At 70.2% G+C, this 51,492-nt stretch carries 50 protein-coding genes and 1 pseudogene; 30 read left to right on the forward strand and 21 right to left on the reverse strand.

Annotated elements, in window-relative coordinates; translation table 11 throughout:
• Positions 1 to 131: 131 nt before the first annotated feature.
• Both TN53_RS08110 and TN53_RS08115 read right to left on the reverse strand, forming a co-directional pair.
• Positions 132 to 2,726, reverse strand: a complete 2,595-nt coding sequence (locus TN53_RS08110) for an MXAN_6230/SCO0854 family RING domain-containing protein (protein WP_046257725.1) — start codon at positions 2,724 to 2,726, stop codon at positions 132 to 134.
• A gap of 151 nt (positions 2,727 to 2,877) precedes the next feature.
• Complete coding sequence (locus tag TN53_RS08115) at positions 2,878 to 3,483, reverse strand: TetR/AcrR family transcriptional regulator (RefSeq protein WP_046257726.1); 606 nt, start codon at positions 3,481 to 3,483, stop codon at positions 2,878 to 2,880.
• 100 nt (positions 3,484 to 3,583) lie between these two features.
• Between TN53_RS08115 and TN53_RS08120 the strand changes: the two genes are divergently transcribed.
• The 8 genes from TN53_RS08120 to TN53_RS08155 all read left to right on the forward strand — a co-directional run bounded on the left by TN53_RS08120 (position 3,584) and on the right by TN53_RS08155 (position 11,352).
• On the forward strand, positions 3,584 to 4,381 hold the full coding sequence (locus TN53_RS08120) for an acetoacetate decarboxylase family protein (protein ID WP_046257727.1): 798 nt from the start codon (positions 3,584 to 3,586) through the stop codon (positions 4,379 to 4,381).
• Positions 4,382 to 4,463: 82 nt separating this feature from the next.
• A complete protein-coding gene (locus tag TN53_RS08125) occupies positions 4,464 to 5,348 on the forward strand; it encodes an SDR family NAD(P)-dependent oxidoreductase (RefSeq protein ID WP_046257728.1) in 885 nt (294 codons plus the stop codon).
• Between the two features lie 9 nt (positions 5,349 to 5,357).
• Positions 5,358 to 6,644: an amidohydrolase family protein gene (locus TN53_RS08130; protein WP_046257729.1), complete on the forward strand. Its 1,287-nt coding sequence runs from the start codon at positions 5,358 to 5,360 to the stop codon at positions 6,642 to 6,644.
• On the forward strand, positions 6,641 to 7,879 hold the full coding sequence (locus tag TN53_RS08135) for an amidohydrolase family protein (RefSeq protein ID WP_046257730.1): 1,239 nt from the start codon (positions 6,641 to 6,643) through the stop codon (positions 7,877 to 7,879). The genes TN53_RS08130 and TN53_RS08135 overlap by 4 nt, the downstream gene beginning before the upstream one ends.
• A gap of 46 nt (positions 7,880 to 7,925) precedes the next feature.
• Positions 7,926 to 8,636 (forward strand): VIT1/CCC1 transporter family protein, encoded by a 711-nt coding sequence (locus tag TN53_RS08140; RefSeq protein ID WP_046257731.1) that lies wholly within the window; start codon positions 7,926 to 7,928, stop codon positions 8,634 to 8,636.
• Between the two features lie 113 nt (positions 8,637 to 8,749).
• Positions 8,750 to 9,616: a sterol desaturase family protein gene (locus TN53_RS08145; RefSeq protein WP_046257732.1), complete on the forward strand. Its 867-nt coding sequence runs from the start codon at positions 8,750 to 8,752 to the stop codon at positions 9,614 to 9,616.
• A complete protein-coding gene (locus tag TN53_RS08150) occupies positions 9,613 to 10,272 on the forward strand; it encodes a lysoplasmalogenase (protein ID WP_046257733.1) in 660 nt (219 codons plus the stop codon). The genes TN53_RS08145 and TN53_RS08150 overlap by 4 nt, the downstream gene beginning before the upstream one ends.
• A 36-nt stretch (positions 10,273 to 10,308) precedes the next feature.
• Positions 10,309 to 11,352 carry a zinc-dependent alcohol dehydrogenase family protein gene (locus TN53_RS08155; protein WP_046257734.1) on the forward strand — a complete coding sequence of 348 codons (1,044 nt, stop codon included), beginning with the start codon at positions 10,309 to 10,311 and terminating at the stop codon, positions 11,350 to 11,352.
• Between the two features lie 16 nt (positions 11,353 to 11,368).
• On the opposite strand, the gene TN53_RS08160 is transcribed toward TN53_RS08155, so the two are convergent.
• The 3 genes from TN53_RS08160 to TN53_RS08170 all read right to left on the reverse strand — a co-directional run bounded on the left by TN53_RS08160 (position 11,369) and on the right by TN53_RS08170 (position 14,340).
• Entirely contained in the window at positions 11,369 to 12,376 is a 1,008-nt protein-coding gene (locus tag TN53_RS08160; protein ID WP_046257735.1) for a CopD family protein, read from the reverse strand.
• A gap of 100 nt (positions 12,377 to 12,476) precedes the next feature.
• Complete coding sequence (locus TN53_RS08165) at positions 12,477 to 13,772, reverse strand: CoA transferase (RefSeq protein WP_095046367.1); 1,296 nt, start codon at positions 13,770 to 13,772, stop codon at positions 12,477 to 12,479.
• A gap of 37 nt (positions 13,773 to 13,809) precedes the next feature.
• Complete coding sequence (locus TN53_RS08170) at positions 13,810 to 14,340, reverse strand: membrane protein (protein ID WP_046257737.1); 531 nt, start codon at positions 14,338 to 14,340, stop codon at positions 13,810 to 13,812.
• 368 nt (positions 14,341 to 14,708) lie between these two features.
• On the opposite strand from TN53_RS08170, the gene TN53_RS48190 reads away from it, so the two are divergent.
• Positions 14,709 to 15,218: a matrixin family metalloprotease gene (locus tag TN53_RS48190; protein WP_234441527.1), complete on the forward strand. Its 510-nt coding sequence runs from the start codon at positions 14,709 to 14,711 to the stop codon at positions 15,216 to 15,218.
• Between the two features lie 21 nt (positions 15,219 to 15,239).
• Positions 15,240 to 15,635 (forward strand): DUF6281 family protein, encoded by a 396-nt coding sequence (locus tag TN53_RS08180; protein ID WP_046257738.1) that lies wholly within the window; start codon positions 15,240 to 15,242, stop codon positions 15,633 to 15,635.
• A gap of 101 nt (positions 15,636 to 15,736) precedes the next feature.
• Here TN53_RS08180 and TN53_RS08185 read toward each other — a convergent pair whose 3' ends face one another.
• Positions 15,737 to 17,266, reverse strand: coding sequence for a S8 family peptidase (locus tag TN53_RS08185; RefSeq protein WP_046257739.1), 1,530 nt, complete (start codon positions 17,264 to 17,266; stop codon positions 15,737 to 15,739).
• 327 nt (positions 17,267 to 17,593) lie between these two features.
• On the opposite strand from TN53_RS08185, the gene TN53_RS08190 reads away from it, so the two are divergent.
• The 3 genes from TN53_RS08190 to moaA all read left to right on the forward strand — a co-directional run bounded on the left by TN53_RS08190 (position 17,594) and on the right by moaA (position 20,741).
• Positions 17,594 to 17,950 (forward strand): DUF485 domain-containing protein, encoded by a 357-nt coding sequence (locus TN53_RS08190; protein ID WP_046257740.1) that lies wholly within the window; start codon positions 17,594 to 17,596, stop codon positions 17,948 to 17,950.
• Entirely contained in the window at positions 17,947 to 19,572 is a 1,626-nt protein-coding gene (locus tag TN53_RS08195; protein ID WP_046257741.1) for a cation acetate symporter, read from the forward strand. The genes TN53_RS08190 and TN53_RS08195 overlap by 4 nt, the downstream gene beginning before the upstream one ends.
• 179 nt (positions 19,573 to 19,751) lie before the next feature.
• Complete coding sequence (gene moaA / locus TN53_RS08200) at positions 19,752 to 20,741, forward strand: GTP 3',8-cyclase MoaA (protein ID WP_046257742.1); 990 nt, start codon at positions 19,752 to 19,754, stop codon at positions 20,739 to 20,741.
• Here the strand turns inward: moaA and TN53_RS08205 are convergent.
• The gene (locus TN53_RS08205) at positions 20,738 to 20,962 is read right to left on the reverse strand and encodes a hypothetical protein (RefSeq protein WP_046257743.1); all 225 of its coding nucleotides are present in this window, start codon (positions 20,960 to 20,962) and stop codon (positions 20,738 to 20,740) included. The two genes, moaA and TN53_RS08205, sit on opposite strands and share 4 nt — an antisense overlap.
• Positions 20,963 to 21,176: 214 nt before the next feature.
• On the reverse strand, positions 21,177 to 21,575 hold the full coding sequence (locus TN53_RS08210; protein WP_095046369.1) for a DUF3099 domain-containing protein: 399 nt from the start codon (positions 21,573 to 21,575) through the stop codon (positions 21,177 to 21,179).
• 244 nt (positions 21,576 to 21,819) lie between these two features.
• On the opposite strand from TN53_RS08210, the gene TN53_RS08215 reads away from it, so the two are divergent.
• Positions 21,820 to 22,098, forward strand: a complete 279-nt coding sequence (locus TN53_RS08215) for a GlsB/YeaQ/YmgE family stress response membrane protein (RefSeq protein ID WP_046257745.1) — start codon at positions 21,820 to 21,822, stop codon at positions 22,096 to 22,098.
• An 87-nt stretch (positions 22,099 to 22,185) separates the two neighbouring features.
• On the opposite strand, the gene tyrS is transcribed toward TN53_RS08215, so the two are convergent.
• From tyrS to TN53_RS08230, 3 genes are read right to left on the reverse strand one after another with little or no spacing between them, the layout of a single operon-like run.
• Positions 22,186 to 23,454, reverse strand: coding sequence for a tyrosine--tRNA ligase (gene tyrS, locus TN53_RS08220; RefSeq protein WP_046257746.1), 1,269 nt, complete (start codon positions 23,452 to 23,454; stop codon positions 22,186 to 22,188).
• Between the two features lie 56 nt (positions 23,455 to 23,510).
• A complete protein-coding gene (locus TN53_RS08225) occupies positions 23,511 to 24,905 on the reverse strand; it encodes a metallopeptidase TldD-related protein (RefSeq protein WP_046257747.1) in 1,395 nt (464 codons plus the stop codon).
• Entirely contained in the window at positions 24,902 to 26,425 is a 1,524-nt protein-coding gene (locus TN53_RS08230) for a TldD/PmbA family protein (RefSeq protein WP_046257748.1), read from the reverse strand. The genes TN53_RS08225 and TN53_RS08230 overlap by 4 nt, the downstream gene beginning before the upstream one ends.
• A gap of 241 nt (positions 26,426 to 26,666) precedes the next feature.
• Here TN53_RS08230 and fabG point away from each other — a divergent pair, with 241 nt between their 5' ends.
• The 3 genes from fabG (at position 26,667) to TN53_RS08245 (ending at position 28,703) form a co-directional block, all read left to right on the forward strand.
• On the forward strand, positions 26,667 to 27,386 hold the full coding sequence (gene fabG, locus TN53_RS08235; RefSeq protein ID WP_046257749.1) for a 3-oxoacyl-[acyl-carrier-protein] reductase: 720 nt from the start codon (positions 26,667 to 26,669) through the stop codon (positions 27,384 to 27,386).
• Between the two features lie 5 nt (positions 27,387 to 27,391).
• Positions 27,392 to 28,168: an enoyl-ACP reductase FabI gene (gene fabI / locus TN53_RS08240; protein ID WP_046257750.1), complete on the forward strand. Its 777-nt coding sequence runs from the start codon at positions 27,392 to 27,394 to the stop codon at positions 28,166 to 28,168.
• A gap of 187 nt (positions 28,169 to 28,355) precedes the next feature.
• A complete protein-coding gene (locus tag TN53_RS08245) occupies positions 28,356 to 28,703 on the forward strand; it encodes a hypothetical protein (RefSeq protein ID WP_046257751.1) in 348 nt (115 codons plus the stop codon).
• On the opposite strand, the gene TN53_RS08250 is transcribed toward TN53_RS08245, so the two are convergent.
• The gene (locus tag TN53_RS08250) at positions 28,684 to 29,373 is read right to left on the reverse strand and encodes a FadR/GntR family transcriptional regulator (protein ID WP_046257752.1); all 690 of its coding nucleotides are present in this window, start codon (positions 29,371 to 29,373) and stop codon (positions 28,684 to 28,686) included. The genes TN53_RS08245 and TN53_RS08250 overlap by 20 nt on opposite strands.
• Before the next feature lie 70 nt (positions 29,374 to 29,443).
• On the opposite strand from TN53_RS08250, the gene TN53_RS08255 reads away from it, so the two are divergent.
• The 4 genes from TN53_RS08255 to TN53_RS08265 all read left to right on the forward strand — a co-directional run bounded on the left by TN53_RS08255 (position 29,444) and on the right by TN53_RS08265 (position 31,877).
• Complete coding sequence (locus TN53_RS08255) at positions 29,444 to 30,727, forward strand: CynX/NimT family MFS transporter (RefSeq protein WP_046257753.1); 1,284 nt, start codon at positions 29,444 to 29,446, stop codon at positions 30,725 to 30,727.
• Between the two features lie 48 nt (positions 30,728 to 30,775).
• A complete protein-coding gene (locus TN53_RS49095) occupies positions 30,776 to 30,892 on the forward strand; it encodes an SGM_5486 family transporter-associated protein (protein ID WP_095046370.1) in 117 nt (38 codons plus the stop codon).
• 159 nt (positions 30,893 to 31,051) lie between these two features.
• A complete protein-coding gene (locus TN53_RS08260; protein WP_046257754.1) occupies positions 31,052 to 31,258 on the forward strand; it encodes a hypothetical protein in 207 nt (68 codons plus the stop codon).
• 100 nt (positions 31,259 to 31,358) lie between these two features.
• Positions 31,359 to 31,877: a SixA phosphatase family protein gene (locus tag TN53_RS08265; RefSeq protein ID WP_046257755.1), complete on the forward strand. Its 519-nt coding sequence runs from the start codon at positions 31,359 to 31,361 to the stop codon at positions 31,875 to 31,877.
• Between the two features lie 108 nt (positions 31,878 to 31,985).
• On the opposite strand, the gene serB is transcribed toward TN53_RS08265, so the two are convergent.
• Together serB and TN53_RS44765 are read right to left on the reverse strand one after the other, a co-directional pair.
• On the reverse strand, positions 31,986 to 33,197 hold the full coding sequence (gene serB, locus TN53_RS08270) for a phosphoserine phosphatase SerB (protein WP_046257756.1): 1,212 nt from the start codon (positions 33,195 to 33,197) through the stop codon (positions 31,986 to 31,988).
• A gap of 1,004 nt (positions 33,198 to 34,201) precedes the next feature.
• Positions 34,202 to 36,139: pseudogene (locus tag TN53_RS44765) on the reverse strand (streptophobe family protein); the annotation flags it as partial.
• A gap of 237 nt (positions 36,140 to 36,376) precedes the next feature.
• Here TN53_RS44765 and TN53_RS08285 point away from each other — a divergent pair.
• On the forward strand, positions 36,377 to 38,941 hold the full coding sequence (locus TN53_RS08285; protein WP_046257759.1) for an FHA domain-containing protein: 2,565 nt from the start codon (positions 36,377 to 36,379) through the stop codon (positions 38,939 to 38,941).
• Between the two features lie 96 nt (positions 38,942 to 39,037).
• Here TN53_RS08285 and TN53_RS08290 read toward each other — a convergent pair whose 3' ends face one another.
• From TN53_RS08290 to TN53_RS08300, 3 genes are all read right to left on the reverse strand, one after another.
• A complete protein-coding gene (locus tag TN53_RS08290; protein WP_046257760.1) occupies positions 39,038 to 39,799 on the reverse strand; it encodes a transglycosylase SLT domain-containing protein in 762 nt (253 codons plus the stop codon).
• Positions 39,800 to 40,068: 269 nt separating this feature from the next.
• Positions 40,069 to 41,166, reverse strand: coding sequence for an S-adenosylmethionine:tRNA ribosyltransferase-isomerase (locus TN53_RS08295; RefSeq protein WP_046257761.1), 1,098 nt, complete (start codon positions 41,164 to 41,166; stop codon positions 40,069 to 40,071).
• On the reverse strand, positions 41,163 to 41,858 hold the full coding sequence (locus TN53_RS08300) for an SDR family NAD(P)-dependent oxidoreductase (RefSeq protein ID WP_046257762.1): 696 nt from the start codon (positions 41,856 to 41,858) through the stop codon (positions 41,163 to 41,165). The genes TN53_RS08295 and TN53_RS08300 overlap by 4 nt, the downstream gene beginning before the upstream one ends.
• Before the next feature lie 188 nt (positions 41,859 to 42,046).
• Between TN53_RS08300 and TN53_RS08305 the strand changes: the two genes are divergently transcribed.
• The 4 genes from TN53_RS08305 (at position 42,047) to TN53_RS08320 (ending at position 44,694) form a co-directional block, all read left to right on the forward strand.
• Positions 42,047 to 43,225: a GAF domain-containing sensor histidine kinase gene (locus TN53_RS08305; protein ID WP_046257763.1), complete on the forward strand. Its 1,179-nt coding sequence runs from the start codon at positions 42,047 to 42,049 to the stop codon at positions 43,223 to 43,225.
• A complete protein-coding gene (locus tag TN53_RS08310; protein ID WP_046257764.1) occupies positions 43,218 to 43,859 on the forward strand; it encodes a response regulator in 642 nt (213 codons plus the stop codon). Before TN53_RS08305 ends, TN53_RS08310 begins: the two co-directional genes overlap by 8 nt.
• Positions 43,860 to 44,016: 157 nt before the next feature.
• Positions 44,017 to 44,262: a chaplin ChpE gene (gene chpE / locus TN53_RS08315; RefSeq protein ID WP_046257765.1), complete on the forward strand. Its 246-nt coding sequence runs from the start codon at positions 44,017 to 44,019 to the stop codon at positions 44,260 to 44,262.
• A 192-nt stretch (positions 44,263 to 44,454) separates the two neighbouring features.
• Entirely contained in the window at positions 44,455 to 44,694 is a 240-nt protein-coding gene (locus TN53_RS08320) for a chaplin (protein WP_046257766.1), read from the forward strand.
• A 125-nt stretch (positions 44,695 to 44,819) separates the two neighbouring features.
• Here the strand turns inward: TN53_RS08320 and TN53_RS08325 are convergent, their stop codons facing one another.
• Positions 44,820 to 45,608 carry a hypothetical protein gene (locus TN53_RS08325; RefSeq protein WP_046257767.1) on the reverse strand — a complete coding sequence of 263 codons (789 nt, stop codon included), beginning with the start codon at positions 45,606 to 45,608 and terminating at the stop codon, positions 44,820 to 44,822.
• A gap of 138 nt (positions 45,609 to 45,746) precedes the next feature.
• Here TN53_RS08325 and TN53_RS08330 point away from each other — a divergent pair, with 138 nt between their 5' ends.
• The 3 genes from TN53_RS08330 to TN53_RS08340 all read left to right on the forward strand — a co-directional run bounded on the left by TN53_RS08330 (position 45,747) and on the right by TN53_RS08340 (position 48,160).
• A complete protein-coding gene (locus TN53_RS08330; protein WP_046257768.1) occupies positions 45,747 to 46,544 on the forward strand; it encodes an ABC transporter ATP-binding protein in 798 nt (265 codons plus the stop codon).
• A gap of 102 nt (positions 46,545 to 46,646) precedes the next feature.
• Complete coding sequence (locus TN53_RS08335; RefSeq protein WP_046257769.1) at positions 46,647 to 47,081, forward strand: NfeD family protein; 435 nt, start codon at positions 46,647 to 46,649, stop codon at positions 47,079 to 47,081.
• 131 nt (positions 47,082 to 47,212) lie between these two features.
• Positions 47,213 to 48,160 carry an SPFH domain-containing protein gene (locus TN53_RS08340; protein WP_046257770.1) on the forward strand — a complete coding sequence of 316 codons (948 nt, stop codon included), beginning with the start codon at positions 47,213 to 47,215 and terminating at the stop codon, positions 48,158 to 48,160.
• 141 nt (positions 48,161 to 48,301) lie between these two features.
• Here the strand turns inward: TN53_RS08340 and TN53_RS08345 are convergent, their stop codons facing one another.
• From TN53_RS08345 to TN53_RS08355, 3 genes are all read right to left on the reverse strand, one after another.
• Positions 48,302 to 48,808 carry an HNH endonuclease gene (locus tag TN53_RS08345; protein WP_046257771.1) on the reverse strand — a complete coding sequence of 169 codons (507 nt, stop codon included), beginning with the start codon at positions 48,806 to 48,808 and terminating at the stop codon, positions 48,302 to 48,304.
• Between the two features lie 156 nt (positions 48,809 to 48,964).
• The gene (locus TN53_RS08350) at positions 48,965 to 49,504 is read right to left on the reverse strand and encodes a YbhB/YbcL family Raf kinase inhibitor-like protein (RefSeq protein ID WP_046257772.1); all 540 of its coding nucleotides are present in this window, start codon (positions 49,502 to 49,504) and stop codon (positions 48,965 to 48,967) included.
• A 43-nt stretch (positions 49,505 to 49,547) separates the two neighbouring features.
• Entirely contained in the window at positions 49,548 to 50,330 is a 783-nt protein-coding gene (locus tag TN53_RS08355; protein WP_046257773.1) for a sporulation protein, read from the reverse strand.
• Positions 50,331 to 50,486: 156 nt separating this feature from the next.
• On the opposite strand from TN53_RS08355, the gene TN53_RS08360 reads away from it, so the two are divergent.
• Positions 50,487 to 51,128, forward strand: a complete 642-nt coding sequence (locus TN53_RS08360) for a DNA-3-methyladenine glycosylase (protein ID WP_046257774.1) — start codon at positions 50,487 to 50,489, stop codon at positions 51,126 to 51,128.
• The last annotated feature ends 364 nt before the right edge of the window (positions 51,129 to 51,492 follow it).

The raw sequence follows: 51,492 nt of genomic DNA on the forward strand, positions 1-51,492 counted from the left end.
GAGAGGCGCCCGTGTACGGCGGCGGGCGGTGCCGGGAGTTCGTACAAAGGCGTGAGGAACCGTACGCACGCGCGCGTAGAGGCAACCAACCTCGCGCTGAAGACCGGCAGTTGTTCACCGGGCCCGCCCCCTCATCCCAGCGCCGCCACCAGGTCCCCCGCCGTCAGCGCCGCCAGACCGCAGCCGTCGACGGGCCCCGGCAGCAGCCGGTACACCGATCCGGCCGCGCCCTCGGGGGCCACTGCGCCGTGGACCAGTGCGAGGAACACATGCTTCTTCGCGGCCGCTTCACCCGCGAGGGCGTCGGCGTCCTCGGACGGCTGCCGTCTCTCCGGCGGCTCCAGGGCACGCACGCGTGCCGCGAACTCCGTGTCCGGTTCCCCGATGTGCCGCCGGTAGTGCCAGAGCTCGTCCACCGCGCGCGGATGCGGCGTGCGCCGTACCACCGCGACCTCGTCGCCCCGCGCGGTCGCCCGCCACACGGCCAGGTCCCACAGGGTCGTACGGCCGCAGGAGAAGTACTGATGCAGGTCCTCGGCGACCCGCCCCAGGTCGGCCCCGTGCACATACAGGCTGTGAAAGCCCTCGGCGGCCGGCAGATGCAGGTCGGTCCACAGGAACGTGCGGCGGTCCAGGTCGACCAGCATCGGAACGTGGATGCGCGAGTCGCCCACCAGGTCGTACCGCTGACGGACCGTGCGCGGGTCGTAGGACGCGTCACGGTCCTCCAGGGCGGCGGACGGCAGCGCCATGAAGCCGGCGAAGGCGTCCAGGAGCGCCTCGAACGGGACGTCGTTGAAGCTGAAGACGACGGGCAGCGCGAACCGCACCCCACGGTCGGCGAGCGCGCCGAGGTCCAGGTCGACGTACTCGGTCGCCCCGTCCGGCGCGGGCCCCGAGACCAGATCACCGGAGTGGACCGCCGCACGGCCCTCGTACACGAGGTTGGTGTAGTCGCACAGACCCGCGAACTTCCAGTCCTCGTCGTACAGCGCCACCGACAGGTCCAGGTCCACCCGGGTGCCGGCGGGCTCCATCCAGTGCAGGAAGAGCCGCAGGACCTCGCCCTCGGGCAGCGGCTGGGTGCTGCCGCGCGGCACCGTCACGAGCGCCTTCGCGGCGGCGCTCTCGGCGGCCGGCACCGCGAGACCGGTGAGCGCCGAGTCCAGCACGGCCAGGTCGAGCCGAGGCCCGTCGGCCAGGCGGCGCAGTGCCTCGGCCTCCAGCAGCGCGCACACCTCGTCCGTCACCTCCGACGACAGCGGCACGCGCGTGTCGTCGATCGTGAAGGAGTGGGTGACCTGCCCGCGCGGGAAGAACACCCGCCGCCCGCCCGGCAGATGACGGATCCGCATCCGGCCGAGCGCGGCCAGCAGCGGACCCGGCCCCGCCTTGGGCAGCACGCGGCGCAGGACGTCCCCGAACCCCTCCGGCAGTACGTCGAGTTCGCGCAGCCGCAGCAGATGGTCGAGCCTGCGCAGCAGTTCGCCCGGCCGCTGGGCGAGCAGCTCCAGGGCGGCCGTCATGTCCTTCTCGTGCAGCGCCTGTTCGACGCGTGCCGCCCAGGTGGCCGGCTTGACGCGGACGCCGTCGACCCGGACCGCGTCGGGGTGTGCGGCGGCGGTCCGCAGCAGCGCCTCGCCGAGCGCGCCCTCGGAGGTGTCCGTGGCACGCAGGACGGCGAACGCGAGAGCGGCCTTGGGATGACGGGAGTGCTGCTCGTAGGGGTGCAGGATCTCGGCGGCGCGCTTCCAGGCGCCCGGGTGCCGCAGCACGTCCTCGACCAGCGACGGCATCGCCAGACCGTCGAGTATGCCCAGCAGTTGCCGGCGCAGGGCGCGCGGCAGGGAGCGCATACGGGGCGGGTCGAGCAGGTCGGCCTCGCCGCCCGACCACATGCACAGCAGCCGCAGCACGTCCGTCGCGGTCGTCAGATGTGTGGCCAGGAGCTCGGTCGCCCTCACGCGCGTGTGCCGGTCGAGCAGCAGCATGCCGAGGGCCAGCGCCTTGGTCTGGCGCACCGGGATGTCCGCAGGGAACCAGCCGAGGTCGGCCGGCGCGTGCGACAGCAGGATCTTCACGTCGTCCCGGTCCTGCGGCGGCAGCGGGGTACGACGGGCCAGCAGTGTCAGCAGGGCCCGGACCGCGTCCGCCTTCGCGTCCACGCCGAGGGCGAGCAATTTCAGTGGGCCGACGGCTAGTTCGCGCTCGTGGCGCGGGTGCTCCGGCTTCAGGAAGGGGTCGGTCCGGTCGATACGGCGATGACAGATCGGGCAGCCCGCGTAGTCCGCGCCGTCCCAGCACTGCCGGCACACCAGATGCGCGCACGGCGACACCGCGTGCACGCTGCCGACCGTGCCGCACAGCACACACGGCTGGGCGGGCCACTGCAGCAGCAGGGTGAAGATCCGGTCGACGTAGAGCTGGAACGTGTCGTCCGGCACCGAGGCCGGGAAGCTGCGGAACATCGGCATATGGGTGCGGTCCGCGCCCAGTTCGGCGTCGATGTGCCGGATCAGCTGCCTGCCCGCGTCCCCGAGCCCGGCGGGCCCCAGCCAGGCGAGCGCCGCGTGCAGTTCCGCCGTCGGTGCGAATCCCCGGTCCAGCAGCTCGGCTTCGAGTGCGACGAGCCCTGGCGTCGTCGACGGGTCGCCCGGGCGTGGCCCGGCCTGGTCGACGTAGACGGTACGAAGGCGGCGGAGCAGCACGGACGACAGTACGGACAAGCGGAGGCCCCCGGCGGGAAGGAAGAGAAGAAGAGTGAGGCGGGAGGCGGAGAGTGAGCGCGCTGTCAGCGTCAGAAAGGGAGAAGGAAGCACGCTTGCGGAGCCGCCCCCGCGATCACGAATGTAGGAGAGCACGTCTGTGCGGCGCCACCTATTTGTTTTCGAGCAGTGATCGCGTCAACGCCCGCACGGACGTGACGAACAGCCGCTCCTCGTTCACCGGCCGCGCGAAGGCACGGGCGAGCGCCGGGTCGTCGTACGCGGTCGTCTCCTGCGCGGGCTGCTGCACGGGCGCGCGCTCCCGGTTGCGTTCCACGAGGACGAAGCCCACGACCTGGAACTGCACCGCCCGCACCGCCTCCGCCGCCCGGGCGCCGCGCAGTCCGGCCGCGTGCACCTCGTGCACCAGCGCCCGGCGCGCGGGCAGGAACATCCGCTCGGTCAGGCCGCGTTCGTGGACCATCGCGATCAGATGCGGATGGGCGCGCAGCCGTCGGCGCAGGATGCGGGCCACCGAGACGATCCGCTCGGCCGGGGTGCGGCCGACCGGCCGGAACTCGCCCAGGTCGGTCACGGTCCGCTGGACGAGCGCGTCCAGCAAGGACTCCCGGTTGCCGACATGCCAGTAGATCGAGGTCACGGCGGTGCCCAGTTCGGCGGCGAGCTTGCGCATCGTCAGCGCCTCGGGGCCGTGCTGCTTCACCAGGTTCGCGGCGGTGTCCAGGACTTCGTCCCGGGTGAGCGACGCTCTCGCCATGCTGCCCCCAAGTCCGGCTCGTGCACGCGTATTTACCCCGCGGGGCAGGTGCTGTAACTGTGTTACAGGTGACGGCCCATCAGAAGAAGGGCGGTACGACATGGCACGCGTACGGTACGGCGCACGGACCGAGGCGGAGATCGCCGCCGCGCGCACCGCGAGCTCCAGGCTCCCGGACATCTGGTCCACGGGTGTGGTGGCGATCTGGGAGACCGACCCGGACGCGGTCGCGGCGGTCCTGCCACCACCCCTGAAACCCACGGGCCGGCCACTGGCCCGGGTCAACATCAGCAAGGTCGACCTGCCCGGATATCCGCTCGGCGCGGGCTCGTTCGCGGTCGCCGCGGCCCATGACGGCGTCGAGGGCTGGTATCCCCTCGTCATGCCGATGACCCACGAACGGGCCCTCGTCGGCGGCCGCGAGGTCTTCGGTGAACCCAAGAAGCTCGGCGAGGTGGTCGTCGAGCGCGACGGTCTGATCGTCCGTGCGTTCCTCGCCCGCCATGGCATCGCCTTCGTCGAGGTGCGCGGTGCGGTCGCCGGCGAGCTGCCGCTGCCGGAGCCGGTGCAGAAGACCGACTTCTACTTCAAGTTCCTGCCCGCCGTGGACGGTTCGGGCTTCGACTCCGACCCGGTGCTCGTGCACTGTCTGCGCAACGAGAAGGTCCGCAGGCTGGAGCGGATCACCGGCGACGTCGTCCTGCGCGAGTCGATGTACGACCCGGTCGCCGACCTCCCGGTCCGCCGCCTCGTCGAGATCACCCTCGGCGAGAAGACCAGCGACCAGCGGGGAAAGGTCGTCGAAAGGGTCGACGCGCAGGCCCTGCTGCCGTACATCCATCAGCGTTACGACGACCCGGCCCAGGTCCTCGACGCGCCTCCCGAGGGGAGTGCCTGATGCTGTGTCTTCCCGGGGGACGACCCCCGGACCCCCGGCCGAAAGCGGCGTTGGTTCGAGCGGTGTCGGGAGAGGAGCGGCCGTGAATCTGAGGGAAGGGCAGGTCGCCGTGGTCACCGGCGCGGCGAGCGGCATCGGCCTCGCGATGGTCCGGCGGTTCGCCGCCGAGGGGCTCAAGGTCGTTCTCGCGGACGTCGAGGAGGGCGCCCTGGAGAAGGCCGTGGCGGGGCTTCGCGCGGACGGTGCGGACGTGCACGCGCGTGTGGTGGACGTCGGTGAGCGTGAACAGGTCCTGGAGCTGGCGGACTTCGCCTATGAGACGTACGGGGCCGTCCATGTGCTGTGCAACAACGCCGGGGTCGGTTCGGGCGCCGAGGGGAGGATGTGGGAGCACGAGCCGAACGACTGGAAGTGGGCGTTCGCCGTCAACGTGTGGGGTGTCTTCCACGGTGTCCAGGCGTTCGTGCCCCACATGATCAAGTCGGGTCAACCCGGTCATGTGGTCAATACGTCCTCCGGTGACGGCGGTATCGCCCCGCTGCCCACCGCCTCCGTGTACGCCGTCACCAAGGCGGCCGTCGTGACGATGACCGAGTCCCTGTACGCCCACCTGAAGGCGGAGCACGCACGCGTGGGCGCCTCCGTCCTCTTCCCCGGCCCGCACATGCTCCGCACCGGCCTGTGGGAGTCGCACCGCAACCGGCCCGAGCGCTACGCCAAGGAACGGCCCCGCAGGACGCCGTACCGCAGCCTCGACCAGTGGGAGTCCGCGATGCAGGAGGCGGGCCGCGAGGTGCGGTTCACACCGGTCGAGGAGGTCGCCGAGGCGGTGGTCGACGGCATCCGCGCGGACCGCTTCTGGATGCTGCCGGCGAGCGAGCACAGTGACGCCCAGATCAGGGCCCGGGCGCAGTCGATGCTCGACCGCGCGGACCCGTCGTACCTAGAGAACTTCATCCTGGACTGAGGGGCTTCGATGACCGACCAGGACGACCCGTACCTGATCATCTCCTCCGACTGCCACGCCGGACTGCCCACCGAGGAGTACCGGCCCTATCTGGACTCCCGTTTCCACCGGGAGTTCGACGACTTCCTCGCCGGGCGTGACCGGCGCCGCGAGGAGATGACCCGGCTCGGCATCCGCAACGAGGCGTTCGCGGACAAGTGGTTCCGGGACAACGAGGAGGGCCTGCGCGGGGGTTGGGAGACCGCGCGACGGCTGAAGGAGCTCGACGGCGACGGGGTGGCCGCCGAGGTCGTCTTCCCGGACGCCGACGCGGTCGACAGCCAGACCGCCGCGCCCTTCGGGGTGGGGCTCGGGCTCTCCGGCGATCACGACCCGGAGCTCGGCATGGCGGGCGCGCGGGCGCACAACCGCTGGCTGGCCGACTTCGTCTCCGAGCACCCCGAACGGCACTGCGGGGTGGCCCTGTTGCCGGTCACGGCCCCGACCGAGCGGGTCGTCGCCGAGGTGTACCGGGCCAAGGAGTCCGGACTCGGCGCGCTGATGATCCCGTCCATGTGGGTCGACAAGGAGCCCTACCACGACCACCGTTACGACCCGGTGTGGGCGGCGGCCGCCGAATGCGGGATGCCGGTGATGACCCACTCCGGCGCCGCCCCGCGTCACGAGTACGGCGACCACCTCGGGATCTTCGTCTCCGAGGTCACCTGGTGGCCCGCGCGGCCGCTGTGGTTCCTGCTCTGGTCGGGTGTCTTCGAACGCCACCCGGGGCTGAGGTTCGGTGTCGCCGAGTCGGGTTGCTGGTGGCTGCCGAACCTGCTGTGGTTCATGGACCGCCTCTACCTCGGCGCACACGGCGGCAAGAAGCTCTCGCCCTTCCAGGAGGTGAGGCGTCCGCCCCACGAGTACCTCGACCGGCAGGTCTTCATCTGCGCGACCAACACCAAACGCCGCGAACTCGCCCAGCGCTACGAGATCGGCGTCGACAACATCCTCTGGGGCAGCGACTTCCCGCACCCCGAGGGCACCTGGCCCGACACGCGCGCGTGGCTCAAACGCACCTTCCACGACATCCCGGTCGCGGAGAGCCGCCGCATGCTGGGGCTGGCTGCGGCGGAGGTCTTCGGCTTCGACGTGGCGAAGCTGACCCCGCTCGCCCGCCGTATCGGCCCCACCCCCGCCGAGCTCGGCCAGTCCGCCGACCAGACGGCCGTGGAGGCGTCCTGGGCGCGCTCGCGCGAGGTCGGCCGGCACTGGCTGACGGACCATGACTTCCCGGCCCTGGGGGTGACGCCATGAGCTCCGTGGGTGAGGAGCGCTACACGGTGATCTCGGCCGACTGCCACGCGGGCGCCGACCTGCTGGACTACAGGCCCTATCTGGAGCGGCGCCACCACGACGAGTTCGACGCGTGGGCGGCGACGTACATCAATCCCTACGAGGACCTGCTCGCCGACACCGCCGACAAGAACTGGAACTCCGAGCGGCGGCTCGCGGAGCTGGAGGAGGACGGGATCGTCGCGGAGGTGGTGTTCCCCAACACCATCCCGCCGTTCTTCCCGTCCGGCTCGCTCATGGCGCCCGCACCGGACGCCGGGGAGTTCGAGCGGCGGTGGGCCGGTCTGCGCGCCCACAACCGCTGGCTGGCGGACTTCTGCGCGGCGGCACCGGGGCGGCGGGCGGGTGTCTTCCAGATCCTGCTCAACGACGTCGAGGAGGCGGTGAAGGAGATCCGTCGGTCCGTCGAAGCGGGCCTCAAGGGCGGCCTGCTGCTGCCGGGCACACCGCCGGGCAGCGGTCTCCCGGAGCTCTACTCGTCGACGTACGACCCCATCTGGGCCGTCTGCGCGGAACTCGGCGTACCCGTCAACCACCACGCGGGCTCGGCCTCCCCGCCGCTCGGCGACGAACCGGCGGCGCGCGCTGTCTTCATGGTCGAGACGACCTGGTTCTCGCACCGGGCGCTGTGGCACCTGGTGTTCGGCGGTGCCTTCCGCCGTCACCCGGAGCTGAGGCTCGTGCTCACCGAACAGGGGTCGGGGTGGATCCCGGGTGTGCTGGAGATGCTGGACTACTACCACGGGCGCCTGGTCGCCGCCGCGACGAGGGCGTCCACGGCGGAGTCCAAGTTCGGCGCGGGCCTGGCCGCCCGCATGGGCAGCGCGCCCTCCGAGGTCTGGCGCGACAACTGCTTCGTCGGCGCCAGCTTCATGCGTCCGCACGAGGTCCCGCTGCGTGACCGGATCGGCATCGACAAGATCATGTGGGGGAGCGACTATCCGCACGACGAGGGGACGTATCCGTACTCGCGGGAAGGCCTGAGGTTCGCGTACGCGGGCGTGCCTCGCACGGAGGTCGCCGCGATGGTCGGCGGCAACGCCGCGCGCGTGTACGGCTTCGACCTCGACCTCCTCGACCCCATAGCGGCCAAGGTGGGCCCGACGGTCGAGGAGATCGCCGAGCCGCTCACCGAGCCACCGGCGGACGCGACGAGCCCGGTGTTCGCGAAGGGGGCGTCGGTACGGGTCTGGTGAGCGTCGGTGCGGACCGGAGGGCATCCTGGGTGCGATCCTCCCGTCTGTGACCGAACCCACGCATGACGAGGCCCACGGCGGCGCGCTCGCCGAGCGGCTGAACTGGCTGCGGGCGGCCGTCCTGGGAGCCAACGACGGCATCGTGTCCACCGCGGGCCTCGTCGTCGGTGTCGCCGGCGCCACGGACGACCGCTCGGCCCTCCTGACGGCGGGCCTCGCGGGACTCCTCGCGGGGTCGATGTCGATGGCGGCCGGGGAGTACGTCTCCGTCTCCACCCAACGGGACTCGGAGAAGGCCGCCCTCGCCGTCGAGAAACGGGAACTGCGCGAGCAGCCCGAGGCCGAGCTGGACGAGCTCACCGGACTCCTCCAGGACCGGGGCCTGTCCCGGGACGTGGCCCGTGAGGCGGCCGCCCAGCTCACGGAACGGGATGCCCTGAGAGCCCACGCGCGCGTGGAGCTCGGCATCGACCCCGACCGGCTCACCAACCCCTGGCACGCCGCATGGGCGAGCTTCCTGTCCTTCACCGTCGGCGCCCTGCTCCCGCTGCTGGCCATCGTCCTGCCGCCCACCGACTGGCGTCTGACCGTCACGGTCGTCTCCTCCCTCGCCGCCCTCGTCCTCACCGGCTGGAGCAGCGCCCGCCTGGGCGCCGCCGACCCGGTCCGCGCGGCGCTGCGGAACGTGGCGGGCGGGGCGTTGGCGATGGGGGTGACGTACGCGGCGGGGACGTTGCTGGGGGCGGCCGGAGTCTGAAACCGCCGGTGGTGGCTTTGGCGGAGATCGCCAACAAGTAAGCGCGTACTCGCTGTAATACTTGTCAGTAACAGCGTCTAGCCGCGGCCGACCAGCGGTTCTACGGTCCCCTTATGCCGAACCTGCCCGATGTCGTGCTGTGGTCGATACCCGCCTTCGTGCTGCTCACCGTGGTCGAGGTGATCAGCGTCCGGATCCACCCGGATGAGGATGCCGCCGGATACGAGACGAAGGACGCCGCGACCAGCGTCGGCATGGGGCTGGGAAGCCTCGCCTTCGACTTCCTCTGGAAGATCCCGATCGTCGCGATCTACACGGCGATCCACGAACTCACGCCCCTCCGCGTCCCCGTGCTGTGGTGGACCGTCCCGCTGATGCTGCTGGCGCAGGACTTCTTCTACTACTGGTCGCACCGCGGCCACCACGTCATCCGCATCCTGTGGGCCTGTCACGTGGTCCATCACTCCAGCGAGAAGTTCAACCTCACCACCGCACTGCGCCAGCCGTGGACCACGCTCACGGTGTGGCCGTTCTACGTGCCCCTGATCGCCGCAGGTGTGCACCCCGCGGCCCTGGCCTTCTGCTCCTCGGCGAACCTCGTCTACCAGTTCTGGATCCACACGGAGCGCATCGACAAGATGCCCCGGTGGTTCGAGTTCGTGTTCAACACGCCCTCCCACCACCGGGTCCACCATGCCTCCCAGGGCGGCTATCTGGACCGCAACTTCGGCGGCATCCTCATCGTCTGGGACCGGCTCTTCGACTCGTTCGTCGCCGAGACCGAACGGCCTGTCTACGGGTTGACCAAGAACATCAACACGTTCAACCCGATCAAGGTCGCCACTCATGAGTACGTCTCGATCGTCAAGGACATCAAGGCGGCGCACAGTTGGCGCGAGCGCGCGGGACGGGTGTTCCGGGGGCCGGGGTGGAAGCCGGCGCAGGTGGCGGAACCGGCCGAGGAGACCGTGGCCGCGTGAGACGCCTGCTCGCAGCAGCCTTCGCCCTCGCGGCCGTAGTCGACCTCGTCTCCCTGGCCGCCGGCCGGGACGTCGGGCACACCGTCGCCAAGCCCCTCCTGATGCCGCTGCTCGCCGCATACGCGGCGTCCCGAGGCGCACCCCGGCTCCTGACCGCCGCCCTGCTGTGCGGCTGGGGCGGCGACACCCTGCTCCTCTTCGACGCCGAGCCCGCCTTCCTCGCAGGGATGGGCTGCTTCGCCGCCGGGCACCTCTGCTACCTCGCGCTCTTCCGGTCGTACGACACGGCACGCGCGCGCAGTGCCTTCCTCGCCCCCGCCTACGCCGTCGTCCTCGTCACCAGCGTCGCCCTGCTCTGGCCCGACCTCCCCGCCGACCTGCGCGTCCCCGTCGCGGGGTACAGCCTGCTGCTCACCGCCATGGCGTACGCGGCCGCCACCCGGCTCGGACTCCTCGCCGGGCTCGGCGGCGCGCTCTTCGTGCTCTCCGACAGCCTCATCGCGACCGGCGTCGCGGAGTGGCCCCAGCCGCTCAGGCCGGATCTGTGGATCATGCTCACCTATATCGCCGCGCAGTCACTGCTGGTCACCGGCGCACTCGGCGAGCGACGGCCGCGGGAGTCGGCGTACGGTGAAGTGCGCTCGACCACCCCCTGAGCGCACGTACCACCACAGACGAGAAGGATCCTCGCCATGCGCGCCACCACCATCCACGCCCCCTTCGACATGCGCGTGGAGGACGTGCCCGACCCCGTGGTGCAGCTGCCCACCGACGCCGTGGTCCGCGTCCTGCGCTCCTGCATCTGCGGCAGCGACCTGTGGGCGTACCGCGGCACGGCCGGCCGGCAGCCGGGACAGCGGATCGGGCACGAGTTCCTCGGCGTCGTCGAGGAGACCGGCTCCGAGGTCGGCACCGTCCGCCGCGGCGATCTGGTGGTCGCGCCCTTCATGTGGTCCGACGGCGTCTGCGACTACTGCCGCGAGGGCCTGAACACCTCCTGCGAGCACGGCGGCTTCTGGGGGTCCGTCGGCTACGACGGCGGCCAGGGCGAGGCCGTGCGCGTGCCCTTCGCCGACGGCACCCTCGTCCAGCTGCCCAAGGACGCGGCCTCCGACGACCGGCTGCTGACCGCCCTGCTGAGCCTGTCCGACGTCATGGGCACCGGCCACCACGCCGCCCTCGGCGCCGGAGCCCGCGCGGGTGCCACGGTCGCCGTCGTCGGCGACGGGGCCGTCGGCCTGTGCGCGGTGCTCGCCGCCAAGAGGCTGGGCGCCGAACGGATCATCGCGCTCGGCCGCCACCGGGCCCGTACCGACATCGCCCGCCGTTTCGGCGCCACCGACGTGGTCGCCGAGCGGGGGGACGCGGCGGTCGAGGCCGTCCGTGAACTCACCCGCGGCCAGGGCGCGCACGCCGTCGTCGAGGCCGTCGGTACCGAGCAGTCCATGCGCACCGCGGTCGACATCACCCGCGACGGCGGCACCGTCGGCTGGGTGGGCGTGCCGCACGGCAGCGGCACCGGGATCGACCTCGGCGTCATGTTCGACCGGAACATCGCGCTGCGCGGCGGTGTCGCCCCGGTCCGCGCGTACATCCCGGAGCTGCTGTCCGACGTCCTGGACGGCACCATCGACCCGTCGCCCGTCTTCGACCTCACCCTCGGCCTGGAGGACGTCCCGGCCGGCTACAAGGCGATGGACGAGCGGACGGCCCTCAAGGTGCTCATCGCCAACTGACCCTCCCCAGGGCGGCTCACCAGCGGATCGGCACCGGCATCGCCGTCAGCAGCCCCGACACCACGACCACCACGCCCAGCGCGACGACCTCCGCCCGCGCGGGCGAGCAGGCGGTCAGCGGGTCGGGCGCCCGGCGCAGCCGGAACCGCGCCCACAGGGCGAGCGCGGCGACCACGATCACCAGCAGCACCTTGGCGAGCAGCACCCGCCCGTACGCGGTCGCCGTCAGCTGGTGCAGGATCGTGGCCGGCGGCATCCGGCGCAGCGTGCTGCACACCCCGGTCGCGGTGATCGCGGCGAGCAGGACGACGGCCACGCGCGCGTAGAGGCCCAGCAGAGCCGCGCCCGCTTCCGTCGGCCCCCACCGGCGCAGCGTCCGCAGCGTGTACAGCAGTCCGCCCACCCACAGCGCCGCACAGGTCAGATGGACCAGCGTCAGCCCCGACCCGACCAACGGGCTCTGCTCGGTCGTGGGATGCGCGCGCAGAGCTTCTGCCACGACGACCGCGGCCAGCGGCCAGACCTGGGTGGCGGGGCGGGCCGAACGCGAGCACAGGCCCGCCACGAGGAACGCGTTGACCTCGAGGAGCGCGAGCTTGCCGTCCCGGGACTCGTACAGGCCGCCGACGTCGATCTCGGCGAGGCTGTGCGGCACGAGGTTGCCGGTCGCCACCACCGAGGCGAGCCCCAGCGCGGCGACGAAACCGGCGGCGGTCGCGTACGGGGCCCAGCTGCCCGGCGCGGCCGGGGGAGCGCCGGGCACGGCACGGGCCAGCCGGCTCACGAAGAGCTCGCCCACCGGGACGCACAGCGCCGCGAACAGCACCGCCCGCAGCAGCGCGATGCCGCCGACGCCGGGCGCCGCGGCCTCTCCGGTGCCGTGCAGCGCGGCGGACGGGCCGAGCAGCGGGATCAGCGCGCCGAGCGTCACCAGCACGAGAACAGCGACGGCCTTGCCGGTACCGGAGCGCGGCGAGGGCCCGGTCGCGTCGGAGGCCCCGGCCGTGGGTCTTGTCAAGGTCACCTCATGATCTTCACCAGCTGTCGCAGAACCGGGCAAGTCCAGGAAAACAACTGGCGGTACGGCATTCCGCCCAGGAGTACGTTTTCCGGCCGACCGCCGCTCACGCCCACCGCGCGGGATCCGCTCCCCAGGGCCCCGGTGGCCGCGCCCAGTCCGTCGGCCCGCCCGCGAAGGAGACCGGCGGCAGGGCGTACCGCAGTCGCCCGAGGGCACTGTCCGTCTCGGCGAGCCAGGCATCAGGCCCGTCGTACGAAGCATCCCCGGGGGAATCGGTGGGAATGCCGTTCATCAGCCACTGCGCCGTCCGCGCCAGTGCCAGCCGTACGAACCGGCTGCCGCCCTCGTCGAACTGCTCGGTCAGCGCCCGCAGCACCTCCGCCGCCAGCAGGTACCCCGTGCCATGGTCGAGGGCCTGTGCGGGCAGTGCCCCCGGCTGCTCCACCGACCCCTCCACTGCCGCGATCCCGGTTGCCACCTGCACGAGACTGTCGAACCCGCGCCGCTCACGCCAGGGCCCGTACGCGCCCCAGGCCGACAACTGCGCCACGACGATTCCGGGCCGGCGCTCCGCCAGCGCCTGGGGCGACAGCCCGAACCGGTCCAGCGCGCCCGGGCGGTACCCGGTGACGACCACGTCCGCCGCCGCGAGCAGCTCCTCGAAGGTCCGCCTGTCGGCCGCCAGGTCCAGTGTCGCCGACCGCTTCCCGAAGCCCGTGTCGGCGTGCTGGTCGGGGAGTTCGGGCAGCCGGGGCGCGTCCAGGCGCAGTACGTCCGCGCCGAGCAGGGCGAGCGTGCGGGTGGCGACCGGGCCCGCGATCACCCGGGTCAGATCCAGGACCCGCAGCCCGGCGGCGGGCCGCAGGGGAGCGGCGTCGACCGGCGTGAGCACGCGCGCGGGGGCGGAGTCGAGCCGCCCGCGCTCCACGAGGGGCCGTGCGGCCACGGCCCTGCCCTGCTCGTGTGCGGCCCACTCCTCGGGAGTCCGCAGCGCGACCGCGAGGCCACCGGCCGCGTTCAGGGTCTCCTCGACCTCCAGGGCGGATCGTTCGGCGAACGCGGCTTCGAGGGAGTCCGCCGGGCCCATCACCCCGATCAGCCGCTCCCGGTGGTGCGGATAGTTGGCGTGCGTCCGCACCCAGCCGTCGGCCGTGCGCCAGAACCTGGACAGGGGCGCGAAGTTGACCGGTGCCCGACCATTGATCAACAGATGCCGCTCACTCACGAACGCCGTCGCGACGGCGCCGTCGTCCATCGTCACGGCGGGCACCGCATCGAGCCCGGCCCGCCGTGCCCCCAGCTCGGCGGCGGCCAGCGCGCACGCGCTGACGCAGGCGCGCGCCAATTCCCGTACCGGAAGCCGCGCCTGAAGAGCGCCTTCGCGCATCACCTCAGTCATGACTTCACTATGCATTATTGATCAAATCAACATTGACTCAATCAACATGAGAGGCGGCGGACCACCACAGACGCACCTCCTTGCGCACGTCCGTCGGCCGCAGCTCCCACCCCTGCGCGACGGCTACCTGGGCGACGTACGCGCCGCCCACGCCCCGGTAGTCGCGCAGCGGTATCGCGCACTCGACCGGCGGCCGCGGCTTCTTGGGGTCGCGCGGGACCGAGGCCCTCTTGGTCCAACGGCCGACCGCCTTCTCGACCCGCGCCCGGTAGTACGCGGTATCGCCCTCGTGCCGCAGTTCCGGCCAGCTGACGCACCAGGAAGGCCATTTCGCCAACGGGTCCAGGACGCGGTCCCCGGCCTTGAAGAGGCCCTGCTCGAACGAGGTGCTGAACACCGTGATGATCTCCGTGACCAGACTGACCGCCAGGAAAATGACGAGCGCCACGAGCCACATCAGGAACTGCACGGGCGTGTACAGGACCGTGAGGATGAAACGCAACACCAACTGCCCCTTGGGCCGCACCCGTTCGGGAGCCCAGGCGGCGTGATTCTCATACACATGCATGCCGGAGATCTTGCCGCACCACGCGCGTGAGTGGAGAACAAGCCCTTCCGGCTCGCTGACCCGCCTCTCCCTGTCCGGGTGTTCCGGAACCCGCCCAGTATGTCGGCACGGGCGACCTGTGGGCGGAAAGGGAGGCAGCGGAACACCAGCCGGAACCGGCCGCGGACAGCAGGGCCCTCGGTCTCGTGGGTGACGACTGTCTGTCGGGCCATGACTCCGCACGTCGGCGCACCCTCGTGACCAGCTGTCTGGCGCATAAGTCCCGCCGACGGAATGCGTCCGTCGCTGCGCGATCACTTGTCTTGAACTGCGCAAATTAGTACGGCACCTACACCTGGTACATCGGCGACGGCGGTCTGCCCGCCGGGTTGTCCAAGACGGACGCCATATGGGCGTTCATGGACGCCCTCGACAACATCACCGACAGCTACAACAACTGCGGCTGCAGCGACACGGTCGGCGCCAAGGAGAACTACCTGGCCACCACCAGCCGGGAGGCGAGCGTCAACAAGAGCAGCCAGTGCACCGGCCGGGACGGCCTGAGCGTCTGGGACGCCGGCGACATCAAGGACACCGCCGTCGCCACGACCTGTTCCTACACTTGGTCGATGCCGGGGGTGAAGAACGACCTGCGTGAGGCCGACGTCCGTTTCAACACGTACGACAAGGACTTCACGAACAAGCCGACCAGCAGTTGCGCGAACCGGTTCTTCGACGTCCGGTCCGTCGGTACGCACGAGGCCGGACATATCTTCGGACTCGGTCATGTCGGGGCGGGGCACGAGAACCTGACCATGTACACGGATTCGTTCAAGTGCAAGACGAGCGCCAGGACCCTCGGCAAGGGCGATGTCCTCGCGCTGCGCAGTATCTACTAGGCAGTCCCATGGGAGGCGTCGATGAGAGGGTCCGGGCGATCCGCCGTTCTGCCGCTGCTGGCGGTGGCCGTGGCCGTAGCGGCCGCGGCGTGCACGACGAGCAGCAGCAGTGACGGCGACAGTTCGGCGTCGTGCGCCTACCGGATCCTGTACCAGGACCGTACGTACGAGGACGTCGCGGACGCGACGTTCAAGGCCGGCGGGAAGCTGGGCACCGCCACCCACCCGGCGTGCGACGACACCGGCGGCCAGGACGAGACCCTGCCGGCGGACACGATGACGGCCTACGAGGTGGACGGCGTCCCGACCGAGTTGGCCATCGCGGTCGGCGACACGCCCGCGGACGCGCGACTCGTCGCCGTCTACTCCAACAAGGAACTGCCGCCCGAGGTGCAGAAACTGATCGACGGATCCTGACACCGGTGCGGGGCATCACCGCCCCGCACCGGCCCGGGGTTGAAGCCGGTGCGTGAAGTCCGGGCGGCGCGGCCCGTCGAGGCCGCGCCGCCCGGTTCGGGCTACTTGACCGCGCGCAGCGCGTTCACGATGCCGTAGCCGTAGAACCCGTTCACCCGCTTGCCCCCCACGCAGGTCGCGTCCTGCGTGCCGTCGCCGTCCTGGTCGTAGGAGGCGGGGCAGCCCGGGTTGTTCGCCTGCGCCTTGAGCAGCGCCTGCAACTGCGCCGGGGACGCCTTCGGGTGCGTCGACTTCAGCAGCGCGGCGACGCCCGCGGCGTGCGGGGAGGCCATCGAGGTGCCCTGCAGGAACCCGTACGAATTGTTCGGCAGGGTCGACAGGATGCGGCCGTTCTTCGACGGCGTGTCCGGGATCTGGTAAAGCCGGTCACCGCCCGGGGCCGCGATGTCGACGACGCCGTAACCGTACGAGGAGTAGTACGACTTCAGGTTCTGCACGCCCGTGGCGCTGACCGTCACGACACCCGGCAGCTGGGTCGGCACGTCGAAGCACTCGTGCGGGTCGACGGTGCGCGTCACCGGCGTGGAGTCGTCGGGGCTGCTCTCGTCGACGAGGGCGTCCGAGTCGAGGTCGTGGTTGGAGTTGCCCGCCGAGGCCAGGTTGAGCGTGCCCTTCTTCTGGGCGTACAGCGATGCCCGGTTGACCGCGTCGACGATGGCCCTCTGGTCGGGGTCGTCGAGGCAGTTGTACAGCCACGGGTCCACGTAGTAGCTGTTGTTCGTGACCTCGACGCCGTGGTCGGCGGCGAACACGAACGCGCAGACGACGCTCTCCGGGTAGAAGAGGCCGTTGCTCGGGTCGGTCACGTTGATGGCCGAGACCTTCACACCGGGCGCGACACCGGCCACACCGATGCCGTTGCGGGCGGCGGCGATCTCACCGGCCACGTGCGTGCCGTGATAGTCGTCCACGGTGTACGGCCGCCAGGCGCCCTCGGTGGTGTCCGGGACGCCGCCGTCGCAGTTGGCCGACTGCGAGGCCGAGAAGTTCGGCGCGATGTCCGGGTGGGTGTCGTCGACGCCGGTGTCGATGACGGCGACGGTGACCTTCTTGCTGCCCGGGTTGATCTGTGCGGCCTTGTCGGCGCCGATCGCCCGCAGGTCCCACTGGTCGGCCTCGAGGGGCTCGCTCTCCGCGTCGGCCGCGGAGGCGCTCTCGATCTTCTCGGCCTGTTCCTTCGTCAGGACCTGGGCCGCGCCCTCGTCCGTGGTGCTCGCGGGAGTGAGCGCCGAGGTGCGCGTCGCACCCGCCGACTGCACGCCGCGCACCGCGCGTATCTGTGCGCCGAAGTCCGGGTTGGCCGAGTGGACGACGATCACGCCGATCTTCTCGTACGTGATGACGATCGTGCCGCCCTTGGCGACGACGGCCTTCTTCACCGACGCGATCGTCTTGTGGTCCACCTTGGTGTTGACCACGTACGACAGGTTGGGCGCGTCCGCGGCCTGCGTGGTCGGCTCCGCGTACGGGGCGGCCGAGGCGGCCGCAGGCAGGAAGCCCAGCGAGGCGGTCAGCGAGAGAACGACGGGCACAGCCAGAGCGAGCCGACGTCTGGAACGCAGATGAGGCATGGGGTCTCCACATCATCCGGAAACGAGAACCGCCCGAACACAGGTGGTGCTCGGGCAGGTACATGACGGGTGGTGCAGTGGCGAAGCTATCCCGCGAAGTCGCTGGCCAGCAATGACCTACCCGAGGTGACTTCGGAAAGAAGCCCGGGCAGTTGAACCGCTCCTCGCGTGCCGCCGTGACGTTGGGCAGGGAGCACGAGCACGATCGAGCCCCCTGGTCACCGTGAGGAACAGAGCCGTCACATGTCCGACGTACCGAACCCGTCCCCGAACCCAGACCCGTCCCCGCCCACCGAGGCAACAGCACCCGCAACGCGAGGAGACTCCGTGGCTACCGACGCACCGCCCCCCTCGAAAGAGCAACACACACTCCCCAGCACCGAGGAGTTCACCGCGGTGCAGGAGAGCGCGGAGTTCGGTGAACTACGCCACTCCTACCGCTCCTTCGCCTTCCCCCTGACCGTCGGCTTCATCGCCTGGTACCTGCTGTACGTCCTGCTGTCGAACTTCGCCGGCGACTTCATGGGCACCAAGCTGTTCGGCAACATCAACGTCGCCTTCATCCTCGGCATCGCCCAGTTCCTCACCACGTTCCTCATCGCCTGGTGGTACTCCCGGCACGCCGCCGCGAAGCTCGACCCCAAGGCCGAGGCGATCAAGTCCCGTATGGAGGGCGACGCATGAGCATCGCGCAGCAGAGTGTCCTCGCGGCCGGAGAGGCCAGCGAGCACCGACCACTGATCATCAGCCTCTTCGCGGTGTTCGTCGTCGCGACCCTGGTCATCACCATCTGGGCGGGCCGCCAGACCAAGGACGCCGCAGACTTCTACGCCGGCGGACGCCAGTTCAGCGCTTTCCAGAACGGTCTCGCGGTCTCCGGCGACTACATGTCGGCCGCGTCGTTCCTCGGCATCGCCGGCGCCATCGCCCTCTTCGGCTACGACGGCTTCCTGTACTCCATCGGCTTCCTGGTCGCCTGGCTGGTGGCGCTGCTCCTGGTCGCCGAGCCGCTCAGGAACTCCGGCCGCTACACCATGGGTGACGTACTGGCGTACCGCATGCGCCAGCGCCCGGTCCGCACCGCGGCCGGCACCTCCACGATCGTCGTCTCGATCTTCTACCTGCTGGCCCAGATGGCCGGCGCGGGTGTCCTGGTCTCGCTGCTGCTCGGCATCACCTCCGACGCGGGCAAGGTCGGCATCGTCGCCCTCGTCGGCATCCTGATGATCGTGTATGTCTCCATCGGCGGCATGAAGGGCACCACCTGGGTCCAGATGGTCAAGGCCGTCCTCCTCATCAGCGGCACGATCCTGATTACGTTCCTGGTGCTGCTGAAGTTCAACTTCAACATCTCCGACCTGCTAGGCACGGCCGCCGAGAAGAGCGGCAAGGGCTCCGCCTTCCTGGAGCCCGGCCTCCAGTACGGCGCGACCGGCACCTCCAAGCTGGACTTCATCTCCCTGGGCATCGCCCTGGTGCTCGGCACGGCGGGTCTGCCGCACATCCTGATCCGCTTCTACACGGTGCCCAACGCCAAGGCCGCCCGTAAGTCCGTGAACTGGGCCATCGGCATCATCGGCGGCTTCTACCTGATGACGATCGCGCTCGGCTTCGGCGCCGCCGCGCTGATCGACCAGAAGGAGATCATCGAGTCCAACCCGTCCGGCAACACGGCGGCCCCGCTGCTCGCCCTGCACCTGGGCGGCGTCGACTCGGCGTGGGGCGCGATCCTGCTGGCCACGATCTCGGCGGTGGCCTTCGCCACCATCCTTGCCGTGGTCGCCGGCCTGACCCTCGCCTCGTCGTCCTCGTTCGCGCACGACATCTACGCCAACGTCATCCGCAAGGGACAGGCGTCCGGCAAGGAAGAAGTCCGTGCGGCCCGCGTGGCGACCGTCTTCATCGGTGCCGCAGCCATCGGCCTGGGCGCCCTCGCCCGCGACCTCAACGTGGCCGGTCTGGTCGCGCTGGCCTTCGCGGTCGCCGCGTCCGCGAACCTGCCGACGATCCTCTACAGCCTGTTCTGGAAGAAGTTCACCACCCAGGGCGCCCTCTGGTCGATCTACGGCGGTCTGATCGTCGCCGTCGGCCTGGTGCTGTTCTCGCCCGTCGTCTCCGGCGACCCGAAGGCGATGTTCCCGGACGTCGACTTCGCCTACTTCCCGCTGAAGAACCCGGGCATCATCTCCATCCCGTTCGGCTTCGCGATGGGCTGGCTCGGCACCGTCCTCTCCAAGGAGGAGCCCGACGCCGGCAAGTACGCGGAGCTGGAGGTCCGGTCCCTGACCGGCACCGGCGCCCACTGAGTCCGCCGCACAGCGCTCTGTGACCGGCCGCGTCGTAGGTCTCTACGACGCGGCCGCGTCTTACCTCGTGGGATCGGGCACTGTCGATGTCAGTCGGGTCACGTAGGCTCGCAGGTGACGGGAAACGAGTGCTTCTCGAGTGCTCCGACAGTGTTCCGCAGACGAGGGAGGGGGCCCACGTGCTCATCGACACCTACGGCCGGCAGGCCACCGACCTGAGAGTCTCGCTGACCGACCGGTGCAATCTGCGCTGTACGTACTGCATGCCCGAGGAGGGTCTGCAGTGGCTGGCCAAGCCCGATCTGCTCACCGACGACGAGATCGTGCGCCTGATCGACATAGCGGTCACCTCCCTCGGCATCGAGGAGGTCCGCTTCACCGGCGGCGAGCCGCTGCTGCGCCCGGGCCTGGTCGGCATCGTGGAGCGGGTCGCGGCCCTGGAGCCGCGCCCGCAGATGTCGCTGACGACCAACGGCATCGGCCTCAAGCGCACCGCTGCGGCCCTGAAGGCGGCGGGCCTGGACCGGGTCAACGTCTCCCTGGACACCCTGCGCCCGGACGTCTTCAAGACCCTCACCCGCAGGGACCGCCACAAGGACGTCATCGAGGGCCTGTACGCGGCCCGTGAGGCGGGCCTGACCCCGGTCAAGGTCAACTCGGTCCTGATGCCGGGCCTGAACGACGACGAGGCCCCCGACCTGCTGGCCTGGGCGGTCGAGCACGACTACGAACTGCGGTTCATCGAACAGATGCCGCTGGACGCCCAGCACGGCTGGAAGCGCGACGGCATGATCACCGCAGGCGACATCCTCACCTCCCTGCGCACCCGCTTCGACCTGACGGAAGAAGGCTCCGAAAAGCGCGGCTCGGCCCCGGCGGAACGCTGGCTGGTGGACGGCGGCCCGCACGTCGTGGGTGTCATCGCCTCGGTCACCCGCCCGTTCTGCTCAGCCTGCGACCGCACCCGCCTCACCGCCGACGGCCAGGTCCGCACCTGCCTCTTCGCCACCGAGGAGACCGACCTGCGCGCGGCCCTGCGCTCCGGCGCCCCGGACGAGGAGATAGCCCGCATCTGGAAGGTCGCGATGTGGGGCAAGAAGGCGGGCGCGGGCCTGGACGACCCGACCTTCGTCCAGCCGGACCGCCCGATGTCCGCGATCGGCGGCTAGGGAACCTGGCCCTGCGCTTCCCACTCCTTCAGCAGGACGACGTCCTTCAAGAATCCCCGCACACCGAGGAACTGGGACAGGTGCTCCCGGTGCTCCTCACACGCCAGCCACGTCTTGCGGCGCTCCGGCGTATGGATCTTCGGGTTGTTCCACGCGAGCACCCACACCGCGTCCAGGCGGCAGCCCTTCGCGGAGCAGATCGGGGCGGTCTCTTCACTCACTGTTTCGTCTCACAAAGTGCCGTGAACAAGGCGACGCCGAGCAGCCACGGGGGGAGCTGCCCGGCGTCGGTCTGTCGCTCCGACGGGGGATGCGGAGCGCGTAGGAAGTATGTCACGGGTAACCGGTCGCCCGGCACTGGAACAACATGATTGATCTGAGCTTTTCTTGAGCTTGGTACGGAGGTAACTTCCGGATTCGGGCCCTCCGTCAAGGTCATGTCCGCTCGCGCGGTTCCCCCCGCAGACCCGCCTCCGAATCGCCCACGGCGTCTTCCGGGAACGGTTCCGCGGAGCCCCTCCGGGCCGTCGGCGGCGTGATCATCGGCGGCGTCGGCGCGGTCACGAACGTCGACGGCAAGGACGGCGCGTTCTCCCGCCCCGCGTTGGCGATCACCACCGCGACATAGGGGAGCAGCGCCCCCAGCACCAGCGCGACGATCGCGACGTGCCGTTCCACGTTCCAGAGCGAGACCGCGAGGATCACCGACACCGTACGCACGCCCATCGAGATCACATACCGCCGCTGCCGGGCGCGCACATCGTCCTGAAGCCCCTGACGGGCCCCGGTGATCCGGAAAACCTGGGCGTTACCTGCCGCATGCTGCTTCCGCATCACATTCCACCATCCGCCCGCATCGGACTCGCCCCGGCCCGTACCCGCTCCGCCCCCGGCAGAGGAACCGGGCCCGGACACGTCCTACGTTACGCCGCGCCTGCGCCGCCTACGAGACCGGGGCACCTCCCGCCCGGGCGAACGATCTGCGCCCTAGCGCGTACGGCTCACTCGACATGCGCCGTAGGGTGCATGCGCCGACACTGGGCGTAATGCTCACGTCGAGCCGTACTAGGAGGCAGCCATGGGCTGGTTGTGGGCGATCATCGTGGGATTCGTGCTGGGCCTGATCGCGAAGGCGATCCTTCCGGGCAAGCAGCACAGCCCTCTGTGGTTGACGACCATCTTCGGCATGCTGGGCGCCATCGCGGGCAACGCGATCGCGCGCGCCGCAGGCGTCGACGAGACCTCCGGCATCGACTGGAGCCGCCACGCCTTCCAGCTCGTCGCCGCGATCATCATCGTGGGTGTCGGCGACATGCTCTATATGGCAACGCTGGGCAAGAAAAAGCAACGGGCCTGACCGCAGCGGACCTGAAGGGGCGCGGGGAACTGCGCGAGCGACCACGACGAGAGTGGCAGCCCGCAGATTCCCGCGCCCCTACGGCGCTTACGCCCCCGTGACCTCAACAGCTGCGAGGTTCTTCTTCCCGCGTCGCAGGACCAGCCACCTGCCGTGCAGCAGGTCCTCCTTCACCGGGACGGAGTCCTCCGCCGCGACCTTCACGTTGTTCACGTAGGCCCCGCCCTCCTTCACGGTCCGCCGCGCGGCTGACTTGCTGGCCACGAGGCCGACCTCGGCGAGCAGGTCCACGACGGGACCGAGCTCGGCGACCTGGATGTGCGGCACCTCGGAGAGAGCCGCCGTGAGCGTCTTCTCGTCCAGGTCCGCCAGCTCGCCCTGACCGAACAGCGCACGGCTCGCGGCGACCACGGCGGCGGTCTGGCCGGCGCCGTGCACCAGCGTCGTCAGCTCCTCCGCCAGTGCGCGCTGTGCGGCACGGGCCTGCGGACGCTCCTCGGTCTGCTTCTCCAGCTCCTCGATCTCCTCGCGGGAGCGGAAGCTGAAGATGCGCAGGAACTTGGAGACGTCCCGGTCATCCGCGTTCAGCCAGAACTGGTAGAAGGCGTACGGCGTGGTCATCTCCGGGTCGAGCCAGACCGTGCCGGTCTCCGTCTTGCCGAACTTGGTGCCGTCGGCCTTGGTGATCAGCGGCGTGGCCAGCGCGTGCACCACGGCGTCGGGCTCGACCCGGTGGATCAGGTCGGTGCCCGAGGTGAGGTTGCCCCACTGGTCGCTGCCGCCGGTCTGCAGCGTGCAGCCGTGCCGGCGGAACAGCTCCAGGAAGTCCATGCCCTGGAGGATCTGGTAGCTGAACTCCGTGTAGCCGATGCCCGCGTCGGAGTTGAGCCGCCGGGCGACGGCCTCCTTCGCGATCATCTTGTTGACCCGGAAGTACTTGCCGACGTCCCGCAGGAACTCGATGGCCGACAGCCCCTGGGTCCAGTCCAGGTTGTTGACCATGATCGCGGCGTTCGGGCCCTCGAAGTCGAGCAGCGGGGTGATCTGCGCCCGGAGCCGCTCGACCCACTGGGCCACGACGTCCGGCGAGTTCAGCGTCCGCTCCGCGGTCGGCTTGGGGTCGCCGATCAGACCCGTCGCACCGCCCACCAGGCCCAGCGGACGGTTGCCCGCCTGCTGGATCCGGCGCATCGTCAGGATCTGCACGAGGTTGCCGAGGTGCAGGCTGGGTGCGGTCGGGTCGAACCCGCAATAGAACGTGACGGGGCCGTCCGCGAACGCCTTGCGCAATGCGTCCTCGTCAGTGGAGAGGGCGATCAGCCCGCGCCACTTCAGCTCGTCGACGATGTCCGTCACGGTTCTCGTATCTCCTTGGATGATCTTCGGCGGTCGGGTGACAACCAGCTACGAGGTTATACGCCCCGACTGACAGAGCTCATATTGAAGTCCGGCACCCTCAGGGCCGGCATCGCAGCCCTAGTGAACCAGTCGCTCCACTCCCTCGGCAGCGTCTTTTCCGTGCGCCCGGCCTCCGTGGCCCGGCCCAGCAGGTCCACCGGCGACTCGTTGAACCGGAAGTTGGTGACCTCTCCGGTGACCTCGCCGTTCTCGACGAGGTAGACGCCGTCGCGGGTCAGGCCGGTCAGCAGCAGCGTGGCCGGGTCGACCTCGCGGATGTACCAGAGGCAGGTCAGCAGCAGTCCGCGCGCGGTGTTCGCGACCATCTCCTCCAGGGAGCGGTCCTCGCCGCCGTCCAGGATCAGGTTGTCGATGCCCGGCGCCACCGGCAGCCCGGTCAGCCCGGCGCTGTGCCGGCTGGTCAGCAGACTGCTCAGCTCGCCCGCCCGCATCCACTCGGTGGCCGTCAGCGGCAGCCCGTTGTCGAACACCGACGAGTCGCCGCCGGAGGAGTGCGTGAGCACGAAGGGCGAGGACTCCAGGCCCGGCTCGTTCGGGTCGCTGCGCAGTGTCAGCGGCAGCTCGGTCAGCCTGTCGCCGAGCCGGGTGCCACCGCCGGGCTTGGAGAACACGGTCCGGCCCTCGGCCGCGTCCCGGCCGGACGCCGACCACATCTGGTAGATCAGCAGGTCCGCCACGGCGGTCGGCGGCAGCAGCGTCTCGTACCGGCCGGCGGGCAGGTCGTGCTTGCGCTCGGCCCAGCCGAGCCGTACGGCGAGCTCGGCGTCCAGCGCGGCCGGGTCGACGTCCTTGAAGTCCCGGGTGGAGCGGCCGGCCCACGCCGAGCGCGTACGGTCCGGCGACTTGGCGTTCAGCTCCAGCGTCCCGTTGGGCTGGTCGTGCCGCAGGCGCAGCCCCGTCGACGTACCGAGATAGCTGGAGACCAGCTCGTGGTTGGCGAAGCCGTACAGCTCGCGGCCGCCCGCACGCGCGCGTGCGAAGGACTCGCCGAGCGCCGGCGCGAAGTCGGCGAACACCGCGGAGGAGGTCTCGGCGGGCCCGTCCGTGAAGTCGGGGGACGCCGGTACGCCCGTCACCAGCGGCTGTGCGTCCTCGGCGGGCGCCGCACCGCGCGCGGCGGCCTCGGCGGCCCGGACCAGGGACTCCAGCTCGTCCACGGTCACCGCGGCCCGTGAGACGACTCCGGAGGCGGTGCCCTCCTTGCCGTCGACCGTCGCGATCACGGTGAGGGTACGCGTGCGTGTGACGCCGTTGGTGGTGAGCGCGTTGCCGGCCCAGCGCAGGTTCGCCGTCGACTGCTCGTCGGCGATGACGACACAGCCGTCGGCGGTGGACAGCTCCAGGGCACGTTCGACGATCTCGTGCGGCTTGTTCGTACGAGTACTCATCGACCGGCCTCCTGGGTCGTGTTGAGGATGTTGACGCCCTTGAAGAGGGCCGACGGGCAGCCGTGCGACACCGCCGCGACCTGCCCCGGCTGGGCCTTGCCGCAGTTGAAGGCGCCCCCGAGGACGTATGTCTGCGGACCGCCCACCGCGGCCATCGAGCCCCAGAAGTCGGTGGTGGTCGCCTGGTAGGCGACGTCCCGCAGCTGGCCGGTGATCCGACCGTTCTCGATCCTGAAGAACCGCTGACCGGTGAACTGGAAGTTGTAGCGCTGCATGTCGATCGACCAGGACCGGTCACCGACGACATAGATGCCCCGGTCGACCCCGCCGATCAGGTCCTGCGTCGACATCCCGGCCGGGTCCGGCCGGAGCGAGACGTTGGCCATGCGCTGCACGGGCACATGCCCGGGGGAGTCGGCGAACGCGCACCCGTTGGACCGCTCGAAGCCGGTCAGCTTCGCGATCCGCCGGTCCAGCTGGTAGCCGACGAGCGTGCCGTCCTTCACCAGGTCCCAGGACTGGCCCGCCACGCCCTCGTCGTCGTAGCCGACGGTCGCCAGGCCGTGCTCGGCGGTGCGGTCACCCGTCACGTTCATCAGGTCGGAGCCGTACCGCAGTTTGCCGAGCTGGTCGAAGGTGGCGAAGGAGGTGCCGGCGTAGGCCGCCTCGTAGCCCAGGGCGCGGTCCAGCTCGGTGGCGTGGCCGATGGACTCGTGGATCGTCAGCCACAGGTTGGACGGGTCGACGACCAGGTCGTACACCCCCGACTCGACACTGGGTGCCCGCATCTTCTCGGCGAGCAGCTCCGGGATCTGCTCGAGCTCGCTCTCCCAGTCCCAGCCGGTGCCCGTCATGTACTCCCAGCCGCGTCCGACCGGCGGCGCGATGGTGCGCATGGAGTCGAACTCGCCGCTCGACTCGTCGACCGACACCGCGGTCAGCGACGGGTGCAGCCGCACCCGCTGCTGGGTGGTCACGGTCCCGGCGGTGTCGGCGTAGAACTTGTTCTCATGGACGGTCAGCAGTGACGCGTCGACGTGGTTGACCCCGTTCGCCGCCAGCAGCCGCGCGCTCCAGTCCGCGAGGAGCCCGGCCTTGTCCTCGTCGGGCACGGTGAACGGATCGATCTCGTACGACGAGACCCACGTCTTCTCGGAGTGCACCGGCTCGTCGGCGAGCTCCACACGCTCGTCCGAACCCGCCGCCTTGATCACCTGGGCGGCCAGCTTCGCCATCGCCACGGCCTGCGAGGCGACCCGCGCCGCCGCGTCCATGCTCAGATCCACGCCCGACGCGAAACCCCACGTGCCGCCGTGCACGACCCGCACCGCGTACCCGAGGTCGGTGGTGTCCGACGACCCGGCGGGCTTGGCGTCCCGCAGCCGCCAGGACGCGCTGCGCACCCGCTCGAAACGGAAGTCCGCGTGCTCGGCACCCAGCGCACGCGCGCGTGCCAGTGCGGCGTCGGCCAGGGCGCGTAGGGGAAGCGCTGTGAAGGCTTCGTCGATGGTATGAGGCACCGAGGTATCTCCCTGCTCTCGTGACCTGTGGACTCCGATCATGTCCTGTGCGCAGGTCCGGGGACCATACGTTTCCGTGCGTGGTCGCCCGTCTTCTGTAGGGACCCGACAGTGCGGCCCCTGAGCCACTGTCGGTGCCCGAATGTCCGCACGCCGGGGCAGACCGATAGGTTTCGAAGGAAGCCGCTTGCCCTCCAGGTGTCGGGCGGTGAGTACAGACCGCTATCGAAAGGGTGATCCGTTGAGCCGCTCGGTTCTCGTCACCGGAGGCAACCGGGGCATCGGCCTCGCCATCGCCCGAGCTTTCGCCGAAGCCGGCGACAAGGTCGCGATCACGTACCGCTCGGGTGAGCCACCGGCCGCCCTGGCGGAACTGGGCTGCCTCGCCGTCAAGTGCGACATCACCGACACCGAGCAGGTGGAGCAGGCCTACAAGGAGATCGAGGACGCGCACGGTCCCGTCGAGATCCTGGTCGCCAACGCCGGCATCACCAAGGACCAGCTCCTGATGCGCATGTCCGAGGAGGACTTCATGTCCGTCCTCGACACCAACCTCACCGGCACCTTCCGCGTCGTCAAGCGCGCCAACCGCGCCATGCTGCGCGCCAAGAAGGGCCGTGTCGTCCTGATCTCGTCGGTCGTCGGACTCATGGGCGGCCCCGGCCAGGCCAACTACGCAGCCTCCAAGGCCGGCCTGGTCGGCTTCGCGCGCTCCCTCGCCCGTGAGCTGGGCTCGCGCAACATCACCTTCAACGTCGTCGCGCCCGGCTTCGTCGACACCGACATGACCAAGGTGCTCACCGACGAGCAGCGCGAGAACATCGTGAAGCAGGTGCCGCTCGGTCGTTACGCGCAGCCCGAGGAGATCGCCGCAACGGTGCGGTTCCTCGCCTCGGACGACGCCTCGTACATCACTGGAGCCGTCATCCCGGTTGACGGCGGACTGGGAATGGGTCACTGAACACCATGGCTGGAATCCTCGAGGGCAAGAAGATCCTCATCACCGGTGTGCTGATGGAGTCCTCCATCGCCTTCCACACCGCCAAGCTGGCCCAGGAGCAGGGCGCGGAGATCATCCTCACCGCGTGGCCGCGTCCGACCCTCACCGAGCGCATCGCCAAGAAGCTGCCCCGGCCGGAGAAGGTCAAGGTCCTGGAGCTCGACGTCTCCAACGACGAGCACCTCGCCCGCCTGGAGAGCCAGGTCCGTGAGCACCTGGGCGACAGGCTCGACGGTGTCGTGCACTCCATCGGCTTCGCGCCGCAGGACGCGCTCGGCGGCAACTTCCTGAACACGCCGTTCGAGTCCGTGGCCACCGCCATGCACGTCTCCGCCTTCTCCCTGAAGTCGCTGACCATGGCACTGCTGCCGCTGATGACCGAGGGCGGTGCCGTCGTCGGCCTCACCTTCGACGCGCAGTTCGCCTGGCCGCAGTACGACTGGATGGGCCCGGCCAAGGCCGCCCTGGAGGCCACCAACCGCTACATGGCCCGTGACCTGGGCAAGCACGACATCCGCTGCAATCTGATCTCGGCCGGTCCGATCGGCTCCATGGCCGCGAAGTCGATCCCCGGCTTCGCCGAACTGGCGTCGGTGTGGGACAACCGCTCCCCGCTGGAGTGGAAGCTGGAGGACCCGGAGCCGGCCGGCAAGGGCGTCGTCGCCCTGCTGAGCGACTGGTTCCCGAAGACCACCGGCGAGATCGTCCACGTGGACGGCGGTCTGCACGCCATCGGAGCGTAACGCTGCCGCTGAGCCTCGGCCGACATGGAGGGGCCGCACCCTGTGCACAGGGTGCGGCCCCTCAGCGCGTCCGCGTGGGGTAACCCGTTCGGCCCATCCGGCCGGGCGGGCAGGGCGCACAACTGGGCACTCTGGATTACGCGTTCACCACGCTTCCCTCCCCAGCACGGCCGAGGAGGTCTCCCTTGTGCGCCTGTCCCGCAGCCTGGCCCCAGCGACGGTCGCCGTAGCTCTCCTGCTGACCCTGCCGCACGAGGCGTCACCGCACGCACGCGTGGCGGCACCGAAGGCCGAGCAACCGGACTTGTTCGGCGCCGCCTGCTACAGCAGGGTCACCGGCTCCCGGGTGACCGCGTACTGCCACAACCCGTATCCCGACGTCGACCGCGTCCGGCTGCACATCGAGTGCGCCCGCTGGTGGGACGTCGACAGCGACGGCGCCCCGGTCGAGGCCGGACCGGCGCAGACCGTACGTCTGGACGGCCGCTGCTGGAAGGAAGTCCGCTCGGTGTGGGTCAGCCACCAGAAGCGGTGAACCGGCCCGGCCGGCACCGGAACGGATAGCCCGCCGCCTCCGCCGCCGCCGTCTCCGCGTCGCCCGCGCGGATCGCGTCGACCAGCCGCGCGTGGTCCATGTACGTCTCCGGCGTCAGCTCCTCGCCGACGTCCTCACGCAGCCAGTCCCGCAGGACCTCGCCCAGGTCCGCGTACATCGCCGACATCACGTCGTTGTGGGAAGCCGCCACCACCGCCAGGTGGAAGGACGAGTCCGCCGTCACGAAGGCCTCGGCGTCACCCGACTCCCACGCCTCCTCACGCCGTACGAGAAGCGCGTCGAGCTGCTTGAGGTCCTTCTCCGTACGCCGCTCGGCGGCCAGCCGCGCCGCGGACGACTCCAGCGTGGAGCGCAGCTCGGCGATGTGCCGGGGATCGGCGTCGGCGAACCGGCGATGCATCACACCCGCCAGCTCGCTGGTCGCCACGACATAGGTGCCGGAGCCCTGACGGATGTCCAGCAGACCGTTGTGCGCGAGCGCGCGGACGGCCTCGCGGACCGTGTTGCGGGCCACCCCGAGCTGCTCGACGAGCGCCGGTTCCGTCGGGATGCGGGAGCCGACCGGCCACTCACCCGACGTGATCTGCTGCCGCAGCGCCGCGATGACCTGCTCGGACAGTACCGATCGACGGGGGTGGCTCAGAGGCATGGCACACCTTCGCATGGGATCGCCGACCCGGGGCAGTCGGGGGATGGACAACCAATCATCCCATGATTCTATGATGGGCGGCATGGCACGTGAGGAAACCCGGACGATGACGTCCCCGCACATCCGCAGCTCGGCGGCGAGCGAGCCCCCGGCGACCGCCACGCGCGCGTGGCCGACTCGTCTGCTCGTGCTCGGCATCGTCCTGGCCGCCGTCAACCTGCGCCCCGCCATCACCAGCCTCGGCGCCCTCCTGGAGGAGGTCCGCGACGGACTGGGCATGAGCGGGAGCGTGGCCGGGCTGCTGACCTCCGTCCCCCCGCTCTGCTTCGCCTTCTTCGGCGTCATGGCCCCACGCCTGGCCCGCCGCTTCGGATCGGGAGCGGTGGTGTGCGCCGGCATGGTCGCCATCACGGCAGGCCTGCTCATACGGCCGTACACGGGCAGCACGGTCGGCTTCCTGGCCACCAGCGCTCTCGCCCTCATGGGCATCGCGGTCAGCAACGTCCTGATGCCCGTCATCGTCAAGCGCTGGTTCCCGGACCGCGTCGGCTCCATGACCGGCCTCTACTCGATGGCCCTCGCCCTGGGCACAGCGACCGCGGCTGCCGTGACCGTGCCGGTGACCGACAGGCTGGGCGGCAGCTGGCAGACCGGGCTCGCGGTCTGGGCGGGGCTGGCCGCCGCGGCCGTACTGCCGTGGATTCCGTCCGTACGACAGCGGGGGACGTCACCCGCCGCGGAGGCACCCGCGCGCGAGGAGCAGCCCGCGCTGCGGATCACCCGCAGCCGTACCGCCTGGGCGCTCGCCGTCTTCTTCGGGCTCCAGGCCACCGCCGCCTACATCACCATGGGCTGGATGGCGCAGATCTTCCGGGACGCGGGCGTACCCGCCGGCACGGCCGGACTGCTGCTCGCCGTCACGATGGTGATGGGCGTACCGCTCGCCTTCGTCATCCCGCGCGTGGCCACCCGGCTGCCGCACCAGGGCCCGATCGTCCTGGTGCTCGGCGTCTGCGGTCTCGCCGGATACGCCGGCCTCTACTTCGCGCCCGCCTCCGGCGCCTGGGTCTGGGCCCTGCTGCTCGGCGTCTCCAACTGCGCCTTCCCGCTGGCCCTGACGATGGTCGGGATGCGGGCCAGGACCGGCGCCGGCGTCGCCCAGCTGTCAGCGTTCGCCCAGAGCACCGGCTATCTGATCTCCATCCCGGGCCCGCTCCTGGTCGGTGTGCTCTACCAGCACAGCGGCGGCTGGGGTCTGCCGATCGCCCTCATGGCCGCCCTGATGGTCCCGCAGATGGCCGTGGGCGTCCTCGCGGGACGCGACAGGACGGTCGAGGAAGAGGCGGCCCGCTGACGCCACCCCGGCGGATCCGATGCCGCTCGCAGGTGCGAGACTGGCCGCATGCCAGTGCTCGACCCGAACCCGCAGAACGGCCAGAAGAAGATGCTGCTCGTCTTCGGCGCGTTCCTCGCCATCTTCGTGATCATCGCCGTCATCGCGTCGCTCGCCTCACCCTGAACCGGCGATGGTGGGGCTAGCCCCACCATCCCCTAGGGGGCGAGTCTCAGGGTCAACTGGGTGGATCACCGGATGGGTTGAGGGCCCGCGATTCCGTAACTTCGAGATGTGACCGCGGCACAGCGGACCACCGGCCCACTCGAAGACGCGGAGGCAACCATGTCGGCCCCTACGCACACCCCGCCCCACCCGGCGACCCGGGGACGCGTCGACATCCGGCTGCCCTGGTGGGCTCTCGCCCTGCCGACGCTCGCCTTCATCACGCTGCTCGCGCTGATCCTGAACCCGTCCGACGCGCACGCCGCCGCGGACGATCCCCTGATCACCCAGCTCTTCGAGCGCATACAGCAGCTGGTCACGCGCTGAGCACCCCGCCGGCACCGCTCCTCGACCACCTCCACACACCGGTGGAGCCGCATGTCAACTCCCTGAGCCTTATGGCCTATTTCATGCGAAGCTGGGTCTCATGAGCGTCGCAGAATCCCGCAGGATCGTCCTCTTCCGGCATGCGAAAGCCGACTGGCCACAGGTGACCGACCACGAGCGGCCGCTCGCCGACCGGGGCCGCAAGGATGCCGCAGAAGCCGGACGCAGGCTGGCCGACACCGAAATCCCCTTCGACCTGGCCCTGTGCTCCACCGCGACCCGGACCCGCGAGACCTGGAAGCTCGCCGTGCACGAGTTCGCGCACCGGCCGAAAACCGTCTACGAGGAGCGGGTCTACGAGGCCTCGCCCGGCGAGCTGATCGCCGTGCTCAACGAGACCCCCGACGACGCGCAGAACATTGTCCTGATCGGCCACAACCCGGGCGTGCAGGGCCTCGCCGACATCCTGGCCGGCTCGGCCGAGGGAGATGCCGGCGAGCGGATGAGCCGCCGCGGTTTCCCGGCCGCCGCCTTCGCCGTCCTGTCGTTCACCGGCCCCTGGAAGACGCTGGAACCGGGCGCGGCCACGCTCCTGGACTACTGGGCGCCGTCCGAATGATCCGACCGATGTGAGAACCCTGTGCGAAGGGCCCGGCACCGCCGCGGTGCCGGGCCCTTCGCACGCCGTACGACGCCTGCCGTACGCGACGGCTCGGTACGCGACGGCTCAGTCGATCTCGTCGTGCGTGTCCGCCGCCTCGACCTCTTCGCGGGTCACACCCAGCAGATACAGGACCGTGTCCAGGAACGGCACGTTCACCGCGGTGTGCGCCGCCTCCCGGACCACCGGCTTGGCGTTGAAGGCGACCCCGAGGCCGGCCGCGTTGAGCATGTCCAGGTCGTTGGCACCGTCGCCGATGGCCACGGTCTGCGCCAGCGGCACCCCCGCCTCGGCGGCGAACCGACGCAGCAGCCGCGCCTTGCCCGCCCGGTCCACGATCTCGCCCGTGACCCGGCCGGTCAGCTTCCCGTCGACGATCTCCAGGGTGTTGGCCTGGGCGAAGTCCAGCCCGAGGCGCTCCTTGAGGTCGTCGGTGACCTGGGTGAACCCGCCCGAGACGACACCGACTTGGTAGCCGAGGCGCTTGAGCGTACGGATGAGGGTGCGGGCGCCGGGGGTCAGCCGCACCTCGGTGCGCACCTTGTCCACGACCGAGGCGTCGAGCCCTTCGAGGAGGGCCACACGCGCGTGCAGTGACTGCTCGAAGTCCAGCTCCCCGCGCATCGCGGCCGCCGTCACCTCGGCGACCTCGTCCTCGCAGTCGGCGTGCGCGGCGAACAGCTCGATGACCTCGTCCTGGATGAGCGTCGAGTCGACGTCCATCACGACCAGTCGCTGCGCGCGCCGGTGCAGCCCGGCCGCGACGACGGCGACGTCCACGCCGAGCGCGGCGGCGTCGGTCACCAGGGCGGTCCGCAGGGGCTCGGTCTCCACACCGGACACCGCGAACTCGACCGCCGTCACCGGGTACTTGGCCAGCCGGAAGATACGGTCGATGTTGCCGCCGGCCTTGGTGATCCGCGCGGCGGTCGCGGCGGTCGCCTCCGCGGTGAGCGGATGTCCGAGCACGGTGACGAGGGAACGGCCGAGGCCACGGGGCCGGTTGTCGCCCAGGCCGGAGATGATCTCGGCCTGCATCTTCATCGACTCCGCCCAGCTGTGGACGGTCTTGCGCAGGTCGCCCTCCAACCCGCGCGACGGCTCGGTCACGAGCGCGCACAACACCATGCGGCCACGGGTGACGACCTGCTCGATGTCGACCACGTCGACGGAGTAGGCGGCGAGAGTGTCGAAGAGTCCGGCTGTGATGCCCGGCCTGTCCTTGCCGAAGATCTTGACGAGAAGAGTGGGGACGTCGGAGGTCTGCGAAGCGCTCATGGTGTACCCACCGTATCCGGCACCCAGTGCCTTTCGCCCCTGAGGTCCGCCTGACGGACAGGGAACACTGAGCGTCGCTCAAGTGGCGGGGGCCTTACGTGGCGGCTACAGCTCTATGGCCACATGTCGGGAGACCGGACCGACGGTTACCGGCCAAGTGGTCGGCGTGCCGGGGACCGAGGACGCCGAAGACCGTGGGGCAGCGGGCGACTCGCCCCCCGCTGCCGCGGCCCCGAAACGCCTTCGCCGACCGCGCCCGCATCACCACACCCGGATCACCTCCGCCCCCTCGGCCTCCCCGGCGGGGGAGGAGGCGGTGGCGGCGGCGGACCGTCGTTGGGCGTGGACGGCCGGGGCGGCGGCTCTATCGGGCCCACCACGGTGGGAGCGCCGTACATGTCGGCACCGGCGGGCGGCGACTCGTCGGACGACCCGTCGTCACCGGACGGCACCGGCCCGCTGCTCGCGTCCCCGGCAGCCGGATCCACCTCGCCCCCCCAGGCGCCCTCACCGGTCGGCCGCACCCCTCGCCCCGGCGGCGCGCTCGAGGACCGGCGACCTTGCCCCGGAGGAGGCGCCCCGGGCCGCCAGGCGCCTTCACCGGGCCGGCCCTCCGGTCCGGCTGGAGCTCCCGAGGGGGAGCGTCCCTGTCCTGGAGGGCGTGTCCCGGGCCGCCAGGCGCCTTCACCGGGCCGGCCCTCCGGTCCGGCTGGAGCTCCCGAGGGGGAGCGTCCTTGCCCCGGAGGAGGCGCCCCGGGCCGCCAGGCGCCTTCACCGGGTTGGCCCTCCGGTCCGGCTGGAGCTCCCGAGGGGGAGCGGCCCTGCCCCGGCTGGCGTGTCCCGGGCCGCCAGGCGCCCTCGGTCGGTTGCGAGTCCTGCCCCGGTCGCCTGCCACCTTCCGCGGGTGGAGTCCCCTGCCCCGGCGGCGCTTGCGAAGGTGAGTGGCCCTGCCCGGGGGGAGGCGTCCCCGGGCGCCTGCCGCCTTCCGCGGACTGTGCCCCTCGACCCGGCGGAGGCCCGCCCGGTGGCCGCCCGCGTCCCGGCGGTGCGCCCCGGTCAGGCCGCGCGTCGGACGGTCGCGCATCCTCCGGTTCCCGAAGCTCGTCCGGCACCTGCAGATACGGATTGGTCGCGGGGTTCGGCGGCCGATACGGCGCACCCGGCGTGTACGGCCCGGACTCGCCACCCGCGGGCGTCGCCCCGGCCTCGCCCCCGCGCGGCGCACCCCCACCCCGGGAATCACCCGTGTACGGATCCGCCCCCGACGCCCCTGGATACGACGTCCCTTCCGACCCCCCGGCATACGGCGCCCCCCGCGAAGGCCCCACGTTCGGCGCCGACCCGGAACCACCGGGGTACCGCCCAGGTGCCCCGGGATACGCCCCGGTTTCGCCCGCATACGGCGGCTGCCCAGCATCCGGCCCCCCGCTCCCCGGAACCCCGCCCACGCCACTCAGCGCCAGCGGCGCCGACCGGTGCCCCGCCGCCCCGGTCGCACGGGCGAGCAGCGCCCCGACGGCGCCCGCACCCGCCCCCCACAAGGCGCCGAGGAGCAGCGCCATACCGAGCTGCCCGTGCAGTTCGATGCCGGCGCCGAACGCGTCGAAGCCCAGCACCGACAGCGAGGCGTTCACGGACACCTCCGTCATCCAGGCGAGCAACGGCAACGCCAACGCCGTCACGACCCCCAGCCGCAGAGCACAGCGCCCGGCGAAACCGAGGGCACCCGGATCCCGTACCTGCGCACTCCCCGAGCCGACCCCTGAGCCCCGTACACCCGCCGGACCGCCGACACCGCCCCTGGCCTGCGCCGACCCCGGGACAGGCACCCCCACCGGCGTCCGCACCGCCGTCAGCACCCCCGCCAGCAGCAGCATCATCGCCGCCGCGACCCCCAGCAGCCACACCCGTCCGTCCAGCTCCGCCAGCCGCGACAGCGACACGGACTGGTCGCGCTCGGAGCTCAGGAGGTCGTCCAGGGGATCCGGGAGGAAGCCGGCCAGCGGACCGGTCGCCCGGCCGTCCCACGGTACGAACAGGCCGATCGGGATACCCAGCCAGGTGCCGTTGGGCGTGCCCAGCAGCGCCGCGCCGGCGATCCGCTTCGGGTGATCGTCGCCGATCGAGGCGTACGCCGCCGCGGCGAGCCCCGCCGCCACGGCGACCAGCAGGACGGTCACGAGGGCGGACACCGCGGGGCGCACGACGCGATGCACCGCTTCCCAGCCGCGGGGCAACGGCGTGCCACGCGAGGCGAGGAGCGCGATCAGCAGGACGCCGGCCGACCAGACCAGGCCCCCGAGCAGCGTCGGCACCGTGTCCACCGTGAAGCCGACCGCCGCCTTCGCGTCGACGAGGTCGCCGATCTGGTCCGGGAGCAGTCCACCGATGTCCCCGACATCGCCGAGTCCCGGGATCTCCAGACCCCCGCCCCCTCCGCCGCCGCCGGGCAGGTCGTCGAGGCCGAGCGCGCTGCCGTCGATCGTGATGACGTCGTGACCCGCCCAGGCCAGCCCGCCCAGCGTGGCCACGAACAGCGCGACCACCGCACCCGCGCGCGCGAGGAGTTCGGCCGGTGCGACGACAACTCCGGCCGCCCGTAAGGACCGTAGGAAGAACCATGACAAAAGGAGCGCGCCGACCAGGCCGACGCCCAATGGCGTGATCTCGATGGCCGTCGCCGCCTGCGCGCCCGTCAGCCCGAAAGCGGACACATCGCCGGACGGTGTCACCGAACCACCCGCCCCAAGCGCCACTACCGCAGCGGTCATCGGGCCCAGCGATGCCGTCGAGTCGGCCTCCAGCAGGTGCAGGCCGAGTGCGGCGACGCCCGCCATCCCGATCAACGCCCAGCTCACGGCGGCGATCGCGGACAGCAGGATGTCTCCCCACGGCAACTTCGAGCCGTGCTTGGTGGTGTCGACGCTCATGGACGCACTCATGGCAGACCCCCCGATCCGCGGTGCGGCGATCGCCGCGCATGTCCCCCTCGCCTGGATTACCACTCTCCGGGTCGGTTTCAACCCCGTCAACGGAACCGGTCGAAGCGTGTGCGCGTGGTCTTCACAAGGCCCGGCTTTCGGTCAGGGGGCAGAGCCTGAAATAGTTCCCGACGATGTTCGACATCCCTAGACTCCCTGTGTTGGGGGTAACTCGGGGGACTACTCATGGGGCATGGAGTGCCGGAACTCGTACTGGAATTGAATGGACGTACCTGGACGCTAGACGTGTCCAGGCCCTACACCCTCGGACGCGATCCGCAGGGTGACATCGTGCTCGACGACGCCAGGGTGTCCTGGAGGCACGCCACGATCAGCTGGAGCGGCCGTGGTTGGGTCATCGAGGACCACGGCTCCACCAACGGCACCTTCGTGCAGGGCCAGCGGATCCACCAGCTGGAGCTCGGCCCGGGCTCGGCGGTGCACCTGGGCAACGCGACCGACGGCCCGCGCGTGAGCCTCTCCGGCACCGCGGCCCCGGCCGCGCAGCCTCAGCAGCAGCCGTACGCCGCCCAGGGAGCTCAGGGCGGGCAGGGAGCTCAGGCCGCTCCGGCCGCGAACCCGGGCTGGGCCCAGCAGGCACCGCCGCACCAGCAGGCACCGCCGCACCAGCAGGCCCCGCAGGCCGGCTGGCAGCAGCCGCAGCAGCAGCCCTCTGTCGGGAAGGTTCCGCAGCAGCAGGGCCCCGGCGTCGGCGCGGGGGCGCCGCCGGTCTACGGCGACCGCAGCCCGACCACGTTCCACCAGTTCTCGATCGGCCGCGTGATGCGGATCGGTCGTGCCCTGGAGAACGAACTGGTCGTCTCCGACCTCCAGGTCTCCCGTCACCACGCCGAGTTCCACTCGACGCCCGACGGGCGCATGGAGATCCGCGACCTCGGCTCGCACAACGGCACCTACGTCAACGGTCAGCCGATCGCCAAGGGCGGCTCGATCCTGCTCGGCCCGACGGACATCGTCGGTGTCGGTCACTCGACGTTCCGGATCGTGGGCGACCGCCTCGAGGAGTTCGTCGACACCGGTGAGGTCTCCTTCTCGGCCCGCCATCTGACCGTCACGGTCGACGGCGGCAAGCAGATCCTCAAGGACGTCTCCTTCGGCGTCCCGGAGAAGTCGCTGATCGCGGTCATCGGACCGTCCGGTTCCGGCAAGTCGACGCTGCTCAAGGCACTGACGGGCTACCGGCCCGCCAACCAGGGCGATGTCCTCTACGACAACCGGAACCTCTACAAGCAGTTCGCCGAGCTGCGCCAGCGCATCGGTCTGGTCCCGCAGGACGACATCCTGCACAAGGAACTGACCGTCAAGAAGGCCCTCAAGTACGCGGCCAAGCTCCGCTTCCCCGCCGACACCACCGGCGCCGAGCGCGACGCCCGGATCGACGAGGTACTGCGCGAGCTGAAGCTGGACATCCACAAGGAGAAGAAGGTCACCTCCCTCTCCGGTGGCCAGCGCAAGCGCGTCTCCGTGGCCCTGGAGCTGCTCACCAAGCCGTCGCTGATCTTCCTGGACGAGCCCACCTCGGGCCTCGACCCGGGCATGGACCGCGATGTCATGCAGCTGCTGCGCGGCCTCGCCGACGACGGCCGTACGGTCCTCGTCGTCACCCACTCGGTGGCCGAGCTGGCGATCTGCGACAAGCTCCTCGTGATGGCTCCCGGCGGTGCGGTCGCCTACTTCGGCCCGCCCGAGGAGGCGCTGAACTTCTTCGGCTACGACACCTGGGCCGACGTCTTCTCCGCCTTCGAGAACTACCGCGACTACGACTGGGCCGGACGCTGGAAGGGCTCGCAGCACTACCAGATGTACGCCGCGGACATCGACGCGATTGCGCCGCAGTCCGTACAGATGCCGCCGATGCAGGCGATGAGGCCGCCGAAGCCGCAGGGCTGGATGGGCCAGTTCGTCACGCTGGTGCGCCGCTATGTCTCGGTCATCGTCTCCGACAAGGGCTTCCTGGCCCTGTCGATCATCCTGCCGCTCGTCCTCGGCTCGGTGAGCCTCCTCATCGACCAGGGCAAGGACCTCCTGGTCAACACGGAGATCAACCCGACCACGGGCAAGCCCGTCGCCAACGGCACGGCCCTCACCGTGCTGCTGATCCTCGCGGTGGGCGCCTGCTTCGCCGGCGCCGCCAACTCCGTCCGTGAGCTGATCAAGGAACGGGTCATCTACGAGCGGGAGCGCGCGACCGGCCTGTCCCGGTCCGCGTACCTGATGTCCAAGGTGTTCGTGCTCGGCGTGATCACCGTGCTCCAGGGCCTGATGGTCGGCGTCATCGGCTTCTCCAGCCGTACGGTCCCGAAGGAGGGTCTGCTCCCCGGCGTCCCGATCCTGCTGGAGCTGTGCATCCCGATCATGGCGCTCGGCTTCACCGCCATGATGTTCGGCCTGATCATCTCGGCCTTGGTGAAGACCGCCGAGAAGACCATGCCGCTGCTGGTCATGTTCGCGATCATCCAGGTCGTCTTCACGGGCTGTCTGTTCCCGCTGGCCAACTCGGTCGGCGTCAACGAGCTCTCGTACCTGATGCCGTCGCGCTGGGCGGTCGGCGCCGCGGGTGCCACGCTCGACTTCAACAAGATCAGCCCGCCCGCCAAGGGCGACAGCGACGACCCGCTGTGGGCGAACACCCTCGGCGCCTGGGGCATGGACATGGTCGCCCTGATCATCCTCGGCGTGATCTGCGGCTTCTTCGTGGCCCGCTTCCTGCGCCGCCACGAGCCCGAGGTCATGCGCAAGTAATCGCGTCCGTACGACATCGAAGGGCGGCACCCCGGTGGGGGTGCCGCCCTTCGGCGTGCTTCGCCTTACGCAGGCGTACGAGAGGTCCGCGCAGCCTCAGTACGCGCCGTTGACGTTGTCGATCGAGCCGTACTTGTCGGCGGCGTAGTTGGCGCTGGCGACGATGTTGGCGACCGGGTCGTACTGGCTGAAGGGGGTGCCGGAGACGTGGTACGCGTCGAAGGTCGGCTTGATGATCTGCAGCAGACCGATCGACGGGGTGCCGTTGACGGCGTTGACGTCCCAGTTGTTGATCGCGTTCGGGTTGCCCGAGGACTCGCGGATGATGTTGCGGTACAGACCGTTGTAGGTACCCGGGATGCCCTTGGACTTCATGATGTCCAGGGACTCCTTGATCCAGCCGTCGAGGTTGTTGGCGTAGCTCTTCGTGGCGGCGGCCTTGACCGTGGCGCGCTTGGCGGACCGGCTCGCGGCCTCCTTCGCCTTGCGCTCCTGCTCGGCCTTCTTCTTGGCCGCGGCCTCGGCGGCCGCCTTCTTCTTGGCCGCGGCCTCGGCGGCCGCCTTCTTCTTCGCGGCGGCCTCGGAGGCGGCCTTGGCGGCGGCCTTCTTCGCGGCCGCGGCCTCGGCGGCCTGGCTCTGCAGGCTGGTGCCGGCGAGCTGCTCGGTCACGTCCGACCGGAGGCCCTTGAGCTGCTCGGAGCTGTACGCGACCTTGGCCGAGGCGGCCTCGCTCGTGGTCGTCTCCGCGTTGCTGGGAACCGCGGAGAACGCGAGGGCGGCGGCGCCGAGCGTGGCGACACCGGCGATGGCGACCTTGTGGCGCTTGGTCAGCGCGCGACTGTGGCTCTTCTGGAACATGCGGGGACCTCTTCGAATAGCGCGGAGGTCGCTCTTCGTGCAAAAGCCGCGGGCGGAACCCGCGGCGGTGAGCGACGGCTGCCATTCTTAGCGACCGCAAAAATGTGCGGCAAAGGTGTGACGTACGATCCTGGGTAGTGGATCGGGGAAGGGCAAAACGGGACAGATGGGAGCGTCTGCCCCGCTCATCGGGGGCCGGTTTATCTCCTATTCGCCTTCGTACGTGATGTGCGCCCTATGCGCGGGCTCACATCGGAGGCGTAACAGTCTCACCGGCAGTTGCGCCAGCAATGCTCTGCGTGAGGGCCCTCCTCCGGGAGGAGGAGATGCACGTCCCCGAACTCGTGCCACAGGTACAGCCCGCGCAGCGCCTCCGTGTAGGCGCGGTCGACCGCCGCCCGCCCGGCCACCGCCTCCAGCATCAGCAGATGCGAGGCCTCCGGCTCGTGCAGCCCGGTCAGCAGCCCGTCCACCACGCGCACCCCGCGCTCCGGGGTCACCACGAGATCCGTCCACCCTTCACGCGCGCGTACGGCCCCGTCGGCGCCGGCCGCCGACTCCACGGCCCGGACGGCGGTCGTCCCGACGGCGATCACCCGGCCGTCCCCCGCCTTCACGGCATTGATCAGCCGCGCCGACGCCTCCGGCACCGCGAACCGCTCCGGATACGGCGCCTCGTGCGCCTCCGCCGACGCCACCCCGGTATGCAGCGTGACCGGCGCGAACTGCACCCCCCGGCTCACCAGCTCCGCCACCAGCCGCGCTGTGAAGGGCCGAGCGGCACTCGGCATCTCCGCACTGCCGGTCCCGTCGGGGGAGGGCAGCGCGAACACCGTCTGATAGACGGAGAGGGGCTGGTCGCGTTCGGTGTAGGAGTAGCGGATGGGCCGCCCGTACTCCCGCAACAGCCCGACGATCCGGGCGCCGCCCCCGGCCCCCGGCATCCGCGCCCACCACAGCCGCCCGCTCGCCGTGCTCAGCGGCTCCTCCAGCCGCAGCCGCACGCCCCCGGGCAACCGCACCTCCGTACCCGCGGGGCCGCCCGCACGCGCACGCGTGGTGCCCCGCTCGTCGGGATCCCGCAGCTCGACCGCCCACCGCCCGTCGTCCCCGCGCGTGGAGAAGTGCACCACCACGCGTGCGTGCCCGATCCGCCCCTCCACGGCCGCGGCCAGCGTCGGCGACGTGTTCACGACGAGCAGGTCCCCGGCCCGCAGCAGCCGGGGCAACTCCGCGAAGGCACGGTGCGACACCTCGGTACCACGCGACACCAGCAGCCGTACGGCGTCCCGGTCCAGCCCCGGCCTACGCTGCTCGACCGGGATCCGCGCGGACAGCTCCTCCGGGACGTGCAGGGCCGTCGTCATCGCTCCTCCACCAGCGCGGGCGCGGTGTACCGGCCGCTCGCCGGCCGCTCGTCCAGCAGCCGCAGGAAGCCGGGGACCACGTCGGCCGGGTCGGGCCGCGGGTCGTCGTCGTCCGGTACGGCAGCCGCGTACAGCTCCGTGGCCATGTCCCCGGGGTCGACCGCCCAGACCCGCAGCCCGGGCTCCTCCTCGCCCAGCACCGCCACGAGGTGGTCCAGGGCCGCCTTCGACGCCCCGTAGCCGCCCCAGGTCTCGTAGGCCTCGGCGGCCGCGTCCGAGCTGACCGCGATCACCGACCCGGTCCCGGACGCCCGCAGCAGCGGCAGGGCGTCCTGCACCAGGCCCAGCGCGGCGACGACGTTCACTTCCAGCGCCCGCCGCAGCCCCTCCAGGGGCAACGCGTCCAGCCGTACGAGCGGCTCGGCGCCCAGCGCGCTGGCGTTGCTCACCACCAGATCGACCCCACCGAACCGCCACGCGGCGGCCACCAGCCCGGCCCGGTGCCCGGCGTCCGTGACGTCCCCCGGCAGCGCCGTCACGCGCGCGCCGTACTTCTCCAGCCCCTCGGCCACCTCCCGGAGGGCCTCCGCGCCTCTGGCATCGAGCACCAGATCCCAGCCGCGCGCGGCCAGCGCCTCGGCGAGCGCCCGCCCCAGACCCTTCGAGGCCCCCGTGATGATCGCTACCGACATGACCCCGTCCCCTCGTCGTTCTCGGCGCCTTCCGATCGGCGTGATCTCAACGTAGGAACCGGACCGCCCCAGCCGCGTCGGACGCGGGTCGCGAGACGGCGGGGCCCTTTGCCCTAGGCCCACCGCCCTAGGCGACCGCCGCCACAGGTCCGATACGGACTGTCACACCCCGCCGGTACCGTGAGGGCATGAGTCAAGGACCCAGGTCCGGCCTAGCGGCGGTGAGCTCCGCGCTGCTGGCCATGAGCAGGCATCTCGAGGTGCGCGACGTCCTCAAGACGATCGTCGCCTCGGCCCGCGAGCTGCTCGACGCGCAGTACGCGGCGCTCGGTGTCCCGGACGACCACGGAGGCTTCGCCCAGTTCGTGGTCGACGGCGTCAGCGACCAGCAGTGGAAGGCCATCGGCCCGCTCCCGCGCCAGCACGGCATCCTCGCCGCGATGCTGCAGGAGGCGAAGGTCGAGCGCCTCGCCGACGTGCGCAAGGACCCCCGCTTCGAGGGCTGGCCCTCGGCCCACCCCGACATGTCCGACTTCCTGGGCCTGCCCATCCGCGACGGCGACGAGGTCATCGGCGCCCTCTTCCTGGCCAACAAGCTGCGTCCTGTGGGGGGAAACCCCCCACACCCCCCGTGCCCGAGACCGGACGGCAGCTGCGGCTTCACCGCGGAGGACGAGGAACTGCTCTCCATCCTCGCCCAGCACGCCGCGATCGCCCTGACCAACGCCCGGCTGTACGAGCGCAGCCGCGAACTGACCATCGCCGAGGAACGCTCCCGCCTGGCGCACGAACTGCACGACGCGGTCGCCCAGAAACTCTTCTCCCTGCGCCTCACCGCACAGGCCGCCGCCGCCCTCGTCGACCGCGACCCCTCACGCGCCAAGGGCGAGCTGCAACAGGTCGCCGCGCTCGCCGCCGAGGCCGCCGACGAACTGCGCGCCGCCGTCGTGGAGCTGCGCCCCGCGGCCCTCGACGAGGACGGCCTCATCGCCACCCTCCGCACCCAGGTCCACGTCCTCGACCGCGCCCACACCGCGCACGTGACCTTCGACAGCTGTGGCGTCCGCGCCCTGCCCGCCTCCCAGGAGGAGGCCGTCCTGCGTGTCGCCCAGGAGGCCCTGCACAACGCCCTGCGGCACTCCGGAGCCGAACACGTCGATGTGACACTGGCCCGGCGCGACGGCGGAGTCGTACTGCGGGTCACCGACGACGGCAGCGGCTTCGACCCGCAGCGGACCCGCCGCGCGGGCCGTCACCTCGGACTGGTCTCCATGCGGGACCGGGCCGGCGGGGTCGGCGGCGCGCTGACCGTGGAATCGGCGCCCGGCAAGGGCACCACGATCGAGATGGAGGTCCCTGGTGGCTGACGCAATCAAGGTGCTGCTCGTCGACGACCACCAGGTGGTCCGCCGCGGACTGCGTACCTTCCTCGAAGTGCAGGACGACATCGAGGTCGTCGGCGAGGCCGCCGACGGCGCCGAAGGAGTCGCCCGCGCCGAGGAACTCAAACCCGACGTCGTCCTCATGGACGTCAAGATGCCGGGCATGGACGGCGTCGAAGCGCTGCGCAAGCTCCGCGAACTGAACAACCCCGCACGCGTGCTGATCGTCACCAGCTTCACCGAACAGCGCACGGTGGTCCCGGCGCTGCGCGCGGGCGCCGCGGGGTACGTCTACAAGGACGTCGACCCCGACGCCCTCGCCGGCGCCATCCGCTCCGTCCACGCCGGGCACATCCTGCTCCAGCCGGAGGTCGCGGGCGCCCTGCTCTCCCAGGAGGAGGCCAACAACGGCCAGGGAAGAGGCGGCTCGCTCACGGAACGCGAGCGTGAGGTCCTCGGCCTGATAGCGGACGGCCGCTCGAACCGCGAGATCGCCCGCGCCCTCGTCCTGTCCGAGAAGACCGTCAAGACCCATGTCTCGAACATCTTGATGAAACTCGACCTGGCGGACCGCACACAGGCCGCACTGTGGGCGGTACGTCATGGAGTGACCGGTTGATGCATAGGACGCACGGCAATACGGAGGGTTCCGCTCCGGACTGAGATTCATACCGTCGTGGGAATGTCCCCCGGATGGCGCATCCTTCGTGGATCTCCACCGTTCTCCAATGCGTGCCGCGGCGACTGCCGCGGCAATCGCTAGGAGGGGCTCAGAAGTGAAGAACCTGAAGAAGGCAGCGGCCGTGACGATGGTGGCCGGCGGGCTGATCGCCGCCGGTGCCGGTATGGCGTCCGCCACCGACGGCTCGCACGCCGACGGCAACGCCGTGGGCTCGCCCGGCGTCATCTCGGGCAACCTCGTCCAGGCCCCGGTGCACGTTCCGGTGAACGCGGTCGGCAACAGCGTCAACGTCATCGGTGTGCTGAACCCGGCGTTCGGCAACCTGGGCATCAACCGCTGACCTCCGCCACGGAGCGGCAGTGACCTCCGGCCTCCCAGGCACTCACTCCTGGGGGGCCGGTCAGTTTGTCGGCCCACTGATCCGAACGGGCAGTCGCGGTCCACTTTCCGTACCGTTCCCGCACGCCTCCGCGTTGACCAGCGCACGACCCGCGGCCGGGTCGGATACGCATACGCAGGAGGAACGCTTCTCATGAACATCGCCAAGAAGGCTGCCGTGGCCCTCACCGTCGCCGGTATCGCCACGGGTGCCGCCGCCGGTGCCGCTGTCGCCGACTCGGGTGCCGACGGCAAGGCCGTGAAGTCGCCGGGCGTCGCCTCGGGCAACCTGGTCCAGGTTCCCGTCCACGTCCCCGTCAACGTCGTCGGCAACGCGGTCGACGTCATCGGCCTGCTCAACCCCGCCTTCGGCAACCAGGGCGTGAACGACTGACGTCGGATCCTGACCGACCAGGGGCTCCGCGAGTCAAGGACGATTCGCGGGGTCCTTTGTTGTGTCTGCACCTCAGGTCGCTCAGCGCAGCCCGCGATCAGCCGTGCACCCACCCCGCCCACCTGCTACCGCACGCCCCGCTCCCGCTCCTCCACATACGCGTTGTACGCAGCGACCTGCGCCCGCCGAGCCGTCCGCTCGACAGGCCGCAACGCCTCGGAGCGCGCCGCCATCTCGCCGGCGCTCACCGCACCCCCATGCCCGTTCTCGTAAGCCACGGAGATCAACAACCCCACCCGCTGCGCAAGCTCCAGCACCCGCACCGCCCGAGGCGGATACCCCGGCGCAAGCACCTCCCGCCCCCGCTCGGACCGAGCTCGATACGCATCGAGCGCCGCCGCGGCCACCGGCCCCGACCCGGCCACATCCAGCCGCGTCAGAACATCCGTCGCCTCCCGCAACGCCTCCGCCAGCTCCCGCTCGGCCTCGCCCAGGGACGGCACATCCGCGGGCGGCGCCTCCCGCACCGGAAGCACCTGCCACATCACCTCGACATGCACATCACCGGACGGCCCGGCCTCGTGCACCTCCGGCACCAACCCGAGCGCGACCCCGTGGCATATCACCGCCTCCTCGGCCTCCAACGCCCGCGCATTGAACTCCGGCGGCCCACTCAGCCCGAGCGGATGCCCAGGCGCGGGCAGCGCGACGCGCAACCCCGTCACCCCGAGCGTCCGCAACCGCCCGAGCGCGAGTGTGAGACCGACGGGCGCCGACTCGCCCGGCAGCCCCTCCACCCGGTGCACGGCGTCCTCACCCACCACCGCGAGCACGGCGTCGTCAGGCGAGACAAGTCCGGCAAGAAGGCCATTTCCCCAAGCGGCAAGGCGTCCAGAGCGTGGTTCCGAGAGCATGCCCCCACCCTAAGGACCGGACCGATGGAATGGACCGGCCGACCGGTGGCGTAGATTTCGTTGACGGCTGCGCTCAAACGCGCACGCGACAGCCGAGACGCCGACACCGGTCAGACTGCAAGGGGAGACAACGCGCTCATGAGCGATGTTCTGGAGCTTGAGGACGTATCCGTGGTCCGTGAGGGCCGGGCTCTGGTGGACCAGGTCTCCTGGTCGGTCAAGGAGGGCGAGCGCTGGGTCATCCTCGGCCCCAACGGCGCCGGCAAGACCACCCTCCTGAACGTCGCCTCCAGCTACCTCTACCCCAGCACGGGCACCGCGACGATCCTCGGCGAGACCCTCGGCAAGCCCGGCACCGACGTCTTCGAGCTCCGCCCGCGCATCGGCGTGGCCGGCATCGCCATGGCCGACAAGCTCCCCAAGCGCCAGACCGTCCTGGAGACCGTGCTGACGGCCGCGTACGGCATGACGGCCACCTGGCAGGAGGACTACGACGAGATCGACGAGCAGCGCGCCCGCGCCTTCCTCGACCGTCTCGGCATGAGCGACTACCTGGAGCGCAAGTTCGGCACGCTCTCCGAGGGCGAGCGCAAGCGCACCCTCATCGCCCGCGCCCTGATGACCGACCCCGAGCTGCTGCTCCTCGACGAGCCCGCCGCCGGCCTCGACCTCGGCGGCCGCGAGGACCTCGTACGCCGACTCGGCCGCCTCGCCCGCGACCCGATCGCCCCCTCGATGCTGATGGTCACCCATCACGTCGAGGAGATCGCCCCCGGCTTCACCCACGTCCTCATGATCCGCCAGGGCCAGGTCCTCGCCGCCGGTCCGCTGGAGCTCGAACTCACCTCCCGCAACCTCTCCCTCTGCTTCGGCCTCCCGCTCGTCGTCGAGCAGGTCGGCGAGCGCTGGACGGCACAGGGCCTGCCGATGTCCTGAGCCCTTCTCACCGTCACAGCAAGGGAGTTCACGGGTAAGAACCCCGTGCAGACCCGAACTGCGCCCTGTCCGCGGCGGGACCTGCGGAACTACCATGACCATGTGAACGACATCGACGCATGGGTGTGGTGGCTCATCGGCGCGGCAGGCCTCGGCATCCCGCTCGTGGTCACGGCCATGCCGGAGTTCGGAATGCTCGCCGTGGGCGCCGTCGCGGCCGCGATCATGGCCGGACTCGGCTTCGACATGGTGGTCCAGGTCCTCGTCTTCGCCGTCGTCTCGGTGGCCCTCATCGCCGTCGTACGACCCGTCGCGGCGAGGCATCGCGCACAGCGGCCCCAACTCGCCACAGGTATCGAGGCGTTGAAGGGGAAACAGGCCGTAGTACTGGAGCGCGTCGACACCACCGGCGGCGGCCGGATCAAGCTCGCCGGAGAGGTCTGGTCAGCCCGCGCCCTCGACACCGACCGTGCCTACGAAGTAGGTCAGGAAGTGGACGTCGTGGACATCGAGGGGGCCACGGCGATCATCATGTGACCTCGCACGATGCAAGTGGCGCGAACACCCCACGAGGCACACGACGGTCTGTCAGACTCGACCAGCAAGATCTTCAACAACCATAAGATCTTCCGAAAGCGCCGAGGCGGAGAGAGGTACGGGGAAGCGACGTGGAACCGGTCATCATCGTTTTGATCATTCTGGTGGTGTTGGTCTTCATCGCCTTGATCAAGACCATCCAAGTCATCCCACAGGCCAGCGCCGCGATCGTCGAGCGCTTCGGCCGCTACACGCGGACACTCAACGCGGGCCTCAACATCGTCGTCCCGTTCATCGACACCATCCGCAACCGCATCGACCTGCGTGAACAGGTCGTCCCGTTCCCGCCGCAGCCGGTGATCACCCAGGACAACCTGGTCGTCAACATCGACACGGTCATCTACTACCAGGTGACCGACGCGAGGGCCGCGACCTACGAAGTCGCCAGCTACATCCAGGCGATCGAGCAGCTGACGGTCACCACGCTCCGCAACATCATCGGTGGCATGGACCTCGAGCGCACCCTGACCTCCCGCGAGGAGATCAACGCGGCCCTGCGCGGCGTCCTCGACGAGGCGACGGGCAAGTGGGGCATCCGGGTCAACCGCGTGGAGCTGAAGGCCATCGAGCCCCCGACCTCCATCCAGGACTCGATGGAGAAGCAGATGCGCGCCGACCGGGACAAGCGCGCCGCGATCCTCACGGCGGAAGGCACGCGCCAGGCGGCCATCCTCACCGCCGAGGGTGAGAAGCAGTCCCAGATCCTCCGCGCGGAAGGTGAGGCCAAGGCCGCGGCCCTGCGCGCGGAGGGCGAAGCCCAGGCCGTCCGCACGGTCTTCGAGGCCATCCACGCCGGCGACCCCGACCAGAAGCTTCTCTCCTACCAGTACCTCCAGATGCTCCCCAAGATCGCCGAAGGCGACGCCAACAAGCTCTGGATCGTCCCCAGCGAAATCGGCGACGCCCTCAAGGGCCTCTCCGGTGCCATGGGCAACTTCGGCAACCTGGGCGGCGGTTCAGGAGGCGGCGGCCAGGGCAACGGCGGATCGGAACGCCGAGAGAAGCCGTCGATCGACTGACGCGAAGTTCCGGGTACGACAATGGGGCTCGCCTTCATCATGAGGGCGAGCCCCAGGTCGTTCAGGGGCGCGGGGAACTGCGCGACAAGCCACAACGAACCCGCAGCCGCAATCAAACAGATCCCGGCACCCCACCAGGCGCTACGCAGCGTCCCGAGCCAACCAGTCAGGCAGCGCCTGAAACTCCTCGCTCCCCAGCGACAGCAGCATCGCATCCGCAGGACTGGGCTCGAACGGCGCCCGCAGCAACGGCATACCCGCCTGCTCCGGAGTCCGGTCAGCCTTACGGTGATTGTCCTCCGCGCAGGAAGCCACCGTGTTCAGCCAAGAGTCCTGACCACCCTGCGCCCTCGGCACCACGTGGTCCACGGTCGTCGCCCTGCGCCCGCAGTACGCGCACCGGTGCCGGTCCCTGACCAGCACACCCCGCCTGGACCACGGCGCTTGTCTTCGGAACGGCACCCTCACGTACCTGCACAGCCTGATCACCCGGGGCGCCGGTATGTCGACCGCGGCTCCGCGCATACGCAGTTCGGGGTGGGACTGCTCGACGACGGCCTTGTCCTGCAGCACCAGAACGACGGCTCGGTTCAACGTCACCGTCGACAGCGGCTCGAAGCTCGCGTTCAGTACCAGCGTGTCCCGCATGACCAGCCCACCTCCCGTGCGCACCCGCCCACCGCTTGGCGGGCTGGGATCAACTCTGGCCGGGCACGCCGAGATGGACAACGAAATAAAAAGTGCCCGCCCCTGATCACTTCCAAGACCAGGGGCGGGCAAACGTTCCATGAACGTTGGGCTTGTTCAGCTCTGTTCGGGGTTCTCGTACTCCCCGATCAGCTGTGCACGCGCGATCGCGTGGAACCTCAGATTGAAGCCCACGAAGGCGGGAGAGGCGTCGGCATCCGGCCCGAGCTTCTCCTGGTCGACCGCGTACACCGTGAAGACGTACCGATGCGATCCGTCCCCAGGAGGCGGCGCGGCCCCACCGAAGTCCCTGCTGCCGTAGTCGTTACGTGCCTGTACGGAACCCTCGGGCAGCCCTTCGAACTTGCCGCTGCCCGCACCCACCGGCAGCTCGGTCACCGAGGCCGGAATGTCGAACAGCACCCAGTGCCAGAACCCGCTGCCCGTCGGGGCATCGGGGTCGTAGCAGGTCACGGCGAAGCTCTTGGTCTCCGGCGGGAAGCCTTCCCACCGCAACTGCGGCGAGGTGTTGCCGGCCGCGTACACCTGAGCGTCCTTGAGCGTCGCCCCTTCCTCGATGTCCTCGCTCGTCACCGTGAACGACGGGACGGGCGGGTGGAAGTCATGGGGGAGAGGCCGTCGCTTCAGTTCGGACACCTCGGTACCTCCTGATCGATCAACGGAATCAGCAGTACCGAGCCTAGAACCAGTTGCGCTTGCTGCCGACTTCGGACAGCCACTGGTTGAGGTAAGCCGCCCAGTCGGTGCCCTGGTAGTCGTGCAGACCCACCTGGAAGGAACGGAAGGTGTCGCTGCCCTCGCTGAAGAGCCCCGGCTTCTTGTCCATCTCGAGCACGACGTCCATCGCGTTCTGATCGGCCACGAAGCTCAGCTCGACCTGGTTGATACCGCGGTACTGCTGCGGCGGGAAGAACTCGATCTCCTGGTAGAACGGCAGCTTCTGACGCGTGCCCCGGATGTGGCCGCGCTCCATGTCCGCGTTCTTGAACCGGAAGCCCAGCTGGATGAAGGCATCGAGGATCGCCTTCTGCGCGGGCAGCGGGTGCACATTGACCGGGTCCAGGTCACCGGAGTCCACCGCACGCGCGATCTCCAGCTCCGTGGTCACACCGATGTGCATACCGCGCAGCGGCTGACCGTCGATCGTCGTGATCGGCGTCTCCCACGGGATCTCAAGCCCGAACTGCACCGCGTGCACGGCGTTCGCCTTCAGTTCGAAGGCACCGCCGAGCCGCTGCTTGGTGAACTCGATGTCCTGCTTGTACTCCTGGTCGCCGCTCTCGACCTCGACCTTGGCCTGCAGCCCGACCGACAGCCCCTCGATCTGCTGGTCCACGGACCCACCCTGGATCCGCACCTCGCCCTGGACGACACCACCCGGAACGACATTGCCCTCGGTCAGCACCGTCTCGACCGAAGCCCCGCCGGCCCCCAGGCTCGCGAGCAGCTTCTTGAACGCCATGACTCTCCCTCTTACGTCGTCCTGCTTCTTGTGCGTGGATCCTTGATCCATACAAACGCGATCCAGCTGTGGCCGGTTCCGCGCCTTCACCCTTGCAAGGCGAACGCCCCCTGACCACCCCGTTGCAGCCACCCGTCTGCACTACCCTCGGACGGCATGATCGCGACCCCCGACCGTACGCCCCTCCCACGCGAGTTCTTCGACCGGCCCGTGCTGGAAGTCGCCCCCGACCTCCTCGGCCGCATCCTCGTACGCACCACCCCGGACGGTCCGATCGCCCTCCGCCTTACAGAGGTGGAGGCCTACGACGGTGAGAACGACCCCGGCTCCCACGCCTATCGCGGCCGCACGGCCCGCAATGACGTGATGTTCGGTCCGCCCGGGCATGTGTACGTCTACTTCACCTACGGCATGTGGCACTGCATGAACCTCGTGTGCGGTCCGGACGGCACGGCGAGCGCGGTCCTGCTCCGGGCCGGCGAGATCGTCGAGGGCGCCGAGCTCGCCCGTAAACGTCGACTCTCGGCCCGAAACGACAAGGAACTGGCCAAAGGCCCCGCACGCCTGGCCACCGCACTGGAGGTGGCCCGTCCCCTGGACGGCTCGGACGCGTGCGCCTTGGGCGACACACCGCTGAGGGTCCTTGCTGGTACCCCGATCACCTCCGACCAGGTACGCAACGGCCCCCGCACCGGGGTGTCCGGCGACGGGGGCGTCCACCCCTGGCGCTTCTGGGTCGCCAACGACCCGACGGTGAGCCCTTATCGGGCCCATACGCCCAGGCGTCGCTCAAGTTGACGCGCCCTTGCGGGATGCGTAATGTAGCCCGAGCCGCTTGAACCGGGTACTGCGTTCGTCAGCAGCCGGAGGCGGCCAAACCACTACCTACGACTTCCTCTCAGCGAGGGTCAATTCGGCGTGCCTGCATGCCTGAATTCGAACTCGCGGAACTCGATTATGAGTTGCCGAGCGGATGGGCTAACGTAGTGAATGTCGAAAGGCCGACAGGCGAAAGCCCAAAGCCTCAGACAATCCCAACCGACAGGGAATCGGACGCCGAAAGGGTCTGATAGAGTCGGAAACGCAAGACCGAAGGGAAAAGCCCGGAGGAAAGCCCGAGAGGGTGAGTACAAAGGAAGCGTCCGTTCCTTGAGAACTCAAC

Origin of the sequence: Streptomyces sp. WM6386, assembly GCF_000972385.1 — a bacterium.
Lineage (GTDB): Bacteria > Actinomycetota > Actinomycetes > Streptomycetales > Streptomycetaceae > Streptomyces.

What these genes read in the sequence shown, in the direction of transcription:
- TN53_RS08115 (WP_046257726.1), bottom strand. Translation starts at nt 3,483, where the DNA reads ATGGCGAGAGCGTCGCTCACCCGGGACGAAGTCCTGGACACCGCCGCG.
- TN53_RS08120 (WP_046257727.1), top strand. Translation starts at nt 3,584, where the DNA reads ATGGCACGCGTACGGTACGGCGCACGGACCGAGGCGGAGATCGCCGCC.
- TN53_RS08130 (WP_046257729.1), top strand. Translation starts at nt 5,358, where the DNA reads ATGACCGACCAGGACGACCCGTACCTGATCATCTCCTCCGACTGCCAC.
- TN53_RS08135 (WP_046257730.1), top strand. Translation starts at nt 6,641, where the DNA reads ATGAGCTCCGTGGGTGAGGAGCGCTACACGGTGATCTCGGCCGACTGC.
- TN53_RS08145 (WP_046257732.1), top strand. Translation starts at nt 8,750, where the DNA reads ATGCCGAACCTGCCCGATGTCGTGCTGTGGTCGATACCCGCCTTCGTG.
- TN53_RS08155 (WP_046257734.1), top strand. Translation starts at nt 10,309, where the DNA reads ATGCGCGCCACCACCATCCACGCCCCCTTCGACATGCGCGTGGAGGAC.
- TN53_RS08165 (WP_095046367.1), bottom strand. Translation starts at nt 13,772, where the DNA reads ATGACTGAGGTGATGCGCGAAGGCGCTCTTCAGGCGCGGCTTCCGGTA.
- TN53_RS08170 (WP_046257737.1), bottom strand. Translation starts at nt 14,340, where the DNA reads ATGCATGTGTATGAGAATCACGCCGCCTGGGCTCCCGAACGGGTGCGG.
- TN53_RS08180 (WP_046257738.1), top strand. Translation starts at nt 15,240, where the DNA reads ATGAGAGGGTCCGGGCGATCCGCCGTTCTGCCGCTGCTGGCGGTGGCC.
- TN53_RS08185 (WP_046257739.1), bottom strand. Translation starts at nt 17,266, where the DNA reads ATGCCTCATCTGCGTTCCAGACGTCGGCTCGCTCTGGCTGTGCCCGTC.
- TN53_RS08195 (WP_046257741.1), top strand. Translation starts at nt 17,947, where the DNA reads ATGAGCATCGCGCAGCAGAGTGTCCTCGCGGCCGGAGAGGCCAGCGAG.
- TN53_RS08210 (WP_095046369.1), bottom strand. Translation starts at nt 21,575, where the DNA reads ATGCGGAAGCAGCATGCGGCAGGTAACGCCCAGGTTTTCCGGATCACC.
- TN53_RS08215 (WP_046257745.1), top strand. Translation starts at nt 21,820, where the DNA reads ATGGGCTGGTTGTGGGCGATCATCGTGGGATTCGTGCTGGGCCTGATC.
- TN53_RS08225 (WP_046257747.1), bottom strand. Translation starts at nt 24,905, where the DNA reads ATGAGTACTCGTACGAACAAGCCGCACGAGATCGTCGAACGTGCCCTG.
- fabI (WP_046257750.1), top strand. Translation starts at nt 27,392, where the DNA reads ATGGCTGGAATCCTCGAGGGCAAGAAGATCCTCATCACCGGTGTGCTG.
- TN53_RS08250 (WP_046257752.1), bottom strand. Translation starts at nt 29,373, where the DNA reads ATGCCTCTGAGCCACCCCCGTCGATCGGTACTGTCCGAGCAGGTCATC.
- TN53_RS08255 (WP_046257753.1), top strand. Translation starts at nt 29,444, where the DNA reads ATGATGGGCGGCATGGCACGTGAGGAAACCCGGACGATGACGTCCCCG.
- TN53_RS49095 (WP_095046370.1), top strand. Translation starts at nt 30,776, where the DNA reads ATGCCAGTGCTCGACCCGAACCCGCAGAACGGCCAGAAGAAGATGCTG.
- TN53_RS08260 (WP_046257754.1), top strand. Translation starts at nt 31,052, where the DNA reads ATGTCGGCCCCTACGCACACCCCGCCCCACCCGGCGACCCGGGGACGC.
- TN53_RS08265 (WP_046257755.1), top strand. Translation starts at nt 31,359, where the DNA reads ATGAGCGTCGCAGAATCCCGCAGGATCGTCCTCTTCCGGCATGCGAAA.
- serB (WP_046257756.1), bottom strand. Translation starts at nt 33,197, where the DNA reads ATGAGCGCTTCGCAGACCTCCGACGTCCCCACTCTTCTCGTCAAGATC.
- TN53_RS08290 (WP_046257760.1), bottom strand. Translation starts at nt 39,799, where the DNA reads ATGTTCCAGAAGAGCCACAGTCGCGCGCTGACCAAGCGCCACAAGGTC.
- TN53_RS08295 (WP_046257761.1), bottom strand. Translation starts at nt 41,166, where the DNA reads ATGACGACGGCCCTGCACGTCCCGGAGGAGCTGTCCGCGCGGATCCCG.
- TN53_RS08300 (WP_046257762.1), bottom strand. Translation starts at nt 41,858, where the DNA reads ATGTCGGTAGCGATCATCACGGGGGCCTCGAAGGGTCTGGGGCGGGCG.
- TN53_RS08305 (WP_046257763.1), top strand. Translation starts at nt 42,047, where the DNA reads ATGAGTCAAGGACCCAGGTCCGGCCTAGCGGCGGTGAGCTCCGCGCTG.
- TN53_RS08320 (WP_046257766.1), top strand. Translation starts at nt 44,455, where the DNA reads ATGAACATCGCCAAGAAGGCTGCCGTGGCCCTCACCGTCGCCGGTATC.
- TN53_RS08325 (WP_046257767.1), bottom strand. Translation starts at nt 45,608, where the DNA reads ATGCTCTCGGAACCACGCTCTGGACGCCTTGCCGCTTGGGGAAATGGC.
- TN53_RS08330 (WP_046257768.1), top strand. Translation starts at nt 45,747, where the DNA reads ATGAGCGATGTTCTGGAGCTTGAGGACGTATCCGTGGTCCGTGAGGGC.
- TN53_RS08345 (WP_046257771.1), bottom strand. Translation starts at nt 48,808, where the DNA reads ATGCGGGACACGCTGGTACTGAACGCGAGCTTCGAGCCGCTGTCGACG.
- TN53_RS08355 (WP_046257773.1), bottom strand. Translation starts at nt 50,330, where the DNA reads ATGGCGTTCAAGAAGCTGCTCGCGAGCCTGGGGGCCGGCGGGGCTTCG.
- TN53_RS08360 (WP_046257774.1), top strand. Translation starts at nt 50,487, where the DNA reads ATGATCGCGACCCCCGACCGTACGCCCCTCCCACGCGAGTTCTTCGAC.